This is a genomic window from Streptomyces sp. NPDC037290, assembly GCF_055603245.1.
Genome location: NZ_JBVJVZ010000001.1, coordinates 299,161 through 356,591 on the forward strand (window position 1 = coordinate 299,161; position 57,431 = coordinate 356,591).

Sequence of the window (57,431 nt, forward strand, 5' to 3'; positions counted from 1 at the left end):
GAACGCAAACAGAACAAACCGGAAAGAAGCACAGCCAAACACACCCCCCCCCCCCCCCCCCCCCCCCCCCCCCCCCCCCCCCCCCCCCCCCCCCCCCCCCCCCCCCCCCCCCCCCCCCCACCCCCGGGGCCCGGTTTGACCCCCTCGGCCGTGCCCCGTAACCTTGACCGTCGGCGTGTCACTGAGCACGCCACATCCCCGTAAACCTCATCCTCCCGGACGCCAGGCGGGGCCGGGAGAGGTCGTCCATGCGTTGTGGGGCGGCTGGCCTTCGGGGGTGCCGTTTCTTCGAGCGAAAGAGAGATCCGCGTGTACGCCATCGTGCGCAGCGGTGGTCGCCAGCACAAGGTTGCTGTCGGCGACATCGTTGAGGTTGACAAGATTTCCACTGCCAAGGTTGGCGACACGGTCGAGCTCTCGACCCTGCTCGTTGTCGACGGCGACGCTGTGACCAGCGACCCGTGGGTGCTGGCCGGCATCAAGGTCCAGGCCGAGGTCGTGGACCACCACAAGGGCCAGAAGATCGACATTCTGCGCTACAAGAACAAGACCGGCTACCGCCGTCGGCAGGGCCACCGCCAGCAGTACACGGCGATCAAGGTCACGTCGATCCCCACGGCTGCGAAGTAAGGGACTGAGGAGACATGGCACACAAGAAGGGCGCATCGTCCACCCGGAACGGTCGCGACTCCAATGCCCAGCGGCTCGGCGTGAAGCGCTTCGGCGGTCAGGTCGTGAACGCGGGTGAGATCCTGGTCCGCCAGCGCGGCACCCACTTCCACCCCGGCGCCGGTGTCGGCCGTGGCGGCGACGACACGCTGTTCGCGCTGCAGGCCGGTGCGGTGGAGTTCGGTACCCACCGTGGCCGCAAGGTCGTGAACATCGTTCCGGTCGCCTGAATCGCCTGATTCAGCGCCGAACGCTTTCGCGAGGCGGACCTCACTTCCCGGTCGGGAAGGCGGGTCCGCCTTTCGCGTGTTGACCAGTGTGTTCGCGTGAACCCATGGGTTGACAACTGACATACCCGTAATTTTCTGGAGGCACTGAACCATGACCACCTTCGTGGACCGCGTCGAACTGCACGTCGCCGCGGGTAACGGAGGTCACGGCTGTGCCTCCGTACACCGCGAGAAGTTCAAGCCGCTCGGCGGCCCGGACGGCGGCAACGGCGGCCGTGGCGGTGACGTCATCCTCACCGTCGACCAGTCGGTGACGACGCTGCTCGACTACCACCACTCGCCGCATCGCAAGGCGACCAACGGCAAGCCCGGCGAGGGCGGCAACCGCTCCGGCAAGGACGGTCAGGACCTGGTCCTGCCGGTGCCGGACGGCACGGTCGTGCTGGACAAGGCGGGCAACGTGCTCGCCGACCTCATCGGCCACGGCACGTCGTACATCGCCGCACAGGGCGGCCGCGGTGGCCTCGGCAACGCGGCGCTGGCCTCCGCCCGCCGCAAGGCCCCCGGTTTCGCGCTGCTCGGCGAGCCCGGTGACCTGCACGACATCGTGCTGGAGCTGAAGACGGTCGCCGACGTGGCCCTCGTCGGCTACCCGAGCGCCGGCAAGTCCTCGCTGATCTCCGTGCTCAGCGCGGCCAAGCCGAAGATCGCCGACTACCCCTTCACGACGCTCGTGCCCAACCTCGGTGTCGTCACCGCCGGTTCGACCGTCTACACCATCGCCGACGTCCCCGGTCTGATCCCGGGCGCCAGCCAGGGCAAGGGCCTCGGCCTGGAGTTCCTGCGGCATGTGGAGCGGTGCAGCGTGCTGGTGCACGTCCTCGACACCGCGACCCTGGAGTCCGACCGCGACCCGCTCTCCGACCTCGACGTCATCGAGGCGGAACTGCGGGAGTACGGCGGCCTGGACAACCGGCCCCGGATCGTCGTCCTGAACAAGGTCGACGTGCCGGACGGCAAGGACCTCGCCGAGATGGTCCGCCCCGATCTGGAGGCCCGCGGCTACCGCGTCTTCGAGGTGTCGGCCGTCGCCCACATCGGGCTGCGCGAGCTGACGTTCGCGCTCGGTGAGCTGGTCGCCAAGGCGCGCGCCGCGAAGCCGAAGGAGGAGGCGACCCGGATCGTCATCCGGCCCAAGGCCGTGGACGACGCGGGCTTCACCGTCACCCGCGAGGAGGTCGGCGGCGAGCCGCTGTTCCGGGTGCGCGGTGAGAAGCCGGAGCGCTGGGTGCGCCAGACCGACTTCAACAACGACGAGGCCGTCGGCTACCTCGCCGACCGGCTCAACCGCCTCGGCGTGGAAGAGCAGCTGATGAAGGCGGGCGCCCGGGGCGGCGACGGTGTCGCGATCGGTCCCGAGGAGAACGCGGTCGTCTTCGACTGGGAGCCGACGGTCATGGCCGGCGCGGAGATGCTGGGCCGCCGCGGCGAGGACCACCGCTTCGACGCGGAGCGGCCCGCGGCACAGCGTCGCAGGGACAAGCAGGCCGAGCGGGACGAGGTGCTGCGTGAGTACGACGACTTCGACCCGTTCGAGTAGGACTGCTCGGTCGGCGGGCTTCGGCTCGTAACCGACCTGTCGTCAGACCCGTTACGCCACGAGGGTTTTCAGTGGGTTCTCTCGTGTCGTGACGGGTCTTCTGTTTGTCTGCTCTTTTGTCATGCTCGCGATTGACTTCGTTCAGCAGGCGGACCGGCCGGCCGTGGGAGTTTCCCCCTGTCCGAAGAGGCCACCGGCAAGGGAGTCAGCGCATGACCGCACCATCGCCCGACCGCCGCCGCTTTCTGACCGCCGGGGCCGCCGTCCTCGGCGCCGCGGCCTCCGCCCAGTTGTGGCTGCCTGGCACGGCCCGCGCCGCCGGCCCCCCGCTCCCCGACGGGGTGTTCACCCTCGGCGTCGCCTCCGGCGACCCGCTGCCCGACGGCATCGTGCTGTGGACCAGACTCGCGCCCGATCCGCTGAACGGCGGTGGCATGCCCGAGGCCGTCTTCCCCGTGGAGTGGGAACTCGCCGAGGACGAACGGTTCCACCGGACCGTCTGCCGGGGCACCGCCCAGGCCCGGCCCGAACTCGGCCACAGCGTCCACGTGGACGTCCGCGGGCTGCGCCCGGACCGCCCGTACTGGTACCGCTTCCGGGCCGGCGGACAGCTCTCGCCCACCGGCCGCACCCGCACCGCGCCCCATCCGTACCAGCGGGGCGGCTCGCTGCGCGTCGCCCTCGCCTCCTGCCAGAACTGGCAGCACGGCTACTTCACGCCCTACGCCGACATGCTCGCCCAGGACCCCGACGTCGTACTCTTCGTGGGCGACTACATCTACGAGTCCAGACCCTCCGCGACCGCCGTACGCCGGCATGAGGGCAGCGACGAGCCGTACACCCTCGTCCAGTACCGCAACCGGTACGCGCAGTACAAGACCGACCCCGATCTGACCGCGATGCACGCGAACGCGCCCTGGGTGGTCACCTTCGACGACCACGAGGTCGACAACGACTGGGCCGGCGAGATCCCGCAGGACCCGGACAAACAGTCGCACGACGCCTTCGTGGCCCGGCTGACCGCGGCCTTCCAGGCGTACTACGAGCACATGCCGGTGCGGGCCTCGGCGATCCCCGACGGCCCGCACATCCAGATGTACCGGCGCCTGGAGTTCGGCCGGCTGGCGCGGCTCAACGTGCTGGACACCCGGCAGTTCCGCAGCGACCAGGCGACCACGCAGGAGGGCGCCGAGTCGCCGTCGATGACCATGCTGGGCGCCGGGCAGAAGCAGTGGCTGCTGGACGGGCTGCGCGACTCCCCGGCCCGCTGGAACCTGATCGCCTCCCAGATCATGATGGCCGAGACCGATCTGCTGCTCGGCGACGGCAAGCTCTGGTACTACGACGCCTGGGACGGCTACCAGGTCGAGCGCAACGCCCTGCTGCAGGAGTTCGCCGGCGTCCGCAACCCGGTCGTGCTCAGCGGCGACCGGCACCTGACGATGATCAGCGATCTCAAGGAGGACTTCGCCGACCCGGACTCCGACGTCGTCGGCGCCGAGTTCGTCGGTACGTCCGTCTCCAGCAACGGCGACCAGGACCAGGACGCCTTCCACGCCCAGTGGGACCCGCTGAAGGCGGACAACCCGCACTGGAAGGTGATCGACGCCCACCGCGGTTACCACCTCTTCGACATCCGCCGCGACGGCATCGACGCCCAGGTCCGCGTCGTCGACACCGTCGTCAGGCCGCAGGCCACGGCGAGCACGCTGGCCCGGCTGCGGGTGGAGGCGGACGAACCGGGCGTACAGGTGGTCTGACGGCCGGACGGCACGAAACAGCACCGTGGGACTCGCCGGAGTCCCACGGTGCTCGCACGTGTGTCCCGGGTAAGCGGACCACATGAGCCGTCGTACGGGAATCGGTTCCTTGGTCGCGCCGAGACCGAAATGCTGCGGAATCTTGATGTGGAATTCCGTGGCAATGGACCGCCGGATATGAAGAACGCGTGTTCTGCCGTGCCCGGGGACGTGAAGATCGTGACACCGCCCCGCACCGGCCGCGCGGGCTTCCGTCCGGCGCGGGGCTCCCGTGCCGGACCTGTGGACTTACTCACAGCAAATTCACGGGCGTTCGCGGGGCCCCGGCCCAATCACCGGGCGTGCCAGGTGAATGACAGGTGGCGCTCACATATGCATGGGATGTCACTCACCTTGCACTGCGCTTACCGGAAGTGGGACCATTTCACGGTTCCCTGTCGCCCCAAGGTAGGTCACCTGTGTCCCAGCACATAGCCAAGCCCCGTACCACCGCAGTGATCCTGGCCGGTGGCACCGGTCAGCGGGTGGGTCTGTCGATCCCCAAGCAGCTGCTGAAGATCGCCGGCAAGGCAGTCATCGAGCACACCCTGACCACCTTCGAGAAGGCGGACTCGATCGACGACGTCATCGTGCTGATGGCGCCGGGCTACGTGCCGGACATCGAGAAGATCGTCGCCAAGGCCGGCTTCACCAAGGTGAAGAAGATCATCGAGGGCGGCTCGACGCGGAACGAGACCACCGAGCGCGCCATCACCGCCCTCGGGGAGGGCCTGGCCGAGGGTGAGGACCGCAACGTCCTCTTCCACGACGCCGTACGCCCCCTGCTGTCGCAGCGCGTCATCGACGACTGCGTGGCCGCGCTGGAGCGTTACCAGGCCGTGGACGTCGCCATCCCGTCCGCGGACACGATCATCGTGACGCGCACGCACGGCGAGGACGGCGAGTTCATCACCGAGATCCCGGACCGCTCCCGGCTGCGCCGCGGTCAGACCCCGCAGGCCTTCAAGCTGTCCACGATCCGCCGCGCCTACGAGGTCGCCGCGGGCGACCCCAACTTCCAGGCCACGGACGACTGTTCCGTCGTGCTCAAGTACCTGCCGGACGTGCCGATCCACGTCGTCGCGGGCGACGAGTACAACATGAAGGTGACGCAGCCGGTCGACGTCTTCATCGCCGACAAGCTGTTCCAGCTCGCCTCCACCGCCGCGCCCGAGCAGAACGGCGAGGAGGCCTACCGCGAGCTGCTCACCGGCAAGACGATCGTGATCTTCGGCGGCTCCTACGGCATCGGCAAGGACATCGCCGAACTCGCCGGGTCCTACGGCGCGAACGTCTACGCGCTGGGCCGCTCCACCACCGGCACCCACGTGGAGAACCCGGAGGAGGTCGACGACGCGCTGTCCAAGGCGTACGCGGAGACCGGCCGGATCGACTACGTCGTCAACACCGCGGGCGTGCTGCGCATCGGCAAGCTCGCCGAGACCGACAACGCCACCATCGAGGAGGCGCTGAAGGTCAACTACCTGGCCCCGGTGCAGATCGCCCGGTCCAGCTACAAGTACCTCGCCGAGACCAACGGCCAGCTGCTCCTCTACACCTCCAGCAGCTACACCCGCGGCCGCGCCGAGTACTCCCTGTACTCCTCCACCAAGGCCGCCATGGTGAACCTCACCCAGGCGCTGTCCGACGAGTGGGCCGGCGACGGCATCCGCGTCAACTGCATCAACCCCGAGCGCACCGCGACGCCGATGCGCACCAAGGCGTTCGGCCAGGAGCCCGCGGGCTCACTGCTCTCCTCCGAGGCCGTGGCCCGTACGTCCCTGGATGTGCTGCTGTCCGAGCTGACCGGCCACGTCATCGACGTCCGCCAGCAGGACCCGACGGCGGGAGCGGCCACGGCCTCCGGTTTCGAGCAGGCGTTGGCCACTGTTCTGGACCGCCAGGGCGGCATGTAATAATTCGTCAATAGCTTTAAGGGAATTCAGGCCTCTGCCGTCGCTCATTTACCGGGCGTTAGCAGAGGCCTGAATCCGTACATCCCCGGCATTTATGAACAAAACCGGCACTCCCCTCCCAGAGCAGGTTTCTCCGTGATATCCACCGCTATTCGCGTCGCCCGGGTGGGCAGCGCGGCCGAGCTGACCGCGGCGGCCCTCATGATCCTGGGCTTCCCGGCGCTCATGCTGGCCGCGCTCGTCCCGAGCGTTCCCGCCTTCGCGGCCCTGGCCGCCGTGACGTACCTGGCGGACCACTATCTGCACCGCAAGGGCAGCTACCTGATCAACCGCCTCAGCAAGATCCGGGCGGGTCTGTCGATCCGCTTCCTGATCCGGCAGCTGCTGCTGATCCTGCTGCTGGCCCGCCTCTCGCACGCGGACGACCTGATCTACTACGGCGCCGTCGCCTGCTTCATCGCCTTCTACGGCCTGCAGGCCCCGCACGGCGCGCTGGTCACCCTCATCCGCAACCGCCGCCGGATGCCGGTCGCCACCCGCAACATCGACCTGAAGTCCCGGATCCGCATCCCGGACGCCCCGTCGCGCCGCCTGCTGAACCGCAGCGCGGAGAAGATGCTGCACCTGGACCTGTTCGCGATGACCGGCATCGTGATCTCCGCGGGACAGGACTCCCCGGCCGCCCCGGGCTTCGTCGGCATAGGCCTCACCGTCCTCCTCGGCTCCCTGTACGTCGCCGTGCTGCTTCCGTACGTGCGCGGCCGCAAGATCCCGCCGAAGGCCGACACGGTGCTCGCCGCGGTCGACGACTGGCTGGCCTCCTACAAGCCCGAGACGGTCCTGTACTTCTCCGGCTCCAAGGACTCCGCGTACCAGGTCAACATGTGGCTGGAAACGATGGAGCAGCTGGACAGCCGGCCGCTGATCATCCTGCGTGAGCGGGTCATCCTGAACAACCTCGCGCCGACCACGGTCCCGGTCATCTGCGTGCCCGGAGGGGTGCACCTGATGAACCTGGACCTGTCCCAGGTGCGCGTCGCGCTGTACGCGGCCAACGTCGGCAAGAACATCCACCTGCTGCGCGTGCCCACCATGAAGCACGTGTTCATCGGCCACGGCGACAGCGACAAGCTCGCCAGTGTCAACCCGTTCAGCAAGGTCTACGACGAGGTCTGGACCGCGGGCCGGGCCGGCCGCGACCGTTACGCCATCGCCGACGTCGGCGTCCGCGACGAGGACATCGTCGAGGTCGGCCGCCCGCAGCTCGCCCCGATCCAGACCTGGCAGGGCGTGCCCGAGGGACGCATCCCGACGGTTCTCTACGCGCCGACCTGGGAGGGCTGGGACGGCAACCCCGGCAACACCTCGATCGTGCTCGCCGGCGAGAACATCGTGAAGAAGCTGGTCAAGGCCGATCCGCCGGTGCGTGTCCTGTACAAGCCGCACCCGTTCACCGGCACGGTCAGCAAGCAGGCCGGCGCCGCGCACCGGCGCATCACCGCGCTGGTCGAGAAGGCCGCCGCCGAGCGCGCCGCCGGCTCCGGCTTCACCGCCGACGCCGACGCCACGGCCCAGGCCAAGGGCGAGCTGGCCCGCATCGAGGCGCGGCTCGCCGAGCTGGCCGCGGCCGGCGGCGACAAGGGCGACGAGGCCGAGGCCACCCGCGAGGGCGTCGTCGACGTGGCGAAGCACGAGGAGATCGCCCGGCTGCGCGCCGAGTGGAACACCGCCTACTGGCGCTCCTTCCCGTCGTACGAGCACCGTGTCATCACGGGCGCCGAGCCGCGCCTGTACGACTGCTTCAACGTCTCCGACGCGATGGTCTCCGACATCTCCTCGGTGGTCTCCGACTTCATCGCGAGCGGCAAGCCGTACGCGGTCACCGACTCCGGCGAGCTGGGTCACGAGGAGTTCAAGCGGCAGAACACGGCCGTGCGCGCCGCGGTGATCCTGTCCAACGACGCGTCCGAGCTGGGCGGCCTGCTGGACGCCCTGCGCGACCCGTCCGCCGACCCGCTGAAGGACGCCCGCAAGGAGCTCAAGCAGTATCTGCTCGGTCCGGACGAGCCGACGTCCATCGACCGGTTCAACGCCGCGGTGGCCGACCTGGCCCTCAAGGCCGAGGCCCGCAACGTCGGCCAGCAGTCCCGGCCGGGCGCCGCGAACGCCGACCCCGCCGAGACCGCCGAGCTGACCAACGCGGTGCCCGGACAGCGGACCGCGTCCGCCGGTGACCCGGACGAGGTGAACGCGGGCTGACCGCGCCGTCACGAGGGCCGGTCCCGGGGGCGATCCCGGGGCCGGCCCTTGGTGTGTCTCTTACCGGCGAGGAGCACCTCTTACCGGCCCTACGTACTGTAGGGCGGCAGCCAGGTGGTCCATACTGAGCGAATCCTATGTGACCTACGTCACTGTTTGTCCGACGCAGGGCAACCGCTTCCATGGGAAGTCCGTCTAACACGTTGCCAATAAGGTGAAACGCGGGGAATGTTCCGGGAATGTTCCGTTGACAAGGGGGAAAAGTGACCGTCGTGACGCAGCCTGATGTGAGTGTGATCATCGGGGCGTACGAAGCGATGCCGTACCTGGTGGAGTGCCTGGCGTCCGTCGAGGCCCAGACCATCGACCCGGCACGCCTGGAGGTCATCGCGGTCGACGACGGCTCCACGGACGGCACCGCCGAGTGCCTGGACGAGTTCGCGGCGCGCGCCCCCATGTCCGTCACCGTCATCCACCAGGAGAACTCCGGCGGCCCCAGCGGCCCCCGCAACGTCGGCCTCGGCAAGGCGGCCGGGCGCTACGTCTTCTTCCTGGACGCCGACGACCGGCTCGGCCCCGAGGCCCTGCAGCGCATGGTCGCCATGGCCGACGAGAACGGCACCGACGTGGTGCTCGGCAAGGTCGAGGGCATCAACCGCACGCCGCCGAAGTCCATGTGGGGCAAGACCCTCGGCCGGACCGACGTCTTCTCCTCCAACATCAAGTTCACGCTGAGCGCGCAGAAGCTGTTCCGCCGTGAGCTGCTGGACCGGCACGGCATGCGCTTCGACGAGTCGCTGTTCACCGGTGAGGACGCCCTGTTCACCCTGGAGGCGTACCTGCGCGCGGACGGCGTCTCCGTCCTCGCCGACTACCCCTGCTACTACCTGGTCGGCCGCGACGACGGCAAGCACGTCACCAAGAGCGGCAGCTACACCCTGCGCTTCGACTCCGCGCGCGCCCTGATGAAGCTGATCGCCGACATGGTCCCGGCCGGCGACAAGCGCGACCTCCTGATGATCCGGCCCTTCCTCATCACCCTGCTGCCGCAGTTCGGGCCGAAGTTCCTCAAGGACAGCGAGGAGGTCCGCCGGCACAAGCTGGAGCTGGCCAAGCCGCTGATGGACGCCTACTGGACACCCGGAGTGGCCCGGCGCCTGAAGGTGCACGAGCGGCTGCGACTGCACCTGGTCGCCCTGCAGCGCGCCGATCTGCTGCTGGACGTCGTCGAGTTCGTCCGGGCGAAGAAGCAGGCCCCCGCGATCCTGGAGAAGCGCGGCACCCGCGTCTACCTCGTCTACCCGCACTTCCGGTCCAAGAAGGCCGGCATCGCGGACGACATCTACCTCGCCGAGCCCCGCGAGGCCCGCGTCTTCCCCGGCTACCGTGAGGCCGCGGCCAACTCCTTCCTGCGCCGCGCGCTGCGCAAGGTACGGCGCATGATGTCGGCGAAGGACTTCAAGGCGGCAGCGGCGTGACGGCGGGCGCCTGAGCGGCGTGACGCCGGGCGCCGTGACGGCGTCCCGCCGTGACGCCGGGACCTGAGCGCCGGGAGCGCCCCAGGGGCGCAGACCACCCGTGCAGCCTTCTTCCGTACGCAGACAGTGAGCGAACGGCTACGCGACGCCTGTCCGGACGCTGGACCGGTGGGCGGGCAGCGATCCACTTCGCGTAGATTGCCGTACGGGGACCCGTATCCCGTCCGGGAGCAAGAGGGGAGCAGAGGGCAAGGTGGCAAGGGCAAGGCAGGCCGTGGGCGAGGCCCGCAGGATCGTCGTCAAGGTGGGCTCCTCGTCGCTGACCACCGCAGCCGGCGGCCTGGACGCCGACCGGGTGGACGCGCTGGTCGACGTGCTGGCCAAGATCCGCAGCGGCGGCGAGCGGGAGATCGTGCTCGTCTCCTCCGGCGCCATCGCCGCCGGCCTCGCCCCGCTGGGACTGCGCCGGCGCCCCAAGGACCTCGCCCGCCAGCAGGCCGCCGCCAGCGTCGGCCAGGGCCTGCTCGTCGCCCGCTACACCGCGTCCTTCGCCCGCTACGGCGTCCGTGTCGGCCAAGTCCTGCTCACCAGCGACGACATGAGCCGCCGCGCCCACCACCGCAACGCCTCCCGCACCCTCGACAAGCTCCTCGCGATGGGTGCCTTCCCGATCGTCAACGAGAACGACACGGTCGCCACGGACGAGATCCGCTTCGGCGACAACGACCGCCTCGCCGCCCTGGTCGCCCACCTCGTCCACGCCGACCTCCTCGTCCTGCTCTCCGACATCGACGGCGTCTACGACGGTGACCCCAGCAAGCCCGGTACGTCCCGGATAGCGGAGGTGCGCGGACCCGAGGACCTGGCCGAGGTCGAGATCGGCAGCGCGGGCAAGGCCGGCGTCGGCACCGGCGGGATGGTCACCAAGGTCGAGGCCGCCCGGATCGCGGCCGCCGCCGGCATCCCCGTGGTGCTGACCAGTGCCGTGCACGCGGCGGACGCGCTGGGCGGCGGCGACACCGGCACCTACTTCCACCCCACCGGCAAGCGCTCCGCCGACCGGCTCCTGTGGCTCCAGCACGCCTCCACCCCGCAGGGCGCGCTGACCCTGGACGACGGCGCGGTGGACGCCGTCGTGAAGCGCCGCACGTCGCTGCTGCCCGCCGGAATCGCCGCCGTGGAGGGGGAGTTCAGCGCCGGTGACCCCGTCGAACTGCGCGACACGGCGGGCCGGGCGGTGGCCCGGGGGCTCGTCAACTTCGACGCCAAGGAGATTCCCCGGCTGATCGGGCGTTCGACCCGCGAGCTGGCCCGCGAGCTCGGTCCCGCGTACGAACGCGAGGTCGTGCACCGGGACGACCTGGTGCTCCTGCACGCGTGACACCCGCGAAGCCACGGGTAGAACGGGGCGTAAGGACCGACCCCGGTGGGGGACGTTCCGTAAAACCACCACGCGGAGCCCGGCGGCCTGCTCAACTTTGTCTCTGGGACATGTTGCAGGAACACGTTCCATCAAGGGGCCGAGCGAGCCATGCGTGAAGGAGGCCGTCGTGAGACGAGCGCGCCCTGGGGCGACGTCGCGCGGGGCTCTGACGAGCGTCGCGGCCGGGGACGCCTACGAGGAGCCCACGGACCTGCCCCGGCTGTGGCACGTCACCCTCAGTGTCTCCGGGGCGCAGGTCCCCCTGCCCGACCTGCGCCGGGCCCTGGAACAGCTGGCCCATGACCACCCCTTCCTGCTGACCAGCAGATACGCCCCCGACCACGCCGAGATCCGGTACTGGGAAGAGGCCCGCGACCTGCACGACGCCGCCGCCGTGGCGCTGCGCCTGTGGGGCGAGCACCGGCAGAGCGCCGGGCTGCCCGCCTGGGAGATCGTCGGCCTGGAGGTCATCGACCGCGAGACCTACCACCACCGCATCGCCGAGGGCTACGGCCCGGCACCGGCCACGCCCGTCGGCGTGCATCCCTTCTGACCGGACCGGGATGACCGGACCGGAATGACCGGGCCGGGAAGCGCGGCCGGGAGCCGGTCGGGCAGTCCAGGGTGACCCCGGACCTCCGCGCGACGGTTCATCCCTTTTGGGGTGTCTCGCGGTGTGGGACGACGGCTGAACGGTGCCCCGCCGCGCACTACCCTTCCCCCATGACCACGCTCTCGCCGTACGACTCGATGTCCCCGGTCACCCAGGCCGCCTACCGGGCCAAGGCCGCCGCCGCCGACCTCGCGCCGCTCCCGCGCGCCGAGAAGGACGACGCGCTGCTCGCCATCGCCGACGCCCTGGAGGTCCGCACCAGCGAGATCGTCGAGGCCAACGCCAAGGACGTCGCCAAGGCCCGCGAGAACGGCACCAGCGAGGCCATCGTCGACCGGCTCACCCTCACCCCCGAGCGGATCCGCGCCATCGCCTCCGACGTCCGCGACGTGGCGAAGCTGCCCGACCCGGTCGGCGAGGTCGTCCGCGGCTCCACCCTCCCCAACGGCATCGACCTGCGCCAGGTCCGCGTCCCGCTCGGTGTCGTCGGCATCATCTACGAGGCCCGCCCCAACGTCACCGTGGACGCCGCCGCCCTCTGCCTGAAGTCCGGCAACGCCGTCCTGCTGCGTGGCTCGGCCTCCGCCTACGAGTCCAACACCGCCCTCGTCCGCGTCATCCGGGACGCCGTCGGCGGCGCCGGGCTGCCCGCCGACGCCGTCCAACTCGTGCCCGGCGAGAGCCGCGAGTCCGTCCGCGAGCTGATGCGCGCCCGCGGCCTGGTCGACGTCCTCATCCCGCGCGGCGGCGCCTCCCTCATCCAGACCGTGGTCAGCGAGTCCACCGTCCCCGTCATCGAGACCGGCACCGGCAACTGCCACGTCTACGTCGACGCCCAGGCCGACATCGACATGGCGATCGACATCCTGATCAACTCCAAGGCCCAGCGGGTCAGCGTCTGCAATGCCGCCGAGACCCTCCTCGTCCACCAGGACATCGCCCCCGAGTTCCTGCCGCGCGCCCTCGACGCCCTCGCCGAGGCCGGCGTCACCGTGCACGCCGACGAGCGCGTGCTGGCCTACGCCAAGGACTCCAAGGCGACGGTCGTGGAGGCCGTGGCCGAGGACTGGGAGACCGAGTACCTCTCGTACGACATCGCCGCCGCCGTGGTGGACTCGCTGGACAAGGCCGTCGAGCACATCCGGCTGTGGACCTCCGGCCACACCGAGGCGATCGTCACCACCTCCCAGCAGGCCGCCCGGCGCTTCACCCAGCGGGTCGACTCCACCACCGTCGCCGTCAACGCCTCCACCCGCTTCACCGACGGCGGCCAGTTCGGCTTCGGCGCGGAGATCGGCATCTCCACCCAGAAGCTGCACGCGCGTGGCCCGATGGGCCTGCCGGAGCTGACCAGCACCAAGTACATCGTCACCGGCGACGGCCACGTGCGCCCCTGAGGCTCACCCGTTCGGCCGTACGTCCCGCGGAGTGGTCGCCGCCGGGCCGCGGGGGCGCCCGCGCGTCCGAAAGGTGTCTCATCAGGCGGATGAATTTCCCTACCGTCTGCCCAAATTGACCCCCCAGGTCTACTCTGGATCCGTGCCGGAGGACGTGGGGGGCACGCCGTTCCCTGACGGCTGGGAGCCCGACGACGACCACGACCACGGGGTGTCGGACGAAGAGTTCGCCTCCGTGGTCTTCGACGAGGCCTTCATACAGGCGGCCACGGTCCACGAGCCGACCGCCGTGGAACGCCTCCTGGCCGCCGCGCAGGCCAGAGCCGAGGCCTCCGAGGCGGAGGCCCGCCGCGCCCACGCCCGGAGCGAGCGCTACGACGACGCCTACGGCCCCGACGGGACCGATTTCGGTCAAGATCCGGACGACGACGAGCTGGAGGACACCAACGTCCTCGGCGACCGCCACTTCGCCGGATACGGCAAACAGGTCCGCTGGCACCGCCCGGTGGCCTGGGTGCTCGCCGTCGTGATGGGCATCGGCATGGTCGCCCTGGCCTTCGCCGCCGTCTACCGGGGCGGCTCCGGCGACACCCGCGACGGGATACCCACGCCCGCCTCGACCGGTCTGGAGCAGGGCAGCGCCGCCGCCCCCTCCGCCTCCGCCGAGACCTCCCAGCCGGCGGCCTCGGCCATCCCGCGCTCCCCGTGAACGCCCGCCCCCACTCTTGGTGAGCACCTGTCAGAAGTTGTCGTGTAGCAGGGCGTTTACCTGAGGCCCACGAGACCTACTCTGAAAGTATGGGCGGGCCTGGAGACCCACCGGAGGGCACACCCGAGGGCGGCCCCGTAGGTGGAGAGGACGAGTACCGATCCGTCGTGTTCGACGAGTCGTTCGTCCGCGCTGCCCGCCTCCAGGAGTACTCCGCCGAGGAGCGGATGACCGACCACGCCCCCGCCGTACGCCGGCGCCCGCCCCTGCACCGCGGCCTCACCCGGCAGGTCCTGATCCTCGTGGTGCTGATCGCCATCGCCTTCGGCACCGCGGTCTACATGGGCGTCCGCCACCCCTACAGCACCCCCCAGGCCCGGCGCACCGCGGATCCCCTGCGGATCACGGTGATCCCGCTCGCCCCGATCGGCAAGGTGCCCGGCGCCACCGACGCCGAGAGCCTGTACGCGCGCAGCCCCGCCGCCCCGTACGACGCCGGCGCGGAGGGCATACCCCTGCCGGCCGCCCGCAGTACCGCCCACTTCTCCGACAGCCAGGTGGTGACCGCGCTCACCACCGCCAAGGACTACATCGTCCGCTCCTCGCTCTACCCCGAGGTGCTCACCGGCCGCCAGGTGCGCCCCGCCGAGGCCCTCCTCGACGCCGATCAGCTCGACCAGTTCGACCAGAGCCTCCACCACCCGGCAGCGGACGGCCGGCACGCCCTCACCGGCTGGCTGGTCCGCCTCGATCCCTCCCGCGTCCAGCTCGCCGACGACCGGATCCGCGTCCAGGGCGACCTGCAGGCCACCGAGGCCGACTCGGGCACGCTGGAGGTCACCGCCGACCACACCTTCGTCTACGCCCTGCGGCCCACCGGCGCCGCGGCGAACGCCCTCGTGTCCCTGTTCACCGTCCGCCGCGAGCTGACCTTCCGCTTCACCCGCGACGACCTGCGCACCCACCAGGTCCAGCTGGTCACGGCCTACGTCGAGGCGGGCCCTCTCGCCTGTGCCGAGGACTCCGCCTCCTACCTCCGCCCCCTCCTGGCCGGCCAGAGGGCCCGCACCGGCGGCCCCGCGGGCACCAACCCCTACGAGAAGGACAGCCCCACGGCCCTGTGCGGGACGCTGGCCGCTGGAGCCCAGCCGAAGGTCTAGCGGGGCGCTCTGCGGAACCGGGGTGGGACGGCGGGGGAACGGCGGGGCAGAGGAGAGGCCCTACTCCTCGTCCCGCGGGGTGTCCGTCGGGCCCTCCTTCGGCGGGGGCGGGGTCCTGAAGCCCTCGAAGCCTCGGCGGACCCGGCCGCCCAGGTCGCCCGCGCCGCCCGCGAGGTCCGTGACCAGCTTCATCAGCGGGTCCTTGGAGCCCTTCACATCGCTCGCGTAGCTGGCCGCCGACTCGCGGAAGGAGTCGCTGACCGACGTGTCCTTGTCGCCGTCACGCCGCGCGTAGTGGCCGTCCATGATCCGCTGGAAGTCGCGGGACTCGGCCCACTTCTTCAGCTCGGCGGCCCGCACGGTGGTGAACGGATGCGAGCGGGGCAGTACGTTCAGGATCTTCAGCACCGAGTCGCGCAGGTCGCCACCCGAGTCGTACTCCTCGGCCTGCTCCAGGAACGCGTCCACGTTCATCTCGTGCAGGTGGTTGCCGCCCGCTATCTTCATCAGGCCCCGCATCGACGCCCGGACGTCCTGCCCCACCAGCAGCCCCGCCCGGTCCGCGGACAGCTCCGACTTGCGGAACCACTCCCGGAGCGCCGTGATGATCGCCATGATCGCGAGGTTGCCCAGCGGGATCCAGGCCACCTTCAGCGCGAGACTGGTCAGGAACAGCAGGATCGTGCGGTACACCGAGTGCCCGGACAGCGCGTGGCCCACCTCGTGCCCGACGACCGCCCGCATCTCCTCCTCGTCGAGGAGTTCCACGAGCCCCGTGCTGACGACGATGATCGGCTCGTCCAGACCGATGCACATCGCGTTCGGCTGCGGGTCCTGCGTGACGTACATCGGCGGGACCTTCTCCAGGTCCAGGATGTAACAGGCGTCCAGCAGCATGTCGTGCAGGTGCTGGAACTGCCGCTCGGAGACGCGCACCGAGTCGGACAGGAACAGCAGTCTCAGGCTCCGTTCGGGCAGCAGCCCGCTGAGCGCCTTGAAGACGGTGTCGAAGCCGCTCAGCTTGCGCAGCGCGACCAGCGCCGAGCGGTCGGCCGGATGCTCGTAGGCACGCGAGGAGATCCCCGGGAAGCGCCTGCGCTGCCTGCTCGGCACGCGCTCGTGCCCCGTCTGCTGCGGGCCGTCGTCGGACATGTCTTCCCCCATGTGCGTGTGAGTGCCACTGTGCCCCCGAGGCGGGGCCCAGCCTAGGCGGAGATACCGTGGACGGGCAGTACAGCCGAAGGAGTCCGCTCATGGAACACCACCCCGCAGCCGCCTGGCTGACCGAGGCCGCCTCGAGCGCCGTCCAGCAGCACGGCTCGGGGAACCTCCTCCGCATCGTGCTGGTCGTCATGGCCCTGGGCTGTGTATTGACCGCCTGGTTCCTGCTGCGCGGCTACAAGAGGAAAGACGACTGACAACGGCCGGAAGTTCCGGTGGCCGTCCCCAACGGAGGAGTCGGCGTGATCGCCACGGGGCCACCCGCATACGATGAGCCGACGTCTTTATCCCGCCCACACGCGATAGGTCCTGCCGAAGATGAGCTTCCACAGCGCCGCAGCCCAGTTGGTCACCCTCGCCGCCGAGGGCGAGCAGCACGGCGGAAACCACAACAGCCTCAACCCCGCCATCACCGGCGGCAGCGCCCTGGTCATCCTGCTCCTGCTGCTGTGGATCACCACCCGCTTCAACCGCGACCGCTGAGCGGGGACCCCGTCCCCCGCGGGACGCCCGAGACCGGGCCGGTAGGGTCTGCACGCATGGGAGAGCAGGACATGCCTACCGGTCCGGCGTACGAGACCGCCGACGACACGGCGAAGCACCCGCAGGACGGACCGGGCGACGGCCCCGCGCACACGGGCAAGCGGCGCCTCGGTGTCATGGGCGGAACGTTCGATCCGATCCACCACGGGCACCTCGTGGCGGCGAGCGAGGTCGCCGCGCAGTTCCAGCTGGACGAGGTGGTGTTCGTGCCCACCGGCCAGCCGTGGCAGAAGTCCCACCGGAAGGTCTCCCCGGCGGAGGACCGCTACCTGATGACCGTCATCGCGACGGCCGAGAACCCCCAGTTCTCCGTCAGCCGCATCGACATCGACCGCGGCGGCCCCACCTACACCGTGGACACCCTGCGCGACCTGCGTGCCCTCAACCCCGACACCGACCTGTTCTTCATCACCGGCGCCGACGCCCTCGCCCAGCTGCTGACCTGGCGGGACAGCGAGGAACTGTTCTCCCTCGCCCACTTCATCGGCGTCACACGGCCCGGCCACCACCTGACCGATCCCGGTCTGCCGGAGGGCGGCGTCTCGCTCGTCGAGGTGCCGGCCATGGCCATCTCCTCCACGGACTGCCGTGCGAGAGTCGCCAACGGAGACCCCATCTGGTACATGGTGCCGGACGGAGTCGTGCGCTACATCGCCAAGCGCCAGCTGTACCGCGGCGAGTGAGCCGAGAGGGGCACCGGTGAACGACCGATACGACGCGGGTGACGGCGGCTACGGCGCCGGCCCGTACGAACTCGTCGGCTACGACGAGTACGGCCAGCCGATGTACCGGCAGGTACCGGCACAGCAGGCTCAGCAGGCGACCTACGACCCGTACGCCCAGCAGCAGGGCTACGGCTACGACCCCTACGCCACCGGACAGCAGCCGCCGGTGCCTACCTACGACTCCGGCCGGCCCGCACCGTCGTACGACCCGTACGGTTCCCAGAGCCCCTACGACCCTTACGGCACCGGTGCCCAGCACGGCACCGGCTACGACCCCTACGGGCAGGCCGCGAGCAGCGGACAGCAGCCCCGGGTCACCGAGCAGACCGCCCACATCCCCCAGCAGGCCGGTCCGGCGGAGCACCCGCACGCCCCGCCACAGCCCGAGGAGCCGCGGGGCGGGGGCGAACGCGACCACGGCACCGAGCAGTTCGCGTTCGCCGAGGAGCCGGACGGCGACTCCGAGGACGTCATCGACTGGTTGAAGTTCACCGAGAACCGCACCGAGCGCCGCGAGGAGGCCCGCCGCCGCGCCCGCAGCCGGATCATCGCCTTCCTCGTCGTCCTCGCCCTCGTCGCCGTCGGCGGCGTCGGCTACCTCTGGTACGCCGGCAAACTGCCCGGCCTGTCCTCCTCCGCTGCGAAACCCGGCGCGAGCACCCCCGTCAGCGCCCAGAAGCGCGACGTGATCGTCCTCCACCTGCACAACACCGGCAAGGGCGGCACCTCCACGGCGCTGCTGGTCGACAACACCACGACCAAGCAGGGCAGCACCGTGCTGCTGCCCAACTCCCTCGCCCTGAGCGACGACGACGGCTCCACCACCACCCTCGCCAAGTCGGTGGACGACGACGGAGCCTCCGGCACCCGCGACCAGCTCGACACCGTCCTGGGCACCAGCATCCAGGGCACCTGGCGCCTCGACACCCCCTACCTGCAGAACCTCGTCGACCTGGTCGGCAACATCGACATCGACACCAACACCGACGTGCCCGACCCGGACGCGAAGAAGAAGGGCGCCGAGCCGCTCGTCCACAAGGGCAGCGCCCAGACCCTCAGCGGCAAGATGGCCGTCGCCTACGCCACCTACCGGGCCACCGGCGAGACCCAGAACGCCCAGCTGGAGCGGTTCGGCCAGGTCATGCAGGGCGTCCTGCGCAAGCTGTCCTCCGACCCGTCGTCGGTCACGACCACCGTGCAGACCCTCGCGCAGATCCTCGACCCGCCGCTCACCGACAGGGACCTCGGCACCTTCCTCGCCAAGCTCGCCGACCTCGCCAAGAGCGGTGCCTACAAGACCGCCCTGCTGCCCGTGCAGGCCGACGGCACCCTCACCGCGAACACCAGCGACAGCGTGGTCAAGGACATCCTCGGCGGCACCGCCAAGAGCCCCGACGCCGGCTCCGCGGTCCGGGTCTCCGTGCAGAACGCCACCGGTGTGAAGGACGACACAGAAAAGGCCCGGGTGGTGCTGCTCAACGGCGGCTTCACCTTCCTGGAGGGCGGCAACGCCTCCGGCACCCAGGCCGCCTCGAAGGTGGTCTACTCGGACGCCTCCCACAAGGCGGACGCCACCGAGGTCGCCAAGACCCTCGGCCTGCCCGCCGGCTCCGTGACCAAGGGGGCCGTCTCCTCGGGCGCCGACGTCTCGGTCGTCCTCGGCCAGGACTACAGGCCCGCCGCATCCTGACGGGTCCCGCGCACCCCACGTGCCACCGTAATCACGTGGGGTGCGCCGGGCGGTCCGTGAGACCCTTGAGGTCCAGTGACCGCCGACCGAAAGCTTCGTAGTGACCGCCACCGATCGTTCTCTTGACCTCATCAACACCGCCGCCCAGGCGGCGGCCGACAAGCTCGCCCACGACGTCATCGCCTACGACGTCAGTGACGTGCTGTCGATCACGGACGCCTTCCTGCTCGCGTCCGCGCCGAACGACCGCCAGGTCAGGGCCATCGTCGACGAGATCGAGGAGCGCCTGCTGAAGGAGCTCGGCGCCAAGCCGGTGCGCCGCGAGGGCGACCGCGAGTCCCGCTGGATCCTGCTCGACTACGTCGACATCGTCGTGCACGTCCAGCACAGCGAGGAGCGCGTCTTCTACGCCCTGGAGCGGCTGTGGAAGGACTGCCCCGAGCTGGAGCTGCCCGCCGACGCCAAGGCCACCCGCGGCAAGGCCGAGGAGCACGCCAAGCTGCAGGCCGCCGAGGCCGACCAGGAGCCGGGCGGCGAGTGGTGATGAGCGCCACCGGAGAGGTGACCGACCGCAAGAGCCGCGGCCGCCGCATCATCCTGTGGCGGCACGGCCAGACCGCCTGGAACGTCGAGCGTCGCTTCCAGGGCAGCACGGACGTCGCGCTGACCGAGACCGGCATCGGTCAGGCCCGCCGTGCCGCCCGGCTGCTGGCCTCGCTGGGTCCCGACGCGATCATTTCCTCGGACCTGCAGCGGGCGGCGAACACGGCCGCCGAGCTGGCCGCCCTCACCGGCCTCGACGTCACCCGCGAGGAAGGCCTGCGCGAGACCTACGCGGGCGTCTGGCAGGGGCTGACGCACGAGGAGATCATCGCCCGCCACGGCGAGGAGTACGCCGCCTGGAAGCGTGGCGAGGCGGTCCGCCGCGGCGGCGGCGAACTGGAGACCGAGGTCGCCGACCGCGCCGCACCCGTCGTCCTGCGGCACACCGAGAAGCTGCCCGAGGACGGCACCCTCGTCGTCGTCAGTCACGGCGGCACCATCCGCACCACCATCGGCCGGCTCCTCGGCCTGGACGCCCGGCACTGGGAGAGTCTCGGCGGCCTCTCCAACTGCTGTTGGTCCGTGCTCGGCGAGGGCGCCCGCGGCTGGCGCCTGCTGGAGCACAACGCGGGCACCCTCCCGGAGCCCGTCCTCGGCGACGACGACTGAGCCGGCACAGGCTCCCGGCCCCCGGATTTCACTTTCTGGCAGGTCACAGGCTAAAGTTCTTCTTGTTCGCCCCGCCGAGCGGGAGCGAGACACCATACGGCTCCGCCGTGTGGCAAGGGGCTATAGCTCAGTTGGTAGAGCGCCTGCATGGCATGCAGGAGGTCAGGAGTTCAATTCTCCTTAGCTCCACTGATCGACACTCTGTTGAGTCGTCAAGATCGGTGATGAAGGTCCCGTCCCCGTCAGGGGGCGGGACCTTCTGCATGCACCGGCAGGCACACCGTCCCTGAACCGGCTTGAGTCACTCGGGACGCTGCGCCCGTATACCTCTGCGGAGGCGTTCTCGGCGGCCGTGTCCGGACTGGTACTGAGGCGTCGCTGACCGTATTGCTCCGGCCGTGGCAGAATCAAACGGCCGGAAGGGGGCGCGGCCCGACGGGAGGGAGTAGCGATGCCTGCGAGCATCCTCGAGGAGGTCGGCCACCTCCTCGGTGCGGCGTTGATACGGGACACGACCACCCGGTTGAGCTGCCCTTCCTGCGGTTCCGCGCACGTCGCCCAGGTCCTCGGCGACAACGGCGGGATCTCCTACGTGTGCACGGCCTGCGGCCACAGCTGGAGCTGATCGATGGGTGCACACAGGCGGAAGTGCGACTGGTGTGGGAGCGGTACACCGATCGTCCGCGACATGGAGCCGATCAATCCCGACTACCAGTACTGGTGCGAGGAATGCGCGCGGGCGCTGATCATAAAAGGCGACCCGATCGAGACGTACCGGGAGCTGGAGGGCGAGCCGATCTACGGCCGCCTCCTCGAGGAGCACTGCACACTCAAACGGTTCTACTCCTTCGTGACGGCTTGACGCAGGCCGCGTCGCCGCCGCGTTCCGGCAACGATGTCCGGGCCAGTACGAGGAAGAGCGCGCCGACTCCACCGTAGAGGGACGAAAGCGTCAATTCCAGGACATCCTGGTGCAGTTCAGGGTGTCCGGTTCCGTGCGGCACCCACCACGGGGCGTACGAGCAGAAGGCCAGCAGTGCACCCAGGGCCACGGTCCTGGGCCCGTGCGACCAGAGCAGCAGCACGAGTGGCACGCACCACACCCAGTGGTGCGTCCACGACACCGGGCTGATCAGCAGCGCGGTGACGGCGCAGGCGCACACCGCCCAGTCCCGCCGCCCGCGCAACTCCGCCGCCACGGCGGCCCCGAGGCCCAGCGCGGCCGCCACGGCCGCGCAGGCGATCCAGAGGACTCCCGGGGCGGGCGTGTGCAGAACGCGCGCCAGAACGCCGCGCAGGGCCTGATTGGCGGTGTCCTCGGCGTGTCCTACCCGCCCCGCGCGGAACACCATGTCCGTCCAGAACCGCCACGAGTCGTACGGCAGGACGGCCGCCGCCAGCAGCGTCGCCCCGGCGAACGCGACGCCCGCCCCGCGCGCGTGCCGCAGCCACGGCCCCGCGTCCCCGCCGCGCAGGTGCGCCACGACTCCTGTCACGAGCAGGAACACCGCGAACAGCGCGGGCGTCAGCTTGACCGCCGCGGCCAGCCCCAGCCCCGCTCCGGCCAAGGAGGCGTACCGGCCTGCGTGGCGGCGGGTCAGGTCCCACAGCACCAGGACGGCGAGCAGCAGGTTGACCTGGCCGTAGCGCAGGGTCGTCCACACCGGCTCGCACCATACGGCCGTCGCCGCGGCCCACCAGACGGCGTCCACGCGCGTGCGGCCGACGAGTTTCAGCGACAGCCGTACGAAGACCACCAGGAGCGCCAGGTTCCCGGCCGTCGCCAGGACGCGCAGGGGTGCGGTGTCCAGCAGGGTCAGCGGGGTGAAGAGCAGGGCCGCGAACGGCGGGTAGGTGGTGGGCAGGTGCGCGGCCGTCGTCCGCAGCGCGTACAGGTCGCCGCCGGCGCGCACGGTGGCGCCCTCTGCCCGGTACACCATCAGATCGATCATCGACACGTGCGCGGCCCGCTGTGCGGCCCAGAACGCCGCGAAGGACACCAGGCACACCACCGGCGCGACCGGCACCCGGCGGTGGGCTGCTGACGACACGATCAAGGGCACGAAAGCTGACATTAGCGGTCGTATCGGTGCGGACCCGAAACCGATTTGGTGCTGCGCGTGGGGCCCTGTAATGTTTACGTCGTCGCCAGGGGAACCGGGCGAGACAACAGAACAAGGGGCTATAGCTCAGTTGGTAGAGCGCCTGCATGGCATGCAGGAGGTCAGGAGTTCAATTCTCCTTAGCTCCACAGAAATCGAAGGCGGATCATCCGAAGGATGGTCCGCCTTCGGCGTGTTCCGCAAGGACACGGCCGAGCGAAAGGGGGCGGGTCACCCGGCTCGGTGACCCGCCCCCTTTCGTGTGCTCAGCGGCCGAGGGCGCGCCGGCCGCGGCCCTGGGAGACGACCGGCAGGTTCCGGGACGGTGCCTGCCCGCGCGTGTCCTCCTCGATGCGCAGGGCGAGTGCCGGGCAGCGGCGCACCGCGCGCAGTGCCTTCGCCTCCGCGTACCGGGGCACCTGCGCCTGGGCGACGGTCGGGAAACCGTCGGCGCCGAGTTCGAACACCTCGGGGAGGATGTCGGCGCACAGTCCGTGGCCCCGGCACAGCGTCCAGTCGACGTAGATCTTCTGGCGGCTGCCGCCGGTCTCCTCGGGCTCTGCGCCGCCCGGGATGCCCGTCGGGGCCTTGCCTCCCTCGAAGAGCGGCAGCACGCCCTCCACGGGCCGTCCGCAGCCGTTTCCGAGGACATGTGCGGCCAGGTCGTCGGTGAACGCCTTGATGGTCGACTCGAGGAACATCGCCGAGCCGTCCGGGTGCGAACACGCGCCACGGCGCTTGACGTTCTTCGCGACCTGCTTCAGGGCCTCCAGGGCGGCCGGCCCGCCGCCGTTGAGAATGTCCTCCATGCCGCGCGCGGCGGCGGGCAGCCCGAGGTAGCAGGGACCGCACTGACCGGCGCTCTCCTCGGCCAGCCACTGCGCCACCCGCAGCGACTCGCCCAGCGGGCAGGTGTCCTGGCTGATCGGCAGGATCGCGCCCGCGCCCAGCGAACCGCCCACCGCGTCCAGCGAGTTGCGGGAGACGATCGCCTCGTTGACGGTCGCCGCGTCGATCCACTTGCCGTGGTAACCGCCGGTCAGCACGCCCTGCGGCACCGGCGGGGCGCCCGCCAGCTGCAGCACGTAGCGCAGCGGTACGCCCGTGGGGACCTCGATCACCATCGGGCGGGCGACCGCACCGGACACCGTGAGCATGACGGTGCCCGGCTCGTCGTACAGGCCGGTGTTGCCGTAGCGCTCGGGGCCGATGCGGGCGGCGATGGCCAGCTGTGCGAACGTCTCGGCGTTGGACAGCAGCGTGGGCGCGCCGCCGACGCCGCTCTGCGAGGCGCTGATCTTGCGGCCGGGCGGGATCGCCGGGCCGCCGTCGACCGAGCGGATCAGCGAGGCGGCGGCCCCGGTGACCATCCTCACGGGGTTGCGCTGCACCCACGCGCGGAGCGCCGATCTACGGCTGTTGCTCAGCCCGCGTTCGGCGAGCGCCGCCTCCATCGAGCGCTGTGTGGACTCGCGCGTGACGCCGATCACGAGCGTCCGCGCCCCGAGCGCCTCGGCGCACAGCAGCGCGCCGTCGAGGATCAGGTGCGGGGCGCGGTTGATCAGCACCGTGTCCTTGCGGCAGGCCGGTTCGTCCTCGCTGCCGTTGACCACGACGACCGGCCGCACCCCGCGCTTGATCGCCGACTCGGCCACCGAGCGCAGCTTCTTGTGGAAGGGGAAGCCCGCGCCGCCGCGGCCCTTGAGGTTGATGCGTTCGGCGAGCTGCGCGAGCTGCTCGCCGCCGAGCGGGTCGAGCGGCCCGTGCACCTTCAGGTGCATGGGCAGGTCGAGTCGTTCCACAAGGTCGAAGCCCGACGTGAGCTGGGGAAGGCCGACCACGCGGACTTCGGGTACGTCGGGCAGGGCCTCGTTCACTTAAAGCCTCCGGACGGCATGTTCCAAGGTTCGCCCGAACCCGGTGTGTCGAACGACGCGCCGGGCAGCGTTTCGGTAGCGGGACCGCTGTTGTACGTGTCAGTCGGGTTGTACGCGCCATACAGGCCGCTTGTCTCACGGGTGTCGTACATGTCACTTCCGCTGTATGCGGAGGTGTCCGCGTTGCCGTAGACCGGGATGGTCTGCCCGGTGTCCTGGAACGGGTCGTACGCGGACGGCGGGGCCTCGCCGACCGGCGGCGGGGACGGGACCGGCCAGCTGCCCGACGTGCTGGAGGGGCCGTCCACGCGCGGGATGGCCTCCGTGGCCTGCAGGTCCAGCGGCAGATCCATACGGGTCTGGCCGGCCGCGTACGGCTGCTGGGAACGGCCCGGTGTGGAGACGGCGCGGTAGGCGGCGGCGAAGCCGGACGCGGGTTCCGCCGCCGGTGTGACGGGGGACTGGTACAGCGGCGCGGAAGGGGCGGCCGCCGCCCTCGGCTCGCGCCGGCCCTCGAAGCCCGTCGCTGCCGAGTCGGCCACCCGGGAACGGCTGGCGTCCAGCTCGTCGAGGACCGACCGCTCCGAGCTGCCGAACAGCGCCACCAGCCGGTCGGCGACCTTGCGCTTGACCGGGCGCGGGGCGGCACGCAGCGCGAGGGCGCCCATCACGCCCAGCAGGGACAGGCTGTAGAGGATCACGAAGACCGGCTTGGCCGAGCGACCCGCGTAGAGACCGTGGATCAGCGCCGCGCACCAGGCCGGGTAGGCCAGCATGTGCATGGCGCGCCAGCGGGCGGCGACGGGGGCGGGTGTGGCGAAGTTGCTGCGCAGGGCGCCGGTGACGCCGACGAAGATCATCAGCAGGCCCGCCAGCGAGCCCAGCCCGATCAGACCGCCGATCCCGGTGACGCCGAGCGAGAACGGGATGATCGCGGCGATCAGCTGGGTGTGGCCGAGCGCGACCTTCGTGGTGATGTGCAGCAGCAGGAACGCGATCGAGGCCACCGCCGTCGTCCGGTGCACCGCCTGGCCGACGATCCGCTGCCGCGTGTTGAGGAAGATCCGGTCCTGGGCGAACAGACCCCAGATCACCGAGCAGCTGAGCGAGACGAGGGAGAGGACGCCCGCGCCGAAGTTCAGGAAGTCGCGGAACTGGTTGCCTCCGACCAGCACGACCACGGGTATGAGCAGCAGGACGACAGCCGACGCCACCCCATAGGCCGAGCGGCCCGGTTTGGGAAGGGAGCTGGTACTACGACGAGGGTTCATGGGGGCAACTCCGAGCAGTTTCGGGAAAGCGGTCCCGCTGCCGAACTCTAAGTGGCGCCATACCGATCAGTACGGGGTTTGAGTTATTGCGTTGTTATCAACGGACAATGTGACTGGGGTGATGTCCCTTAGGGGACGGTACGCGAAGTAATCCTTGACCTTGGTTCAGTTCCGGCAGGGCTTCCTGGCATGTCCACAAGGGATACGGAAGCGCGTTGCGCCTTGCTCAAGCCCGTCGCGCCTCGCTCGGGCCGCTCCGCCGCGCCTCGCCGAAGCCCGTCGCGGCTTGCTGGAGGCCTGCGGTACCCTAACGCCATGCGTGCCGTACGCCTTCTGCTTAGCGGGCCGCGCTGATCAGTCCCGACCCCCGGTCGAACCGCGAGGTCGGCATCGGCGCGGCGTCCCCTCCTGTGCGAGGGGATTTTTCGTTTCTTTGAATGTCGCAGCCGCAGGCAGAGACGATCGATGGAGCTTTGAGGATCATGAGCGAGACGAACCCCGCTGCCGCCGAGGTGGCCGCGCCGCACCGCTACACGGCCGCCATGGCAGCCGAGATCGAGGCACGCTGGCAGGACTTCTGGGACGCCGACGGCACCTACGCGGCGCCGAACCCCAAGGGCGACCTGGCCGGCGACTCCGAGCTGGCCGCCAGGCCCAAGAAGTTCATCATGGACATGTTCCCGTACCCCTCCGGTGCGGGCCTGCACGTCGGCCACCCGCTGGGCTACATCGCCACCGACGTCTTCGCCCGGTTCCAGCGCATGACCGGCCACAACGTCCTGCACACCCTGGGCTTCGACGCCTTCGGCCTGCCCGCCGAGCAGTACGCCGTGCAGACCGGCACGCACCCGCGCGTGTCCACCGAGGCCAACATCGAGAACATGAAGGCCCAGCTGCGCCGGCTGGGCCTGGGCCACGACAAGCGCCGGTCCTTCGCCACGATCGACCCGGACTACTACAAGTGGACCCAGTGGATCTTCCTGCAGATCTTCAACTCCTGGTACGACGACGAGGCCAGGAAGGCCCGCCCGATCTCCGAGCTGATCGCGCAGTTCGAGACCGGTGAGCGCGCGGTTCCGGGCTCCACGCGCGCGTGGAGCGAGCTGAGCGTCCACGAGCGTGCCGACGTCCTGGGCGAGTACCGCCTGGCCTACGCCTCCGAAGCGCCGGTCAACTGGTGCCCGGGCCTGGGCACCGTGCTGGCCAACGAGGAGGTCACCGCCGACGGCCGCTCCGAGCGCGGCAACTACCCGGTCTTCAAGGCCAAGCTGCGCCAGTGGAACATGCGCATCACCGCCTACGCCGACCGGCTGCTGGAGGACCTGGACGAACTGGACTGGCCCGAGGCCATCAAGCTGCAGCAGCGCAACTGGATCGGCCGCAGCGAGGGCGCCCGCGTCGACTTCCCGATCGACGGCGAGCGCATCACCGTCTTCACCACCCGCCCGGACACCCTGTTCGGCGCGACCTACATGGTGCTGGCGCCCGAACACCCGCTGGTCGAGAAGTTCACCCCCGAGGCCTGGCCCGAGGGCACGCACGCGGTGTGGACCGGCGGCCACGCCACCCCGGCCGAGGCCGTCGCCGCCTACCGCGCGCAGGCCGCCTCGAAGTCCGACGTCGAGCGCCAGGCCGAGGCCAAGGACAAGACCGGTGTCTTCATCGGCGCGTACGCCACCAACCCGGTCAACGGCGAGCAGGTCCCCGTCTTCATCGCCGACTACGTCCTGATGGGCTACGGCACCGGCGCGATCATGGCCGTCCCGGCGGGCGACCAGCGCGACTTCGAGTTCGCGCGCGCCTTCGAGCTGCCGATCCACTGCATCGTCGAGCCGACCGACGGCCGTGGCACGGACACCTCGACGTGGGAGAACGCCTTCGCGTCGTACGACGCGAAGATCATCAACTCCTCCAACGACGAGATCAGCCTGGACGGCCTGGGCGTCGCCGAGGCCAAGGCCCGCATCACCGCCTGGCTGCAGGACAAGGGCATCGGCGAGGGCACCGTCAACTTCCGCCTGCGCGACTGGCTGTTCAGCCGCCAGCGCTACTGGGGCGAGCCCTTCCCGATCGTCTACGACGAGGACGGCGTCGCCCACGCGCTGCCCGAGTCGATGCTGCCGCTGGAGCTGCCCGAGGTCGAGGACTACAGCCCGCGCACCTTCGACCCGGACGACGCGGACACCCAGCCCGAGACGCCGCTGTCGCGCAACGAGGAGTGGGTCAACGTCACCCTGGACCTGGGCGACGGGCCGAAGAAGTACCGCCGCGAGACCAACACCATGCCCAACTGGGCCGGTTCCTGCTGGTACGAGTTCCGCTACCTGGACCCGCACAACGAGCACCAGCTGGTCGACCCCGAGATCGAGCAGTACTGGATGGGCCCGCGCGAGGGCCTGCCGCACGGCGGTGTCGACCTGTACGTCGGCGGCGCCGAGCACGCCGTGCTGCACCTGCTGTACGCGCGCTTCTGGTCCAAGGTCCTGTACGACCTGGGCCACGTCTCGTCGGCCGAGCCGTTCCACAAGCTGTTCAACCAGGGCATGATCCAGGCCTACGTCTACCGCGACAGCCGCGGCATCGCGGTGCCGGCCGCCGAGGTGGAGGAGCGCGACGGCGCGTACTACTACCAGGGCGAGAAGGTCAGCCGCCTGCTGGGCAAGATGGGCAAGTCCCTGAAGAACGCGGTGACCCCGGACGAGATCTGCGCCGAGTACGGCGCCGACACCCTGCGCCTGTACGAGATGGCCATGGGCCCGCTGGACGTCTCCCGCCCGTGGGACACGCGTGCGGTGGTCGGCCAGTTCCGGCTGCTGCAGCGGCTGTGGCGCAACATCGTCGACGAGACGACCGGCGAGGTCACCGTCACCGACGCCGAGCCGGACGAGGAGACGCTGCGCGCCCTGCACAAGGCGATCGACGGCGTCCGCCAGGACCTGCAGGGCCTGCGCTTCAACACCGCCATCGCCAAGGTCACCGAGCTGAACAACCACCTGACCAAGGCCGGTACCGCGGTGCCGCGGTCCGTGGCCGAGCCGCTGGTGCTGCTGGTCGCCCCGCTGGCCCCGCACATCGCCGAGGAGCTGTGGCGCAAGCTGGGCCACACCGACTCCGTCGTCCACCGGGACTTCCCGGTCGCCGACCCGGCCTACGTCGTGGACGAGACCGTGACCTGCGTCGTGCAGATCAAGGGCAAGGTCAAGGCTCGCCTGGAGGTGCCGCCGGCCATCTCGGACGAGGAGCTGGAGAAGGTGGCCCTGTCCGACGAGAAGGTCGTCGCGGCGCTGGGCGGCGCGGGCATCCGCAAGGTGATCGTCCGGGCGCCCAAGCTGGTGAACATCGTTCCGGCGTGACGGGTATCGCCCCGGCGTAGCACGGGGCCGCTGACCGGACACCGGGTACGACCGGTATAGGGGTAGTCCCCTACGCGTAGTCCCCTACGGGCAGGTTCGGGGTTCTTCTGGAACTCCGGGCCTGCCCGCTGCGTTTACCGTGGAAAGCGCAGCGGCGTGTGCCGCGCCGGCCCGAGGAGGAGCGTCGTGGAAGCAGTGATCGCCGTGTTCGCCCTGCTCTTCCTGCTCTTCATCGGCCTGGGCGCCTACGCCACGGTCAAGGCGGTCGGCGCCGCCAAACGCGGGGTGGACCGGACGATCGAGCAGGCCCGCCGCACGGTCGAGGACCACACCCTGCGAGCCAGATCCATCGTCCAGATCGGGCCGGCCGCCCAGATCGCGCAACTGCGGCTCGCGCTGCGCACCTCCCTGCGCGCCACCCAGGACGCGCTGCGCGCGGGCGCGGCAGACGACGAGTCACTGAAAGAGTCCCTCGGCCTCTTCGAGCGACTCAGCGCGCACGGGCACGAGCTGGACGCCGACCTCAGACGCCTGGAGTCGGAGCCGGACCGGGCCGAGCTCACCGCACGGCTGCCCGAACTGCGCAGCCGCACCGAGCGCATCACCAAGTCCGCGGACTCACTGCGCTGGGCCGTCCGCGACCGGGCGCGCCGCTTCGTCGACGACGATCTGGGCGCGCTCGGCGACCAGATAGACATCGAGGCCGACGCCCTGCGCCACTGGACCCCGGCCGGCCCCGCACCGGCGCCGGGGCACCCCGATGCGTCCCCCGCCTCCTCTGCTTCGGCCACCGCCGAGGACCCGGCGGCCCCGGCGGCACGGCATACCCGCTCGCGTACGTCCCGTCCCGCCGAGGAGCAGCCGCCTCAGGCGATCACCCCGCCGTCGCCGGGCGCCGCCTACCCCTGGCAGAAGCGGCCCCGCCCCGAGAGCACCACCTGAGCGGCCGTCCGCCCCGCACGCAGGGGCCGGGCTGCCGCGCGAGCACCACGGCAGGTAACCTCCAGCTCATGTCCCGCCATGTCGCGATCGTCACCGATTCAACGGCCTACCTGCCGCCGCGGACGATGGAGCGTCACGGCATCACGGCGGTGCCCCTGACCGTGGTCCTCGGCGACCGGGCGCTCGAAGAGGGCACCGAGATCTCGACGCGCTCGCTCGCCCAGGCGCTGCAGAAACGCCGTTCCGTCACGACCTCCCGCCCGAGCCCCCAGGTGTTCGCGGAAACCTACCGCAGGGTCGCCGAGTCCGGCGCGAGCGGAATCGTCTCCCTGCACCTGTCCGCCGAGCTGTCCGGCACCTATGACGCGGCGGTCCTCGCGGCGCGCGAAGCGCCGGTGCCGGTACGGGTGGTGGACACCGGGATGGTCGCGATGGCCCTCGGTTTCTGCGCGCTCGCCGCGGCCGAGACCGCGGAGGCCGGCGGCACCGTGGACGAGGCCGTGACGGCCGCGGAGAAGCGTGCCGCGGGCACGTCCGCCTATTTCTACGTCGACACCCTCGACTATCTGCGTCGCGGCGGACGCATCGGCGCCGCACAGGCCCTGCTCGGATCCGCGCTCGCCGTCAAACCCCTGCTGCAACTGGACGGCGGCCGTATCGAACTGCTCGAGAAGGTCCGTACGGCGTCCAAGGCCATCGCGCGGCTGGAGGAGATCGCCGCCGAGCGAGCGGGCGGCGCCGAGGTCGACATCGCCGTCCATCACCTCGCCGCCCCCGACCGTGCCTCCGCGCTGGCCGACCGGCTGCGGGAACGGGTGCCGGGCCTGGCGGAGCTCCACGTCAGCGAGGTCGGGGCGGTCATCGGCGCTCACACCGGCCCCGGACTGCTGGGAGCGGTGGTCTCACCCCGCTGATCCTTCGCCCGGCGGCCGGCCCTTCACTCGTGCGGGTGGCGGAGTTGTCCACAACCGGGTGACCTTCCCCGGGAATTGACCAAGATCATTGCGAGTCGACGGGATGTCCCATCCTCGTCGCATGGCACTTCGATCACGTCCACGCACAGCAACTCCGACCAGCGGCCCAGGCCGTGGTCCCACCTCCGACGGCCGCATCCGCCACCGCCGGCGCATCGAGCACGGCCGGGGCATCGAGCACGGCCGGGGCGTCGACGACGGCCGCCGCGCTCGCCGCCGCCCGCCGACACCCGCGGAAGAACTGCGCCGCCGGGCGGAACTCCTCTTCGGTGAACGAGCCGTGCGCCGCCGGGAGTCGGGAAACGGACCGCCGGACGGGGACGATCCCGCAGCGCTGGTGACCGAGACGGTGACGACCACGGGCCCGGCGCCCGGCCTGAGTCCGGCGAGGACGGTGACCACTGCGGCACCTCGCCCGATCACCCCGCCGATCGCCGTACCGGCTGACGAATCGGGACCGCCGCCGGTGCCTGACACGTCCCTGGAACCCGACCCCCGACATGCCGACGCCGCTGACCCGTTGGCGCCCTCGCCGCCCCTCCGCCCCGGCTGGCGGGAGCGGGCCGGGCCGGCGCTGCGGGAGCGGATCCCCGTGCGGTTGCAGGCACAGTTCGCGGTGGAGCGGCGCGGAGTCGTCGCCCTGGCGGTGGTCCTCGTGGCCGCCGCGGTCTTCGCCGTACAGCACTTCTGCGCCGGCCGGACCGAGGCCGTGAGCACTCCTCAAGTGGTGCGTGCCCAGGCCCCCTTCGCCAAGAAGGAAGACGAGACGAAGGCCGGTGCGGGAGCGGGTGCGTCGCCGACACCGACGCCGGGCGGTCAGATCGTCGTGGACGTCAGCGGCAAGGTCCGCAGGCCGGGGATCCGGCGGTTGCCGGCCGGTTCCCGGGTGGCCGACGCGTTGCGGGCGGCCGGCGGCGTGCGTCCGGGGGTGAGCACCGAGGGACTCAACCGGGCCCGTTTCCTGGTCGACGGCGAACAGGTCGTCGTCGGCGCGCCTGTCGGGGCGGCGGTGCCACCCGGCCCGGCCCCTGGTCCGGCCGCCGGGTCGGGGGCCGGCCCGGCCTCCGGATCGGCCGGTGCGCTCCCTGCGGCGCCCGTCTCCCTCAACACGGCCACCGCGGACCAGCTGGACACCTTGCCCGGAGTCGGCCCGGTGCTTGCCCAGCACATCATCGACTACCGCACCCAGCACGGCGGTTTCCGCTCGGTGGACGAACTGCGCGAGGTCAACGGCATCGGCGACCGGCGCTTCGGCGATCTACGGAATCTGGTACGGCCATGAGCCGGGTGATCGAGGGCGGTCCGCCGGCACGGGACAGGCCCGGCGCGTCCGGGGATGCCGCGCGAGGAGGCCGACGGCCGGGAGAGCGGAGATCCGCGGACGCCACGGTCCGTGATCCCGAGGAGGACGGGGCCACGCCCGGCCACCGGGCGGAACCCGTGGACCTGCGTCTGGTGCCGCCCGCGCTCGCCGTCTGGGTCACGGCGGCCCTGACGCTGGACGCACCGGCGGCACAGGCGGCCGGCCTCGCGGTCGTCTGCCTGATGGGTGGGATCGTGCTGTTGTCGGCGCGCGGGCCGGGCCGGTGGGGACGGCGGGCCGGACGGGCCGTGCGGGGCGGATGGACGCTCCAGCGGTTCGCATGGGCCCGTGCCCCGATCGCCGCCGTGCTGCTCTGCGTCGCCGCGGCGGCCGCCTCCGCCGGGCTGCACGGGGCGGACGTGCGCCGCGGACCGGTGCCCGAGCTGGCCCGGCGGTACGCGACCGTGACCGCCGAGATTGAGGTCAGCGGCGACCCCTGGCTGAGCCGGCCGCGGGTGCGCGGTGATCACGCGGCGCCGGTTGCGGTGCTGGCCAAGGCCGAGGTGCGACGCGTCGAGCGGACCGACGGAACGAGCGTGCGGACGCGGACTCCGGTCCTGCTGGTCGTCGACGCGGATGTGCCGGTACCGGAAGGGAGCGCCGCTCGGAACGGCGGTGCGGCGCAGGGGAGCACGGCGGGGGCCGTCGGCCGGGGCACGCCGGATGCGCGGAGTGCGCGCAGTGCCTGGCTCGGGCTGTTGCCGTCCACGCGGTTGCGGGTGGGTGGGCGGCTGGCGCCCGCGCTGACCGGTGGGGAGCGGACCGCGGCCGTGCTGCGGGTGCGTGGCCGGCCCGTTCCACGGATCGTCGCGGGCCCCAGCGGGCCGCAACGCCTCGCGGGACGGCTCAGGGCCGGACTGCGGGAGGCGACCGACGGTCTTCCGGCGGATGCGCGGGCTCTCCTTCCCGGGTTGGTCGTCGGGGACACCTCACGGATCACGCCCGAGCTGGACGACGCGTTCAAGGAGACGGATCTGGCGCACACGCTCGCCGTGTCCGGCAGCAACCTCACCATCCTGCTCGCGCTGCTGATCGGGCCGCCCGGACTGGCCCAGCGGGTCGAGCGCCGTGGCCTGGCCCCACGTCTCGGGCTCTCGCTGCGGGCGACCGCGCTGCTCGCCGGAGCGCTCACGCTGGGGTTCGTGGTCGTCAGCCGGCCCGACCCGAGTGTGCTGCGGGCCGCTGCCTGTGGCGCGGTGGCGCTGCTCGCCCTGGCCACCGGGCGCCGTAGGTCCCTGGTCCCGGCTCTGGCCACGGCCGTCCTGCTGCTGGTGCTCCACGATCCTTGGCTGGCCCGCAGTTACGGCTTCCTCCTCTCCGTGCTGGCCACCGGTGCGCTGCTGGTGCTGGCACCGGGCTGGAGCGAGGCGTTGCGGCGGCGCCGGGTGCCGCCGAGGCTCGCGGAGGCGCTGGCGGCGGCCGCCGCGGCACAGGCGGTGTGCGCCCCGGTCACGGCGGTGCTGTCGGCGCGGGTGAGCCTGGTGGCGGTGCCGTGCAACCTGCTGGCCGAGGTGGCGGTCGCGCCGGCCACGGTGCTGGGGTTCGCGACGCTCGTGACGGCGCCGCTGGCGATGGCACCGGCCAAGGCGCTGGCCTGGTGCGCGAGTTGGCCGACCGGGTGGATCGCCGAAGTGGCCCGGACAGGTGCGGCGCTGCCCGGCGCGGGAGTGGGCTGGCCGGGGAGCTGGCCGGGGGCGCTGGCGCTCGCGGCGGTCACCGCGGCCGTCGTCCTGGCCGGTCGGCGGCTCGCGCGGCACCCATGGTGGGCCGGGTCGCTCGCGGCGCTGCTTCTGCTGGCGGTGGTGCGGCCCGCGCCGCTGACCCGGGTGATCACGGGCTGGCCGCCGACGGGCTGGCGGTTCGCGATGTGCGACGTCTTCCCTGTTGAATCGACGTGTTGAAGCTGAAGCAGGAGGGGACATTGTGACTGGCTGGCGCGTCTTCTGGGTGCCGAGGGTCCGCGCGGTTGACCCGCAGAGGGTGCCCGTTTTGGCGGGTTTGGAGGATCTGGTCGAGAGGGAGGAGCACACGGGTATCCACGCAGGGGATCCGATCCTCTTGTCGCCGGACTACCGAATTGATGAGTTGTTGAGTCTGTTTCTGTGTCGGTCTTCCTTTGCCCGTCTTGCGGCTGAGACCAAGCGGAATTACACCGATGACTACGCGATCTTCTTCGATTTCCTGTGGGCCAGGGGCAAGGTGTGGGATGAGGCTACGGCCGACGACTTGTGGGACTTCGAGGACTGGCGCACGCGCTCGCCGCGGAACCCGCAGAAGGTCGGCGCCGCACGTTGGAACCGTGGCCTTGCTGCACTGACTCGCTTGTACAAGTGGGCGGTTGCCACGGAGAACATGGCGAGCAACCCGATCCTGATGCACGCCGTGGCTGGCTACCAGGGCGACGTGGTGCAGACGCCGGAGGCCCGTGCGAAGGAGGCCAAGTCCAGTGATGTGCACTGGCTGACGCCGAGGATGTTCCGGCTCTGGGTGGACGTCGGCCTGCGCGGGTACACAGCGGAGGGCCTGCCGTCGCCGGGCTGGCGTGGACGCTTGGAAGCCCGCAACGTCGCCTTCGCCAACCTGCTGTTTTCCTCGGGGATGCGGCTGACCGAAGGAGCGTCGCTGCTGACGATCGAGGTGCCCCGGCTGCGGCTGGGAGGCGCGCGCTACTACACCGGGCGGCTGGCGAAGCGGGTGACGAAGTCCAGGCGAGCCCGTACCTACTACGTGGCATCGCCCGTGGTCGGTGAGGTGGAGAACTACCTGGAGTCGCTGCGGGCCCGGGTGATCCGGCGCGCGCAGGCGAGGGGCCGCTATGACGCGCTGGAGGAGATGCGCCTGGTCACGAAGGTCACCGGGCACCGCAAGAAGGTCCTGCACTGGGTCGACCGAAACGGGGTGGTGGGGCAGACGCCGCTGACGGACGCGCCGGTGGAGGAGCGGATGACGTACTTCACCGAGGGCCCGGCAGGCCCGGAACCGTTGTGGCTGTGGCTGAACGAGCAGGGCCTGCCGTTCCAGCCGGAATCGTGGGAGAACGTCTTCCGTACAGCCTCGGACCGGTGCGACGACGTGCTGGGGCCGGTGATGGCGGAGCCCCCGTTTTGCACGCCGCACATGTGCCGGCACTCCTTCGCCCTCTACATGCTCGTGGTGCTGCACCACGTCATGGACGTGCGGATGGGCCTCACGCCCGAGGAACGGCGGGACTTCCGGCTTCTCTACGGCGATCCGTGGCGCATGGTGCAGGACCTGTTGGGGCACCGGGACATCGAGCTGACCCGCAAGATTTACCTGGCACCCGTCTCGGACCTGCAGATCCGGGCTCTGATGGCCGACCCGGCACCACGGGACACGGAGGCAGGAGGCCTGAGCGTGTCGGATGCGCGGGTCACCTCGCTGCTGGCCCGTATCGCCGAGGAGAGCGACGGCATTCAGGACATCGACACGCTGCTGGAGACGGCGTGAGCCGGCGGGGCCGCAAGGCGGCTCTTCCCGAGGCCGGGCATCAACGGCCGGCGGTCCTGGACACATCCGGGCTGGTGGTGCGACACCGCAGCAAGCTGGGCACCGTCAAGGAGTTCGACTTCGCCGAGTTGCCGTTCGCCCCGGCGATGCGGCGGTCCTTGGCCGCGCTGTTCGCGGCCAAGTGTGCTCCCGGCGGCGGCTGGGACAGCCATGACTCGTCCGTCCACATCTGGCGGCTGCTGAGAGGCTTCGGCGAGTTCCTGACCAAGACCGATCAACAGCCGGACGACATAGTGGACTTGACGGCCGGGACGTGGATGGCCTGGCGGCTGAGCCGCCCGCAGACCCAGATGGGGTACGTCCAGATCACCGCGGTCGCGGGCTTCCTGCAGCTGGAGCCGCGCCTCGCACAGCCGGTCCGGGTAGCCATGGCCAAGCGGGTGCCCCGGGTGAAGGTCGAGGAACACGCCTTCGCCCCCGACGAGTTCGAGGATGTTCGCCGCTCGGCCCGGCAGATGTTCCGCTCCGCGCTGCTGCGGATCCGAGAGAATGTCCAGCTGCTGGAGTCCTGGCGCTCAGGCGCAATCGAACACCAGGACCTGCAGAACTGGCTGATCGGCGAGGGGCTGGACTGCCTCGCCCGTACGGGCCACATACCCCGCTATCCGAGAGGTGACGGCCGGATGCGGCCGGTCTTCCGCTACTCGAAGGCCATGGGCGGTGACGGCGCCATTCACACCTGGCGGCGCCTCTACCTCTCCCGCCGGGAGGCCACCGCTCTGGGGGTCTTGCTCGCCGCGGAACACGGGCTGAACGCCACCACGGTCGGCGAGATGCGCACGCCCAGGGCGACGCCGGACTCCGGCGAGGGCCGCTTCCCGGTCTACCGGATGGAGCTGGAGAAACGGCGCAAGGGCGAGGCCGACCACTTCGAGACCCGCAATCTCGCCGACTTCGGCGCCGATTCACCTGGACGTCTGATCACCGAGGCCCTGGAGGCCACCGCCCCGGCCCGCGCCTACCTGGCGTCCGTGGGCTGCACCGCCGACCGGTTCCTGATCTGGCACGAAACGCGCCCACGCCACTGGCAGGACACCAACGAGGCACTGATCCGCGAGGGCCCCTTCGGCCTGGGCCTGACCAAACCGGACTTCGACGACTACGGAACCCACTTCGGCCCGGACGGGGGCGGCGTCATGCGCCGGACCCGTAAGACGGTGAACGTGGTGCACCGGCGTGAGCCGGGACAGAACAGCCAGGACACCCACGACAGCGTCTACGCCATCCCCGAACCGCAGGCCCAGCAGGCCGCCATCCCGGTCATCGCCGCAGGCGCCGAGGATGCCCTGGAGGCCGCCCGCCGCACGGTGTTCACGGCCAAGCTCACCGACGCCCCCGAGGACGGCGAGGTGGAGGCCGCCACCAACGGCTGTGCGGATTACGAGAACAGCCCCATCACCGGGCCCGGAGCCAGCTGCGGGGCATCGTTTCTGCTCTGCACCGCATGCCCCAACGCCCGCGTCCACCCCGCCCATCACCCCCGGCTGGCCCACCTGCACCGGGCCATTGGGGAACTGGAGGACGTGCTGCCCAAGGCGGTCTGGGACGCGGACTGGTCCGAGCCGCACGCCCGGCTGTCCGACCTCAAAAAACGCCTGGGGCCCGCCCTGTGGCGCCAGGGCCTTGCCAACGTCACCGCCGAGGACCGCCAGGTCGTCGGCGATCTGCTGAACGGACTCTACGACCTGTGACCGTCGCTCTCCTGGAAAGCCTTCCCGACCGCCCGGGCCCCGATACGCCCGTCATCGCCCCCGACCTGATCGTCAACCCGGACGCTCCCAACGCCCGATACAGCGACATGATCTGGCCGCTGTCTCCCCTCAACGCGAACCCGAGCGCTTCTCGGAACGCACTGCACCTGGACGCCTTTCCCGCGCCGCTTCGGGAGGAGTTCACCTATCTGGCCTGGTCGATGATCAACCGGGCCCTGCCGGACGACTTCCTGGTCGGCCGTGTCCAGACCTGGCGTACCCGACAGAGCCCCGGCAAGCTCTACTCCACCGTGCAGCGCTGGAAGGCCCTGGCCGAGTGGCTGGCCAAACGGGACATCACCACCCTCGCGCAGTGCACCTCGGAGGACTTGAGGGCGTTCGCGCTGGACAACCTGCGCACCCCGAAGTCACGCGAGTACGCGGGATCGTTCCTGACGTCGATCTCGCGGCTGTGGGCTTTCGACTTCTACGATGCCCAGCCGCTGAGGATCGGGGAGCCGCCGTGGCACTGGGAGGGGATCGACGACTTCCTGCCGGCGGCGACCGCGCGCGGGGAGAACGCGACCGATCCGATCACGGCGGCCACGATGGGACCGCTGCTGATCTGGGCGCTACGGGTCGTCGACGACTTCGCCGAGGACATCCTGCGGGCTTGGGAGAAGGTCATCGAGATGACCGGCCGGGCCGAGGCCACCGTCACCAACAAGCTGGGGCTGGCCCGGATCAAGGACTATGTCGACGTCCGCCGGGACCGAGGCGAGCCCATCCCCAGCTGGGTCCAGTCGCGCGGGCGGACGGCCTGCATCCCCTACATCTCCGCTCTGACCGGCGCCTCCGTCGGCCAGGTCGACAGGGTGCTCAGGAGGGACTATCGGAGCGAGTACGTCCGCGCGAATCTCGGCCCCAGCCCTCTGAAACTCAAGATCAAGGGCCGTATCGACGGCACCCCGTGGACCAAGTCGATCGACTTCGGCGACGCCGAGCCGTTGATGCGGCACCTGGGCACGGCCTGCTTCATCGTGCTGGCCTACCTGACCGGCATGCGGCCGGGCGAGGTGCTGAGCCTGCGGAGCGGATGCTGCCCCGAGCCGGACTCGGGACCGCACCTGATCTACGGAAACGTCTACAAGACCGCCCGCGATGAGGACGGCAACTACCTGTCCGAGGGAATGTTGCGCGAAATGCCGTGGGTCGCCATCGCCCCCGTGGTCAGCGCCATCCGCGTCCTGGAGCAGATCGTCCCCGAGGGCGACTTGCTGTTCGACGCGCACGCCCACGACTTCCTCCTGCGGCGCAAATTCACCGGGTCCATCACCTACGGGACGATGAGCGAGCGCATCGAGCGCTTCGCCACCTGGGCGTCTGAACAAGCAGAACGCCTGGAGCGTCCGCATGAGACCGTCCCCGCCGATCCGCACGGCGCGATCGGCACCGAACGGTTTAGACGGACCCTGGCCTGGCACATCGCCCGCCGCCCCGGCGGTCTGGTTGCCCTGGCGATCCAGTATGGCCACATGCGCACGGTGGTCAGCGCCGGCTATGCCTCGCGCAGCCGCGACGGCATTCACGACCTCCTAGACATCGAAACCGCCCGGGCGACCGTCGACACCCTGGCCACACTCAACGCCGACCTGAGCGAGGGAGTGGGCATCTCCGGACCAGCAGCCCGCCGCGCGATCAACGCAGCCGCTCACGCACCGGAGTTCATCGGCACCGTGATGAGCGCGGGGACCGCCCAGGACATCCTGGGCAACCCGCAGCTGTCCGTCTACGACAACCCCGGCAGCTACCTGATGTGCGTCTACAACCGCGACAAAGCCCTGTGCCACCGCCTGGAGGGCCAGCAGGAGGCTCCCAGCCTGGACCGCTGCCAGCCGTCCTGCGCGAACATCTCGCGCACCGACCACCACGCCGACCAACTCATAGCCCTGGCCGAGCGGCTGGAGAAGCAGGCCGGATCCGAACTTGTCCCCGTCCCGCTGGCCGACCGGTTCCGCCGCCGCGCCAGCCGCCTCCGCACCTTTGCCGACGAGCACTACCGCAACCGCATCACCGTCCAGGAGGACCTGTCATGAGCCCCGCTCCCGATGAACGCGACCGCATCCGGGCCGCCATGGACCGGATCCTGGCCGACGCCCCTGAGCACTCCGACGGCGCCCTGACCATCGTGGCCCTCGCCCAGGAGGCCCAGGTTCCGCGCAACGCACTCACTCAGCGCCACCTGGACCTGAAGAACGAGTTCTACGAGAAGGTCCGCGCCCGCGGTGCTACGCCGGACAGCGAGAAGCGGCTGCGGCGGCAAGTGACCAAGCTCAAGGAACTGCGGGCGGCGGACGCCGAGGAACTTGCGGGCCTGCGGGCCGACGTCGAGGCCCTGGTCGGTGCCCTGCACCAGGCACAGATGGAGAACCGGCAACTGCGTCAGCGGCTCGCTGCCCCCGACCCCGCAGTGCGTTCGCTGCCCACGCAGCCCAGGCCGCGAGCCGTCCGCAGGCGCTCCTGAACGACAATGCAATCCGACTACAGCGAGGGGCTGTCGTCACGGCGACGGCCTCTTCTGTGTTTGGGCTAGGGCAACCGGGAGACAGGCCGAAGCCGGATATTCGGTGGACAGCGTCACTACGGTGGACTCATGACTTGGTCGCTAGGCTACTTGCCTCTCCGCGAGCCTGATCTACTTGACGCTCTATTTCTTGCGGCTGGGCGTTCACTTCACATCGCCAACGCGTTCGAAGGGAAATGCCGCTGGATGCTCCGATGTATCAACCTGGTTGAAGTGCACCAAAATGCCGACCCGGTTGCCACGTTCGAGGATCTCATCGCTGCACTTCCGGCCGACATGATGCTTGGGCCGGCCTTGCACCAGCTGACCGGCCACATGTCGTGCCCCACCGAGACCGTGGACGTGCTGCGGCGAGCCAGGAGGGCACGGAATTTCATTGCACACGAAGGTGCCGACGTCGGTGACATCAGTGCCGCCCGGGCGAAGCACCTCCTCGAGCACGCAGGCCGCCTGCGCTCCGCAGTGTCAGACCTGGCAGCTGGCGACAACATCATCTCGCAGTGGGGGTTCCACTTCGAAGAGCCGAATTGCTCCCTCCCGCGAGACCTGATTGATGCATACCCGGCGATGATCGACAAGTGGGTCTTCGGGCACTTCGGGAATCTCCTCGACGAAGTCGCGGCCTCGGCGCCCACAGAAGCCTCCAAGCCAGCACAAAAGCCGTCATAGTCGTTGTCGGCCAGCAATCTCGATGAGTCGTATCGGCGCTGGTGGCGCTTCCCTGCGGCCGTGCGACGGCATACGGAGCAGTGCCTGAAGCCGCTGTAGGGTGATCTAACTCCAGTACAAGTGTGGGGTGTTGCGCTCATCAGGAGTAAGTGTGCGGGGGCCGGCTTCCCTGGTCGCTGAGCTTCCGAAGAACGGGAGATGTGCTTTCCACAGGTCAGGATAGAAGTGCCGGAAGATGAAGTCGGTGAACCGCCCGATGTGCATTGGCGCAGCGCAGGCGATTCGGCAGTCCGCAGAGTTGATGGTCAAATGTGCCGCCGGATGACCCGGAGCCGCCGACCCTGGGTCGAAGTCGAAGCGGATCGCAGAGTGCAGAATCATGTTCGTCGGCTCGGTCTCGATGTGAAGATCAATCACATCGATGATCGGGTCCTGGCGCACGAGTTCGCTGTCCACACGGTAGGGGCAGGGGACATAGGCGAGTCGGTGCCCAGCGATTTCTCCCTCTTCGATCTCATAGGTGATCTGCAGCAACGCGCCATCGAAGAGGAGAGCTGAATAGGCGCCGGCCTGGGCCCATCGCCGGTAGTCCTGGAGGGTCGGGTCTCCTCGATTGACCAGGAAGGGGATACCGGGGTCCGTCGCGTGCCAGGAGACGCGCGTCCCGCTGACAGAGACCGTGTTGATGTAAGCGGCTATCTCCGCGTTGAGAAGGTAGTCGAGGAGGTTTCGGACCTCCTCGGCGACCGTTCTAGTCGTCGTCACGCGGCATGTCTTCCTTGAGCTTCATCACCAGCCGTGTCCGCATTGCGGGCGGAAGGTCATAGAGATCGATCTGATCGGTCTCGTAGGCTTCAAGGAAGGCCTGAAGTCCGTCCGTTGCCTTCTGTACCGCAGCGCGGTCATCGTCAGAGCGGTCGCGGTGAAGGTGTCGAAGTTGGTCCAGCTCCTCGCGCGAGGGAATCGTGAAGCCGAGACGGAAGTTCTTCTCCCGCACTGTGTCGATCTCGCGGGAAATCGCGTCCATCCGGTCGCCCCAGCCCACGACGCGGACCCACGCTCTGCTGCGGGTGATGGCGGTGAAGAGGGTGTTGCGACGGGTGACGGCTTGGTGATCGCTGTTCGCATGCTGAGCATCGACGACGTAGACCATAGGAGCCTCGTTGCCCTTGGCCCGGTAGATGTGGGCCAGGGCGACGGATTCCCGTTTGAACACCTCGTCGACACTCGTGCCGACTCCCACCAGATGTGAGGGGATCCCGTGTTGCAGGAGTGTCTGCATTAGCCGCGGTGCCCGGGATTTGGCACGGTAGACGTCAGGCAGGACGATCAGAATATCGTCGTGCTCAAGTTCGTCCTCGGCCAAGTTCTTCTTGATCTGCTGAGCTACCCAGATGTCCTGGGCGGCCTGATCGTCGAAACGCTTCATGATGACTGCGTCGTCCGGGGTGAGCAGTTCACGGAAGTAGGCCGGGGAGCTCGACTCCGCCCGCTCCAACGTCACCGCTGAGCCGAGCGCGAGACTGCCGTGGACCGTGTTGTAGCCGATGTCCCCCCACAGTTCCGGGGCGTCGAAGTGCTGCAGCAGACCGCCGTCGCGGTACACGCCGATTCCCAAGGCGTGAGCTGTGGCCAGTGCCCAGGGAGTGTTGCGATAGCAGACCGGCAGCACAATGTCGCGCCGCGGCTGCTTGTCCTGCTCGGCGAGACTGACGAGGCTCTCCCCCGAAGGACCTGTCCCGAACAGCTCATCTGTCCCGGGCATAGCCGACTCCGACAGCTTCTGAAGCTCGTCGTAGCCCCAGACGATGCGCTTGGGATCCCTCGTCAGTAGATAGACGAGCTGGAAGAACTCCGGTGGAAGATCCTGGGCCTCGTCGATGAGGACCGCATCGAAGACCGGCTCGGGCGAGCCGGCGCGTACCACCGCGAGGAGTTCCTGGCACACCCCCTGGAAGGCGTTGTCCATGCCGTAGGTGGCGCGCGCGTAGTTCCAGTCCCGCGGTGTGACCCCTACAGCACGGGCCATCTCGCTATACATGCCGGCCTTGGAGCTCGACCCCCAGGAGTGCATGATCTGCAGAAACTGCTCGTCGTAGCGGTCGTTGCTGTACTCGAACGTGAAGCGTTCCACCAAGTCCTGGATCTGCTGATACAAGGCTCGGGAGTGGAAGGTCACCGCTATGCGCCACTCGGGGTGCTGGGTATGCAGGTAGGCAGCCTTAAGAGCAAGAACCACCGTCTTGCCCGATCCGGCCAGGCCGCGGATTCGTTGCGGCCCCTCGGGTGTCTCGATTGCGGCAGCCTTCTGCCACTGGTCTAGGTTCGCGATACCTCGTTCGATCACCTTCAAGATAGCGCCGCGGGAGGATGCGTCCTGGACCGATGAGCGCTTCTTGACCGGCTTGATCGTCGTTACCCGCTGCAGTGCCGCTTGCAGTGCCCGCTCGGTGTTCTCATCGATACCATCGAGACCCGCCACCTCTGTGGCGACGTCCAGTAGGTCGCAATAGATGCCCTCGACCTCGGAGGGCTGATCGCCAACCGGCCCCGGGAAGACGGTGACCGTGGAGATCTCCAGGGCCAGCTGTCGGCGCCGACGCAGCCCGCTGTGCTTGCCGAGTGTGCTCTCCAGGACGTTGTACAGACGGTCCTGAGCCGAGGAGACAACGTCCCATCCGTCCGAATCGCGTGGAATGGTGTCCTCGAGGAGGAACGCCACGAGTCCGTGGCTCCTGCTTACCAGTAGAGCATCCACCTCAACCCGGTCGTCAGCCGTGGCCAGTACGGGGTACCCGAGATACACCGTGCCATCGGAGACCACCTCACGCAGCTTTTCCGCCAACTGCGATGCGGTGCTCCGGTCTCGGCTCTCGCCGTATACAACCTCCAGCGGCACTACGGCGCTCTCTTCCCTCTTGGTGCGGTCAGGCGTAGCCGTGACACGCGTGCATACCGGCCGTCACTCATCCTAATGATCCAGGTCTGCTTCCATTGCAGAGTCGATGTGACGGCCACCAGAAGCTCGTCATCGTTCACGGGCTTCCCATCGCGGTGCAACCGTGCAGTAGCTGGGATGTCGTGCAGTGAGCGACCCGGGCCCACAGCCGATTCGCCGCCGCGGCCCGACACGAGCTTCGCTCCGCATCCGGCCACGCATCGTGACACCACGTCAGCGACCGCGTCGAAAGATCCGCCGCAGCAGCGAAGGCGCCGCCGCCTCACGCGGGCCGGGCACGACCGACGGACGGGGCGACGAAGGTTCCTCCGACCGTACGTCAGCAGGTTCGGCGGGCAGCGCGATGCCGCGCTCGATGGCAATCCGCGCCACGATCTCGCCCGCATCGGCGGGAGAGGGCCGCGGGGTGCTGCGTTCCGCGGCGAGCGTCGCTGCGGCGACCCCTCGTCGCTCGCCTGCGCGAGGCGGTCGCTGGAGGGTGACTCCGGCGTCGGTGAGCATGCTCAGATCCAGCGTCCAAGACCTGGCCGATCGGGCCTCCCACACGTTGAACGCGTAGCGGATGTGGCTGCGGGCCTCGGTGTGGCTCATCCCCGTGACCTTGACCAGATGCGCGAACGCTTTCGACTCCAGGCCGCGGACCTGGGCGTATCCGTAGTGGGTGACGGTGTGGCAGTCCGTGCACAGGCAGATCAGCCTCTTGAGGCGTTGGACGCGGGTGGCGTCGTCGTACACCCAGCGCTCGTGGGCCTCCAGCCACCGCTTGGCGTCGCGGTTCTCCGCGGCGCCGCAGGCCTCGCACCGCATCCCGGCTCGCCGGGTGATCATCCGGCGGAGCCGTTCCCAGTCCCTTGGGGTGACGCAGGAGCGGACGTTGGTGAACCAGCAGCTGGAGGGCACCAGGTCGACGAACAGGCCCTCGCCCAGCGTACGGTCCTCGCCGGGCAGCAGGTCGGGCACGTCGGGGGCCGCGGTCCATGGCTGAAGGGCGGTCATGCCCTTGCGGGGCGCGTACCAGCGCTTGGCGGCCGGATCCCACCGGGCCCCTGCTGCCTTGGCCTTGTCCTTCTCCGCGTACGGAACATCCAGCCAGATCCGGTTGACCATCGCGCTTCCCTCCCGTGTCCGTCGAGGCGGTACAAGGGCTACCCCCTCGGCGCCTAGCGACGCTACCGGCCGCTCGGAGGTGCCGCCGGACGAACTGCGATCTTCCGTCGCGTGATGTCCGGATCCGGTGGCACGCTGACGGGGAGAGGGTGGTGAGGGCGATGCTGGAGCTGGGCGAGCCGAGGGTGCTTGTGTGCGGGAGTCGCCGCTGGCCGTGGCCGCATACGGTCGAAGCTGTCTTGGACCGGCTCGCCGCCCGCTACGGCCAGGACCTGGTCGTCATCGAAGGGGCCGCGACCGGGGCGGACCGGGCCGCCCACGACTGGTGCCGCCGCCACGGCCTGGGCGAGGACCGGCACCGCTGCTATCCGGTGGACTGGGCCGCCGAGAAACGCTCCCGCCCGGACCGGTGGCGGATGGCCGGCCCCGAACGCAACACCCGTATGCTGATGAACGAACGCCCCCGGCTGGTCATCGCCTTCCACGACCACTTCACCCCGGCGAGTGGAGGCACCTCGGACATGGTCCTGCGGGCCGTGCTCACCCAGGTGCCGGTGTGGCTGGTCCCGGGCCAGGACCTCGCCGTGGGGGCCTGGGTGAGGCCAGGGATCTTCCCAGCCGACCGCAGCCGCAGGGCGACCGCCGAACTGCGGACGGCACAAGGGCGGCAGAGCCGGAACCCGGACCGATCCGGGGTGCTCGGTGATGAGCGCGATCCATCGTGAGAACGCTCAGCCATATCCCCGCCCCAGGAGCCTCCTTGCACAGGGAAGTTGCGGCGATCCGGACCTGGGATGTGATGGGGCCCGCCATCATGAGTACGAGCGGAGTGACATCGAGAAGGAGGGGATCGTGCCGGACATCTGGGTTCTCACCCAGCCCACCGACGGCAGCAAGAAGCGGGGATTCATCCGGGCCGACGTCATCACCAGCGTCAGCGGCGACACCGAGAGCGTGCTCGCCGTCCGGTCGGACACCCAGGACCTGGTGTCCCTCGCCGCGGGTGTGACACCCGGCGGCAAGCGCAAGCCGCTGCCGGCCGGATTCCACGTCTGCTTCCTGCAGACCCTGGACGAGGTACGGCGGGACAAAAGCGTCCTCGCCAAGGCAGTCATGGCCAGATGGGTCATCAACCAGGAGGAATGGCAGTGGGCGGTCGAGGACATCGAAGACCTCGCCCCCCGCGACTTCTGACACCCGCCCGCACGGCCACACCGGGGTCCCCGGCTATGCGAAGGCGAGTTCGCGGAATCGGTTGCGGATGTCCGTCAGCGGCTGGCGGTCCCGGGTGTAGTAGAGCTTGTTGGTCAGCAGCACGGCCCACTGGTCCTTCGCAGGCGAGAGCCACATTCCGGTGCCGGTGAACCCGTAGTGGACCCAGATGTCCTCATCGCCGCTGGTGGCGGGGGCCGGGTGCCAGAACAGTCCCCGGGCGGGCTGGAGCCGGCCGGTACGGATGGCCAAGGAGTGGGCGGTCCAGTCGGCTCCGAAACCGGCCTCGACGGGGGAGGTGGACGCATCGAGCATGTAGCGCAGGAACCGGACGAGGTCGTCGAGGACGGTGAAGACGCCCGCGATGCCACACACGCCGCCCAACAGGCGGGCGGAGAAGTCGTGGGCGACTCCCTTGAGGTGCGTGTCGGTGTCCTGGTCGAGTTCGGTCGGCGCACACCTCTCGGCGATCTCGGCGGGCAACGGCCCGAAGCGGGTCGTGCCCATGCCCAGGGGGTTCCAGATACGGGCGGCGGCGAGCTGGTCCAGGGGCTGGCCGGAGATGTATTCGGCGAGGTAGCCGAGGATGAGGGCGGCCCGGTCGGTGTACTCCACGGCCTCACCCGGCGGCCGGTGCAGGGCCTCGTGCAGAACACCCTCCCGGATGGCCTTCGGGTCGGTGCCGTACAGGTTCTTCAGTTGGGCTCGCAGCGGGACGCCGGCGGTGTGGGTCAGCAGCTGCCGGGCGGTCACGGAGCCGAGCGGGTGACCGGTGACCTCGCGCCAGAAGGTGCCGAGCGGGGCGTCGAGGTCGAGGACGCCGTCCTGCCACAGGGTGCCGATGGACGACCACACCGCAAGGATCTTGGTGAGGCTGGCGGCGTCGAAGACGGTGTCCGGTCGCATCCGTACGTCCGGCCGGTCGGGATCGAGAACGCCCGTGGCGCCGGACGCGCGGGTGCCGGTGGCGGTGCCGACCGCCCATACGGCGCCCGGGTAGACCTTGTCGCGGACGCCTTCGTCCAGGAGGGCTTCGATGCGGTCGATTGCGTTCGTCATGGTCTCCCTGTTCGCCGTGGGCATCCCGCCGGTCAGCGTAGTGAGGTGGGCGGGCCGGACCGTGCATGGCGCGGTCCGGAGATCGTGATCACGCCATCTGCTGCGACTCTGCCCGTTACGCAGGGCCGTGGCCCTATCGTGCCGGTACACGGAAGAAGACGATCTGCCGCAGGCTCGCCGAGCTGAGAGGAAGCCCGAGACGAGACCGGGACGAGCAGATTAGAAGGGGGAATGGGTGTCCGTCCCGCCGGCGCTCGGGCCTGTTGCACGCCTGCGTGAACACAACGAACGGGTCCTGCAGCTGCGTCAACACATCCGGCAGGTGAACCTCCGGCAGCGCCTGATGTACGGCTTCGGTGCTTGTGTCGTGCTCTGCGTGCTCGGCGTCGCCGTCCCTACAGCGCTGACGTGGCGGCGCTTCGACATGGCCCCCTTCAACACGGTGCTCGTTCTCCTGGGCGTCGTATCTGCTGTTGGGTTGGTGGGGTCCTCATGGATAGAAACAGTCAGACATGAAGGCCCACGGCCTGGGACCTCTGGGGATCGGCTGACTCGCGATGAGCTGGAGCTGGAGCTCGAAATCGCAATCGAGAACCGGCTCATCGACGCGACCCCGCTAGACATCCCCATCCGCAACAGGCAGTTCGCCTACCGCGAGTCCATACCCGAGGAACTGGATCAGCTGCGCAAAGAGAGCCACCGCTACCGTCGGCGGCACAACTTCTTCCAGCTCCTGATCATCATCGGTTCGATCGTTAACGCTGGGGCGCAGTCCTTCAGTGACACTACCCAGCCACTCAAATCGATCATCATCGGCCTGACCATGCTGGTCGCCATCTGCGCAGGTATCACGGGGTACTACAAGTTCCGCGAACGCAGCTTCAACCTTCAGCAAACGGCGGACTCGATCGAAGAGCACGCTAACGCTTTCCACCTCGCGCTGCCGCCTTACGACAGCGCCGACCCTGCGGCCAACCTCGCTCTCCTCACTGCCAGGGTCGAAACCCTCCGGGTGGAGCAACGACGCCGAGAACAACAACTTGATCAACCGCCGGAAACCCGTGACCCGTCCGTCTGATCGCCAGCCTCACCACAGCCCAGGGCGGGCTGGGGGTGAGAGGCATTCTCAGGCGAGTCGGCGGCCGAGGTCGTCCAGGGCCTGGGCGGTCGCGGAGAGGGGGTATCGGGAGGCGTTCGCGTACCCGGACTGGCGGAGAGCGGGCAGCAGACCGGGGGCGGTCCGCAGCCGTTCGATCTCCCGGGCGAGGGCGGCGGTGTGGGTGAAGTCGGTGGCGAGACCGGAGGCGGCCAGGGCCTCGCTGAGGCCGGGAACGGGCTGGTAGAGGACGGGCAGTCCGCAGGCCTGGGCTTCCAGAGCGACCAGGCCCATGGCCTCCAGAGTGGTGGAGGGCATGACGAGCAGGTCGTGCTCGGTGAACGTCTTCCACAGCTGTGGGCGCCGCAGCCAGCCGAGGTAGCGGGCCCTCACGCCGGATCGTTGCAGCAGCGGGGCCAGGGCATGGAACTGGGCTCTGGGGGCGGCGATGGACAATTCGACGCCCGGGATGGCAGTCAGGCTCTTGACCAGGGCTTCGGCGCCTTTCTCGGTGGTCAGCCGGCCCGCGTACAGCAGTCGCAGATGGCTCTTCGAGGTGCGGGGCAGCCGACTCGGCGGGCTGGCCAGGAGGTGGTCGGGGATGCCCCACGGGATATGAGTGATCTTGCGGCGGTCGAGCTGCGGGGCGAGACGCAGGAGGTGGTCGGCCATCGCGACGGTGGGCACCACGATGGCGTCGGCCGCGCGGGCACTCTCGCGCAGGATCTGTAGCTGGTCGCGGTGGGTCTCGGCGAAGAGCAGGTCGGTGCCGTGGACCAGGGCGATCCGCGGGTGGGCGGGCAGGGCCCGCATCAGGGCCGGGGTAGCGCCGAAGGCGAGGTGCTGCAGGTGCAGGACGCCGATCTCGGAGGCGTCGAGCTGGACGGTCAGGGCGTGGCGCAAGGCGGCGACGTAGCGGCCGAAGGCCGGTCCTTCCAGGCATTTTCCGGGCACGGACAGCAGCTCCAGCCCGGCCGGCAGGCGGGGGCGGGCACCGGCGGGGGCGAGCATGAACGCCCGGGCCGGGATCAGGGGCCTCTCGCCGGTGTAGAGGTCGAGGAAGAGTTCGACGCTGCCGCCCGGGCTGCCTGCGGGCAGGTCCAGGAAGGTCGCGGCCAGCGGCCCGGAGGAGGGGCTCACGAGGGGGCTCACAGTCCGCCTCCGATCTCTTCGTAGAGGCGGGAGGTGTCGATGCCGGTACTGGCCGCGTACTTCGCGGCCGACCGCTGGTAGCTGTCGGCGGTGCCGAAGGCGGTGAGGAAGACGAGCTTGCCGAAGGTCATGCCGGGATAGATCCGCACAGGCTTGGCGGCGCGGATCTCCAGCGTCCAGCGGATCGCATGGCCCTGATGGCCCAGCGGGGCGGAGACGTGCACCCAGATGCCCAGGGAGCCGGTGGTGCGGTCGCCGTTGAGCATCTGCGCGAACTTCTCGGAGCCGGTCTTCTCCAGGGTGACGCCGAGGTAGAGCACGCCGGGCACGAGGAGCATGCCGTAGGCGGGGATCGTCTGTTCGGTGAAGGCGGTGGGCACGGCGGCGTCCAGGTCGCCGTCGCAGACGCGGATGGTGTCGCCGAGCCGCCAGTCGTAGGCGTTCGGTGAGAGCCGGGCCGGGTCGAAGGGGTCGATGGTGATCTCGCCGGCTTCGAGGGCGGCAGCGATCGCGGGACCGGTGAGGATCACGAGGCCACCGCCCGGATCCGGGCGGCGTCACGCCAGTAGCGGGAGGGCTGCGGGCCTGTCGCGGCCTGGTACTTGCCGCGGTAGAGGTCGATGTCGCCGCTGGAGACGAAGAACATGATCTGCCCGATCTTCATCCCCGCGTACACCCGCAGTGGACGGATCGGGGAGAGCATCAGCGTCCACTGCCCCAGGAAGCCGATATCGCCGATCGGGGCGGTGATCTCGACGAACAGGCCGAGCCGGCCTACCGAGGACCGTCCGAACAGCAGCGGGACGAAGGTGTCGGAGCCGACGTGTTCGAGGGTGTGGCCGAGATAGAGCTCACCGGGCTGCAGAACGTAGCCGGCGTTCCCGATCTCGATGGTCTTGGTGGGGTTGGGCTGGTGGGCGTCGATGACGTCCGCGGTGTAGGTCAGCAGGGTGGGGCCGAGGCGGACGTTGTAGCTGTTGGGGTTGACCTGGTCGGGCTCGAACGGGGTGATCGTTAACCGGCCGTCGTGGGCGGCGGTGGTGATCTCGGGACCGGTGAGGATCATCGGGTTCCCCCTTCCGAGGACGTGGCGAGGGTGCGGCGGACGGCCTGCCCGAGGTGGAGTCCGGCCTGGTGGGTGCGTCCGCCGAGGTAGGTGTCGGCGAGGTAGTCGGTCGTGAGGACGCTGAGGAGAGGGTCGGGCAGCGGGACGGGGGTGGTGACCAGGGGACCGGCCTGTTCGGTCAGATGGGCGATCAGTCGGGCGGGGTCGTTCTCGTACGGAGCAGGTACGAAGGCGTGCACGAGCTGGTTGCTGAACGGTTCGATGGCCAGCAGGTCGGCGAGGGTGAGTACGTCGCCGAGGCGGGTGGTCCGCAGCGCCGTCTCGTTCAGGACGACGGCGGGAGCCCCGAGGCCGGTGTGGAGCCGGGAGGCGATGTCCGCCAGCAGCCGGTGCCGGTCCAGGTCGCTGTCCCGGTAGGGCTCGTTGACGTGGCCGAGCGGGGCGGCGAGCTGGGAGCGCAGGCCTGTGATCTTCTCGGCGAGTGAGGTGAGGGGGCCGGGGACGGCGCCGGTGGTCGGGAAGGCGGCGGTGCGGGCGGCCCACCCGGGACCGACCGGTTCGGCGGCGGCGTATCCGGCGCCGAGCTCGGCGCCCTTGACCACCAGGGTGTCGCCGACCGGGACGGGGCCGTAGGTGTCGCTGTGGCAGTGGCCGGCGAAGACGACGTCGAGGAACGGGCAGGCCACAGCGAGTTTGAGGTCCTCGTCGAACCCGGAGTGCGACAGCACCATCCAGGAGTCCGCCTGGTAGTGGTGTTCCAGCATCAGCTCGCGCAGGGCGGCGGCCGGGTCGGTGACCCGGTGCTCGGCCCGCTGGCCGATGGGAATGCTGTTGAACGCCTGCGGCCCCATCACTGCGGTGATGGCGACGCGCCGGCCGTGCACGCGCACGAGACGGAGGCGGTCGAACAGCGGCTTGCCGCTGTTCGCGTCCACGGTGTTGGCGCACACCGTCATCTCGCGCAGGCCGGGCTCGAGGTAGTGCGGCCAGCCGTGGTTGCCCGGGGCGAGGACGTCGTACAGCGTGGTGAGGATCTCCCGCTCGACGTGGCCGCCGCCGAGCCGGTAGTAGCCGGTGCCCTCGAAGAAGTCCCCGCAATCGGCGATCAAGGACGTGTCCCGCAGCTGCTGGAGGTGGGCCAGCATCCCGGCGGCGTCCTCCAAGGCGGAGTGCACGTCGGTGGTGGCCACGATCTGGTGGACAGCCCGCGCGGTCATCGCGACCCCTCGGTGACGTCGGCGCCCAGCGTGCGGAGCTTGGCGGGCAGGTCGGCGTGTCCGCGACGCAGCTGGTCCAGGCCGGTCACCGTGGTGGTGCCGCGGGCATTCAGTGCGGCGATCAGCAGCGCGGAACCGGTGCGGATGTCCGTCGCGGTGACCCGGGCACCCGTGAGCCGCTGCGGACCGGATAGACGGCACTGGGTGGGGGTGATCTCCTCGATCTCGGCGCCGAGGCACGCGAGTTGGGGCAGGAGGTTGCCGTGGCGGCCGGGGTTGATGGCGTCGGCGAACAGGTGGATGCCGGGCAAGGTCAGGGCCAGGGCCATCAGCGGCGGTTCGAAGTCGGCGTCCAAGCCTTCGGGGTCCAGGGAGGCCAGGGCCCGCAGCGGGCGTCCCGTGGGCTTAAGGGCCCGGTGCACGGTCAGGGCGGTGGAGGCGAGCGTGACCGGGATGCCGACCCAGTCCAGCAGTTCGGCCAGCGCCTTCACGTCCGGGCCGCGAATGCCCTCGATGCGGCCCTCGCCGCCGCTGGCCGCGATCGCGCAGGCCAGGGTGCCCGCCTCGATCTTGTCGCCGGGCACGGCGAGGGACACGGTGCCGGCCGGGACGCCGGGCGGCGGTGCTAAGGTGATCTTCTCCTGGCTCGCATGGGCCTGCCAGCCCGCCGTCTTCAAGGCGGCCAGCACCCCGGTGGTCTCCGGGGACAGGTTCGGGTTGCCCAGCTGGAGGCGGCTGCCCGCGGCGACCGCCCGGAGGATCGCGGCGATGCTGGCGCCGCGTGAGCGGAACGGCAGCGTGAGCACGACCGCCTCTCGGCGGTCCCCGGCCCGGATACGGTAACCGTCGTCGTCCACGGTGACGGTGTCGCCGAACGTCTCGTACACCGTGAAGTGCTGTTCCATCCCGCGCTCGCCGATCCGGCAGCCGCCCGGCCAGGGGAGTTCGGCCCGGCCGCAGGCGGCCAGCAGCGGCGCCACCAGGTAGTAGGAGGCCCGGATGCGGGCGGCGTCCGCCAGTTCGCCCGCTTCCACCGCGCCGTCCCGGGGGTGCACGACCACTCCGTGCGGCTCGGTGACCGGGTGGGCGACGCGGTAGCCGGCCTGCTGCAGCAGGCCGAGCATGAGCTGGACGTCCGAGCTTTCGGGGACGCCGGACAGGTGCACGCTGCGGCGCATCGTCGCGGCGGCGGCCAGCAGCGGCAGGGCCGCGTTCTTCGAACCGTCCACGCGGACCGCGCCGGCAAGCGGGCGGCCCGGGCGGACGGTGACGGCATCCATGCCGGTCACGCGGGTGGGGGCGAGCGTCATCAACGACCTCCAGGACGTGCACGAGATGAGTCAGGGTGAGTGCGGGTGCCTCCTGGGGCGGTCCGGCCGCCGCCGACAGCGGCCGGACCGCGAACGGCACCGCCCCAAGGAGGAGGGGGAAGGGCGGTGCCCGCCGCACCCGTCTCCCGGGGCGCCGGAAGCGGTGCGGCTCCGGCCGTCCCGCCCCCGGGGAGGAGGGCGGGACGGCCGGAAGTGTGTGCGTCAACTGCCGTGCCCGGCAGGGAGGATGCAGGTGATCTGCTTGCCCAGCGGGGTGGACTCGACGGTCCAGCCCGGGGCGATGGCGTCGAGGATCCACAGGCCCCGTCCCGTGACTTCCTCCACGTTGTCCGGAGCCTGCTCGCCCCGTACCGGACGGGAGTCCGACTCCGGGTCGTGGACCTGCACCAGGACATCGCGCTCGCCGGGATGGATCTGCACCACGACCGGCGCCCACGGGCCGCAGGCCCGCACCGCGTTGCCGACCAGCTCGCTGGCCACCAGCCGGGCCGACTCGGCGACCTCCTCGCCTATCCCCGCCCCGGCGACCGCCTTGAACACCACCTGCCGCATCTCCCGCAGATGGTCCTCGCTCGCGCTCATGTGCAGCGCGAACCCGGCTCCCCGGGGCGCCAGGTAGAAGCCGCAGGACGCTTGCGGCGGATGGGACGGCGGGCCCGTCAGGACCTCGGATTCGTGCATCGCGTGCTCCCCAGTCGGCAGCGCGGGCACCCCGGAATCTCACCGGTGCAGACGGCTCGCACTGTTGGTCGGCACGTCGGCCCCCGGGGCCATCCGGCCCGGGGAGTCGGCGCAAAGGCATGGCATATGACACGAAGCGCAATGACTTCATCACACTTCGCAACCGAGAGTCAGGATGCCTCTAGGCAATCGAGTTGGGCAACATGCCCAACTCGGATTCCTCAGATTGGTTGTCCATGCCGTGGGCAAGCGCCACACTGTCGGCATGGCCTGGAAGAGGAATCCTGCCCCCAAGTCCGTCTACCGCCGCCAACTGTCCGCCCAGCTCAAGACGTTGCACGAGGAGTCGGGCAAGACGCTGGCCGAGGTCGGAGCGGTCATCGAGGTCAACCAGGGATCGCTCAGCCGCATCATGAACGGCGACCGCGGCACCTCACCGGTCCTGGTGAAGGCGATGCTCGACTGCTACGGCGTCACCGACCCGGGCGTCCGGGAGGACATCCTGGACCTGGTCCGCGCCGATCAGGCCCAGCGCAAGAAGTGGTGGCGCAAGTACTCCGCCGTCATCAACACCACCCAGTACGGCGGCTATCTCGAACTGGAGCAGAGCGCGGCGACCCTGCGCTCCTACGAGCCGCAGCTGATCCCCGGACTGCTGCAGACGCCCGAATACGCGCGGCAGGTCATCACCGCCATGCGCGTCGACCTGGACGCCAAGCAGGTCCGGGCCCTGGTCGACGTGCGCATCAACCGCCAGGCCATCCTCGCCCGCGAAGACTCCCCGCCGCCGAAGCTGTGGGCGGTCATCGACGAAGCCGCCTTCCGTCGCATCGAGTCGCGGCCGGCCGTGCTCAGGGAACAGCTCCAGCATCTGCTGGACGTCGAGCCGAACCCGAACATCACGCTGCAGCTTCTACCGTTCGACACCGGGTTCCACCCCGGCTTGTACGGCTCGTTCATGCTCATGGGTTTCCCCGAGCCCAACCCGGACGTGGTGTGGGTGGAGAATCTGACCAACTCGGTGTACTTCGAGGGATCCAGCGATGTGGGGCGCTACACCGAGGTCTTTGACCACCTGCGGGCCACGGCCCTCGGCCCACCCGAGACCCGCAGCCGTATCCAGAACATGCTCAAGGAGCTGTAAGTGAGCAACACCAAGCCCAACCCCGCCGACCTCGACTTCTCCGCCGTCACCTGGGAGAAGAGCGAGTTCAGCGGGGGCAACGACAACTGCGTGGAGTTCGGCGCCATCGGCGGCCTGATCGCGATGCGCGACTCCAAGCGGCCGGGCCAGACCCCGCTGGTCTTCACCCGCGACGAGATCGCCGCGATGATCGCCGGGGCGAAGAAGGGCAACTTCGACCACCTGGCATAACCCGCACCCCGCGGCCCGGAAAGGCCGCAACCGACAAGAAGGCGGCGGCCGGCCCCAGGCATAGTGGGGTCGGCCGCCGCCGTAATCTTCCCCCACCAACCCCGCCGAACCGACAGCGCCCGCCCGGCGTCACGCGGAGGGCTGCGGGGCAGTTGCCCCCGTCCGCGAGGCTCCGCCTCGTGAGGTGGAACTGTCTCCATTGAGGTGAGAGCGGGCAGCATCGATGAAGGCATCGATCGCCTGGAGCAGGCGATACTGGGCGGGAACCTCGGGCGTGCGCCCTGCCATCAGGTCCTCGAGTACGCCTCCAGGGCCATCGGAGTGACGCGCCTCGCTCCGCACTTGATCAGCGCGATTAGCAATCGTTCCCGCGAGTTCGGCGACGTGCTCGGGCCCTTCGAGAAGGACGACGGAAGCGGCAGCCCGTACCGGATCGGTCGACACAGCGGCACGGACTTGCGCCGACCGGCGACGGACTTCCGCCTCCTGGCTCTCGTCGTAGAAGGCTCCGATCCCCATTTGAGTACGCGCTTCCTGCAGGCACGCACCCCACTCGATCTGCGCCATGTACGTGTTCGCCGCACCTACTAACGCGGCGTACGCCTCTCGTTGATGTTGCCGCCGCACCGCGGCCACCGGTCCTTCGAGAGCGCCGCGGCCCTGTGCCCGGCCGGCCGCGTAGGCAGCCGCAGAGGCAAGCAGGGCTACCGGGGCGGATATCAGAGCTGCTACCACCGCAGAGTCCATGCTGATGATCCTGCCGCAGAGTAAGCACCCACGGCCCGTACATCCGGAGATCGACAGGCCAGGCCCTGCGACGAATGCGACGGCCGGGAAGTCTCGCTGTACGCCGCTGACTTGACCGGCATGACAGTCGTCAGGGTGAAGGGCCTACGGGCTCGGGGCCCTCGATATGAGTATCGACGTGGATCCCGTCGGCGCCGCGGCTCCGTACGCTCGTGAACACCCGGATCGGCCCTCCATCGGCCCCATCGCGCGCCTGCTCGTCGGATCGCGTGTCAATTTCGAAGTCCGCTTGGACCCGATACCCGGGATCGAGATCGATCGGCTCGAAGGCATCGGCGACCAGCACCTCCGCCTGCACGGTCTTCCCCGAGCCCAGACGAATGGCGACACGCGGTCGACTCCGCTTGTCCGATTGCCAGTCCAACAGGATGTGTGGCATTCGCAGGGTGGAGCCGGCTTGTAGGACCTTGGGGAACTGGATGCTGCCGCCCGCGTCGCGCAACCACGCTTCACCGCCGAAGCTCACTGACGGCGGCCACGTCACCAGCGTCTTGCGTGCATGTGTGAACCCGAACCGGAGCAGCATCCGGGTCTTCCACCTCAGCCGCCTCCACCACATCCCGTCACGATCGAGCCAGAGGGTGTAGCCGACCACGATCACGTCCTGGCGCCCCACGTTGATGACCGAGGTGGACATCGCCCACCGCCCGTCTTCCTGGCGCTCTCGTATCGCAAGGACCTGCACCCTCCCGCCCGTCAGCCAATGACTCCAGACCTGCCAGACAACTCCGAAAGCACCGGTAACCGCACCGAACACAGCAAGCGCAGACGTCCAACTCATGGTCAGGGAACGTATAGACGGGCCCGCGAACGCACCAGAGGGCCTCCCGCAGCCCCTGGATCAGGGGATCTCCGGGCCAGGGCGTGCGGTGACGGCGGCCGACGTTCGCGCCTTGGGCAGCACGATGCCTTGGGCCTGAGCCATCGCCCCCGGCCGCAGCGTCCACGGCACGGGGCTCGTGTCCATCAGCCACTCGTTCGACAGCAGCCGCCGCACGATGAAATTGCGCACCGAGCGGCACACGTCCCAACCCAGGCCCGAGCACAGCTGGTTGTAGGAGGGGCCGTGACCATGCTCGACCCGGAAGGCCACGGTGAACTCGGCCGCCTGCGGACCACGGTCAGGGTGGGTCTCTTTCCACTCGCCGTAGGCGTTCTTGATCCATTTGGGGATGAATTGCGGGCGGACTTGCTCCATGAATGCCGCAGCGACCTGTCCTGGTTCGAGCGAGCACACGGCGCAGTACTCGACAGCTTCGGCGTGCCGTCGCAGCGCGGGGCTTGCCGCGTTCTTCCACTGGGTCCAGGCTCCGGCGTCGAATCGGACCGCCGGCCTTGCGCGGCGCTCGACCTGACCTTCGGCCTTCGCTG

General features: G+C 69.8%; 51 protein-coding genes, 2 tRNA genes and 1 pseudogene (1 of these 54 running past the window's edge). 37 read left to right on the forward strand and 17 right to left on the reverse strand.

The window, feature by feature from the left end; translation table 11 throughout:
* The first annotated feature begins 309 nt into the window (after positions 1–309).
* The 12 genes from rplU (at position 310) to ACZ7HQ_RS01415 (ending at position 15,253) form a co-directional block, all read left to right on the forward strand.
* Entirely contained in the window at positions 310–630 is a 321-nt protein-coding gene (gene rplU / locus ACZ7HQ_RS01360) for a 50S ribosomal protein L21 (protein WP_009188585.1), read from the forward strand.
* 14 nt (positions 631–644) lie between these two features.
* A complete protein-coding gene (gene rpmA, locus ACZ7HQ_RS01365; protein ID WP_023550764.1) occupies positions 645–899 on the forward strand; it encodes a 50S ribosomal protein L27 in 255 nt (84 codons plus the stop codon).
* A 151-nt stretch (positions 900–1,050) separates the two neighbouring features.
* On the forward strand, positions 1,051–2,499 hold the full coding sequence (gene obgE, locus ACZ7HQ_RS01370; RefSeq protein WP_470983158.1) for a GTPase ObgE: 1,449 nt from the start codon (positions 1,051–1,053) through the stop codon (positions 2,497–2,499).
* A gap of 212 nt (positions 2,500–2,711) precedes the next feature.
* On the forward strand, positions 2,712–4,259 hold the full coding sequence (locus ACZ7HQ_RS01375) for an alkaline phosphatase D family protein (RefSeq protein ID WP_470983161.1): 1,548 nt from the start codon (positions 2,712–2,714) through the stop codon (positions 4,257–4,259).
* A gap of 458 nt (positions 4,260–4,717) precedes the next feature.
* Positions 4,718–6,214 (forward strand): D-ribitol-5-phosphate cytidylyltransferase, encoded by a 1,497-nt coding sequence (locus ACZ7HQ_RS01380; RefSeq protein ID WP_470983163.1) that lies wholly within the window; start codon positions 4,718–4,720, stop codon positions 6,212–6,214.
* 135 nt (positions 6,215–6,349) lie between these two features.
* A complete protein-coding gene (locus tag ACZ7HQ_RS01385) occupies positions 6,350–8,473 on the forward strand; it encodes a hypothetical protein (RefSeq protein WP_470983165.1) in 2,124 nt (707 codons plus the stop codon).
* A 263-nt stretch (positions 8,474–8,736) separates the two neighbouring features.
* Positions 8,737–9,951, forward strand: coding sequence for a glycosyltransferase family 2 protein (locus tag ACZ7HQ_RS01390; protein WP_470983168.1), 1,215 nt, complete (start codon positions 8,737–8,739; stop codon positions 9,949–9,951).
* A 274-nt stretch (positions 9,952–10,225) separates the two neighbouring features.
* Positions 10,226–11,332, forward strand: coding sequence for a glutamate 5-kinase (proB, locus tag ACZ7HQ_RS01395; RefSeq protein ID WP_470985144.1), 1,107 nt, complete (start codon positions 10,226–10,228; stop codon positions 11,330–11,332).
* Positions 11,333–11,501: 169 nt separating this feature from the next.
* Positions 11,502–11,927: a hypothetical protein gene (locus ACZ7HQ_RS01400; RefSeq protein ID WP_470983170.1), complete on the forward strand. Its 426-nt coding sequence runs from the start codon at positions 11,502–11,504 to the stop codon at positions 11,925–11,927.
* 170 nt (positions 11,928–12,097) lie between these two features.
* Positions 12,098–13,384, forward strand: coding sequence for a glutamate-5-semialdehyde dehydrogenase (locus ACZ7HQ_RS01405; RefSeq protein ID WP_470983172.1), 1,287 nt, complete (start codon positions 12,098–12,100; stop codon positions 13,382–13,384).
* A gap of 142 nt (positions 13,385–13,526) precedes the next feature.
* Positions 13,527–14,093, forward strand: a complete 567-nt coding sequence (locus tag ACZ7HQ_RS01410) for an SCO2584 family spore wall biosynthesis protein (RefSeq protein ID WP_470983174.1) — start codon at positions 13,527–13,529, stop codon at positions 14,091–14,093.
* Positions 14,094–14,182: 89 nt separating this feature from the next.
* Positions 14,183–15,253, forward strand: coding sequence for an SCO2583 family membrane protein (locus ACZ7HQ_RS01415; protein WP_470983176.1), 1,071 nt, complete (start codon positions 14,183–14,185; stop codon positions 15,251–15,253).
* Positions 15,254–15,313: 60 nt separating this feature from the next.
* Here ACZ7HQ_RS01415 and ACZ7HQ_RS01420 read toward each other — a convergent pair whose 3' ends face one another.
* The gene (locus ACZ7HQ_RS01420; protein ID WP_470983179.1) at positions 15,314–16,405 is read right to left on the reverse strand and encodes a M48 family metallopeptidase; all 1,092 of its coding nucleotides are present in this window, start codon (positions 16,403–16,405) and stop codon (positions 15,314–15,316) included.
* A 101-nt stretch (positions 16,406–16,506) separates the two neighbouring features.
* Here ACZ7HQ_RS01420 and ACZ7HQ_RS01425 point away from each other — a divergent pair, with 101 nt between their 5' ends.
* The 9 genes from ACZ7HQ_RS01425 (at position 16,507) to ACZ7HQ_RS01465 (ending at position 21,506) form a co-directional block, all read left to right on the forward strand.
* The gene (locus ACZ7HQ_RS01425) at positions 16,507–16,671 is read left to right on the forward strand and encodes a hypothetical protein (protein WP_470983181.1); all 165 of its coding nucleotides are present in this window, start codon (positions 16,507–16,509) and stop codon (positions 16,669–16,671) included.
* A gap of 121 nt (positions 16,672–16,792) precedes the next feature.
* Positions 16,793–16,957: a hypothetical protein gene (locus tag ACZ7HQ_RS01430; RefSeq protein ID WP_470983183.1), complete on the forward strand. Its 165-nt coding sequence runs from the start codon at positions 16,793–16,795 to the stop codon at positions 16,955–16,957.
* A 56-nt stretch (positions 16,958–17,013) separates the two neighbouring features.
* Complete coding sequence (gene nadD, locus ACZ7HQ_RS01435; protein WP_470983185.1) at positions 17,014–17,700, forward strand: nicotinate-nucleotide adenylyltransferase; 687 nt, start codon at positions 17,014–17,016, stop codon at positions 17,698–17,700.
* A gap of 16 nt (positions 17,701–17,716) precedes the next feature.
* Positions 17,717–19,432 carry an LCP family protein gene (locus ACZ7HQ_RS01440; RefSeq protein ID WP_470983188.1) on the forward strand — a complete coding sequence of 572 codons (1,716 nt, stop codon included), beginning with the start codon at positions 17,717–17,719 and terminating at the stop codon, positions 19,430–19,432.
* A 100-nt stretch (positions 19,433–19,532) separates the two neighbouring features.
* A complete protein-coding gene (gene rsfS, locus ACZ7HQ_RS01445) occupies positions 19,533–19,976 on the forward strand; it encodes a ribosome silencing factor (protein ID WP_470983189.1) in 444 nt (147 codons plus the stop codon).
* A complete protein-coding gene (locus tag ACZ7HQ_RS01450) occupies positions 19,976–20,644 on the forward strand; it encodes a histidine phosphatase family protein (RefSeq protein ID WP_470983192.1) in 669 nt (222 codons plus the stop codon). Before rsfS ends, ACZ7HQ_RS01450 begins: the two co-directional genes overlap by 1 nt.
* Before the next feature lie 116 nt (positions 20,645–20,760).
* Positions 20,761–20,833, forward strand: a tRNA-Ala gene (locus tag ACZ7HQ_RS01455).
* Between the two features lie 262 nt (positions 20,834–21,095).
* A complete protein-coding gene (locus tag ACZ7HQ_RS01460) occupies positions 21,096–21,269 on the forward strand; it encodes a hypothetical protein (RefSeq protein WP_014672673.1) in 174 nt (57 codons plus the stop codon).
* Between the two features lie 3 nt (positions 21,270–21,272).
* Positions 21,273–21,506, forward strand: coding sequence for a hypothetical protein (locus tag ACZ7HQ_RS01465; protein ID WP_006136074.1), 234 nt, complete (start codon positions 21,273–21,275; stop codon positions 21,504–21,506).
* On the opposite strand, the gene ACZ7HQ_RS01470 is transcribed toward ACZ7HQ_RS01465, so the two are convergent.
* Positions 21,475–22,719 (reverse strand): glycosyltransferase 87 family protein, encoded by a 1,245-nt coding sequence (locus tag ACZ7HQ_RS01470; protein ID WP_470983195.1) that lies wholly within the window; start codon positions 22,717–22,719, stop codon positions 21,475–21,477. The genes ACZ7HQ_RS01465 and ACZ7HQ_RS01470 overlap by 32 nt on opposite strands.
* A gap of 103 nt (positions 22,720–22,822) precedes the next feature.
* On the opposite strand from ACZ7HQ_RS01470, the gene ACZ7HQ_RS01475 reads away from it, so the two are divergent.
* A tRNA-Ala gene (locus ACZ7HQ_RS01475) sits at positions 22,823–22,895 on the forward strand.
* 117 nt (positions 22,896–23,012) lie between these two features.
* Here ACZ7HQ_RS01475 and ACZ7HQ_RS01480 read toward each other — a convergent pair.
* Positions 23,013–24,623, reverse strand: a complete 1,611-nt coding sequence (locus ACZ7HQ_RS01480) for an NADH-ubiquinone oxidoreductase-F iron-sulfur binding region domain-containing protein (RefSeq protein WP_470983197.1) — start codon at positions 24,621–24,623, stop codon at positions 23,013–23,015.
* A complete protein-coding gene (locus ACZ7HQ_RS01485; RefSeq protein WP_470983200.1) occupies positions 24,620–25,894 on the reverse strand; it encodes a cytochrome b/b6 domain-containing protein in 1,275 nt (424 codons plus the stop codon). The genes ACZ7HQ_RS01480 and ACZ7HQ_RS01485 overlap by 4 nt, the downstream gene beginning before the upstream one ends.
* A 482-nt stretch (positions 25,895–26,376) precedes the next feature.
* Here ACZ7HQ_RS01485 and leuS point away from each other — a divergent pair, with 482 nt between their 5' ends.
* The 10 genes and pseudogenes from leuS to ACZ7HQ_RS01535 all read left to right on the forward strand — a co-directional run bounded on the left by leuS (position 26,377) and on the right by ACZ7HQ_RS01535 (position 40,998).
* The gene (leuS, locus tag ACZ7HQ_RS01490) at positions 26,377–29,247 is read left to right on the forward strand and encodes a leucine--tRNA ligase (protein WP_470983202.1); all 2,871 of its coding nucleotides are present in this window, start codon (positions 26,377–26,379) and stop codon (positions 29,245–29,247) included.
* A 186-nt stretch (positions 29,248–29,433) separates the two neighbouring features.
* Entirely contained in the window at positions 29,434–30,189 is a 756-nt protein-coding gene (locus ACZ7HQ_RS01495) for a hypothetical protein (protein ID WP_470983203.1), read from the forward strand.
* 68 nt (positions 30,190–30,257) lie between these two features.
* Positions 30,258–31,103, forward strand: coding sequence for a DegV family protein (locus ACZ7HQ_RS01500; RefSeq protein ID WP_470983205.1), 846 nt, complete (start codon positions 30,258–30,260; stop codon positions 31,101–31,103).
* 121 nt (positions 31,104–31,224) lie between these two features.
* Complete coding sequence (locus tag ACZ7HQ_RS01505; RefSeq protein ID WP_470983208.1) at positions 31,225–32,445, forward strand: ComEA family DNA-binding protein; 1,221 nt, start codon at positions 31,225–31,227, stop codon at positions 32,443–32,445.
* Positions 32,442–34,403 (forward strand): annotated as a pseudogene (locus ACZ7HQ_RS01510) (ComEC/Rec2 family competence protein); the annotation flags it as partial. The gene ACZ7HQ_RS01505 and the pseudogene ACZ7HQ_RS01510, both read left to right, overlap by 4 nt.
* 46 nt (positions 34,404–34,449) lie before the next feature.
* Positions 34,450–35,994 (forward strand): site-specific integrase, encoded by a 1,545-nt coding sequence (locus tag ACZ7HQ_RS01515; RefSeq protein WP_470983210.1) that lies wholly within the window; start codon positions 34,450–34,452, stop codon positions 35,992–35,994.
* Entirely contained in the window at positions 35,991–37,745 is a 1,755-nt protein-coding gene (locus tag ACZ7HQ_RS01520; protein ID WP_470983212.1) for a hypothetical protein, read from the forward strand. The genes ACZ7HQ_RS01515 and ACZ7HQ_RS01520 overlap by 4 nt, the downstream gene beginning before the upstream one ends.
* Positions 37,742–39,841, forward strand: a complete 2,100-nt coding sequence (locus ACZ7HQ_RS01525; protein WP_470983213.1) for an integrase — start codon at positions 37,742–37,744, stop codon at positions 39,839–39,841. Before ACZ7HQ_RS01520 ends, ACZ7HQ_RS01525 begins: the two co-directional genes overlap by 4 nt.
* Positions 39,838–40,269: a hypothetical protein gene (locus ACZ7HQ_RS01530; protein WP_470983216.1), complete on the forward strand. Its 432-nt coding sequence runs from the start codon at positions 39,838–39,840 to the stop codon at positions 40,267–40,269. The genes ACZ7HQ_RS01525 and ACZ7HQ_RS01530 overlap by 4 nt, the downstream gene beginning before the upstream one ends.
* Before the next feature lie 129 nt (positions 40,270–40,398).
* On the forward strand, positions 40,399–40,998 hold the full coding sequence (locus ACZ7HQ_RS01535; RefSeq protein WP_470983217.1) for a hypothetical protein: 600 nt from the start codon (positions 40,399–40,401) through the stop codon (positions 40,996–40,998).
* A 105-nt stretch (positions 40,999–41,103) separates the two neighbouring features.
* On the opposite strand, the gene ACZ7HQ_RS01540 is transcribed toward ACZ7HQ_RS01535, so the two are convergent.
* The 3 genes from ACZ7HQ_RS01540 to ACZ7HQ_RS01550 form a co-directional block, all read right to left on the reverse strand.
* Positions 41,104–41,763: a DUF2290 domain-containing protein gene (locus tag ACZ7HQ_RS01540; protein ID WP_053672920.1), complete on the reverse strand. Its 660-nt coding sequence runs from the start codon at positions 41,761–41,763 to the stop codon at positions 41,104–41,106.
* On the reverse strand, positions 41,750–43,720 hold the full coding sequence (locus tag ACZ7HQ_RS01545) for a DEAD/DEAH box helicase (protein WP_470983219.1): 1,971 nt from the start codon (positions 43,718–43,720) through the stop codon (positions 41,750–41,752). Before ACZ7HQ_RS01545 ends, ACZ7HQ_RS01540 begins: the two co-directional genes overlap by 14 nt.
* A gap of 450 nt (positions 43,721–44,170) precedes the next feature.
* Positions 44,171–45,064, reverse strand: coding sequence for a DUF5710 domain-containing protein (locus ACZ7HQ_RS01550; protein ID WP_470983222.1), 894 nt, complete (start codon positions 45,062–45,064; stop codon positions 44,171–44,173).
* 161 nt (positions 45,065–45,225) lie between these two features.
* Here ACZ7HQ_RS01550 and ACZ7HQ_RS01555 point away from each other — a divergent pair, with 161 nt between their 5' ends.
* Together ACZ7HQ_RS01555 and ACZ7HQ_RS01560 are read left to right on the forward strand one after the other, a co-directional pair.
* A complete protein-coding gene (locus tag ACZ7HQ_RS01555) occupies positions 45,226–45,789 on the forward strand; it encodes an SLOG family protein (RefSeq protein ID WP_470985147.1) in 564 nt (187 codons plus the stop codon).
* A 127-nt stretch (positions 45,790–45,916) separates the two neighbouring features.
* On the forward strand, positions 45,917–46,258 hold the full coding sequence (locus tag ACZ7HQ_RS01560; RefSeq protein WP_470983224.1) for a hypothetical protein: 342 nt from the start codon (positions 45,917–45,919) through the stop codon (positions 46,256–46,258).
* 33 nt (positions 46,259–46,291) lie between these two features.
* On the opposite strand, the gene ACZ7HQ_RS01565 is transcribed toward ACZ7HQ_RS01560, so the two are convergent.
* Positions 46,292–47,335: a serine hydrolase domain-containing protein gene (locus ACZ7HQ_RS01565; RefSeq protein ID WP_470983225.1), complete on the reverse strand. Its 1,044-nt coding sequence runs from the start codon at positions 47,333–47,335 to the stop codon at positions 46,292–46,294.
* Positions 47,336–47,570: 235 nt separating this feature from the next.
* Between ACZ7HQ_RS01565 and ACZ7HQ_RS01570 the strand changes: the two genes are divergently transcribed.
* A complete protein-coding gene (locus ACZ7HQ_RS01570) occupies positions 47,571–48,413 on the forward strand; it encodes a DUF4231 domain-containing protein (RefSeq protein WP_470983227.1) in 843 nt (280 codons plus the stop codon).
* 48 nt (positions 48,414–48,461) lie between these two features.
* Here ACZ7HQ_RS01570 and ACZ7HQ_RS01575 read toward each other — a convergent pair whose 3' ends face one another.
* From ACZ7HQ_RS01575 to ACZ7HQ_RS01600, 6 genes are all read right to left on the reverse strand, one after another.
* Positions 48,462–49,583: a glycosyltransferase family 4 protein gene (locus ACZ7HQ_RS01575; protein ID WP_470983230.1), complete on the reverse strand. Its 1,122-nt coding sequence runs from the start codon at positions 49,581–49,583 to the stop codon at positions 48,462–48,464.
* A complete protein-coding gene (locus ACZ7HQ_RS01580; RefSeq protein WP_470983232.1) occupies positions 49,580–50,113 on the reverse strand; it encodes a dCTP deaminase in 534 nt (177 codons plus the stop codon). Before ACZ7HQ_RS01580 ends, ACZ7HQ_RS01575 begins: the two co-directional genes overlap by 4 nt.
* Positions 50,110–50,649: a dCTP deaminase gene (gene dcd, locus ACZ7HQ_RS01585; RefSeq protein WP_470983234.1), complete on the reverse strand. Its 540-nt coding sequence runs from the start codon at positions 50,647–50,649 to the stop codon at positions 50,110–50,112. The genes ACZ7HQ_RS01580 and dcd overlap by 4 nt, the downstream gene beginning before the upstream one ends.
* Positions 50,646–51,866, reverse strand: coding sequence for a bifunctional UDP-sugar hydrolase/5'-nucleotidase (locus ACZ7HQ_RS01590; protein WP_470983237.1), 1,221 nt, complete (start codon positions 51,864–51,866; stop codon positions 50,646–50,648). The genes dcd and ACZ7HQ_RS01590 overlap by 4 nt, the downstream gene beginning before the upstream one ends.
* Complete coding sequence (locus ACZ7HQ_RS01595) at positions 51,863–53,176, reverse strand: UDP-N-acetylglucosamine 1-carboxyvinyltransferase (protein WP_470983240.1); 1,314 nt, start codon at positions 53,174–53,176, stop codon at positions 51,863–51,865. Before ACZ7HQ_RS01595 ends, ACZ7HQ_RS01590 begins: the two co-directional genes overlap by 4 nt.
* A gap of 222 nt (positions 53,177–53,398) precedes the next feature.
* Positions 53,399–53,878 (reverse strand): ATP-binding protein, encoded by a 480-nt coding sequence (locus tag ACZ7HQ_RS01600; protein ID WP_470983243.1) that lies wholly within the window; start codon positions 53,876–53,878, stop codon positions 53,399–53,401.
* Positions 53,879–54,143: 265 nt separating this feature from the next.
* On the opposite strand from ACZ7HQ_RS01600, the gene ACZ7HQ_RS01605 reads away from it, so the two are divergent.
* Both ACZ7HQ_RS01605 and ACZ7HQ_RS01610 read left to right on the forward strand, forming a co-directional pair.
* Positions 54,144–55,022, forward strand: coding sequence for a helix-turn-helix domain-containing protein (locus tag ACZ7HQ_RS01605; protein ID WP_470983246.1), 879 nt, complete (start codon positions 54,144–54,146; stop codon positions 55,020–55,022).
* Positions 55,023–55,253, forward strand: a complete 231-nt coding sequence (locus ACZ7HQ_RS01610; protein ID WP_402162959.1) for a DUF397 domain-containing protein — start codon at positions 55,023–55,025, stop codon at positions 55,251–55,253.
* 129 nt (positions 55,254–55,382) lie between these two features.
* Here the strand turns inward: ACZ7HQ_RS01610 and ACZ7HQ_RS01615 are convergent, their stop codons facing one another.
* The 3 genes from ACZ7HQ_RS01615 to ACZ7HQ_RS01625 all read right to left on the reverse strand — a co-directional run.
* Entirely contained in the window at positions 55,383–55,820 is a 438-nt protein-coding gene (locus tag ACZ7HQ_RS01615) for a hypothetical protein (RefSeq protein WP_470983249.1), read from the reverse strand.
* A gap of 310 nt (positions 55,821–56,130) precedes the next feature.
* Complete coding sequence (locus ACZ7HQ_RS01620; RefSeq protein ID WP_470983250.1) at positions 56,131–56,697, reverse strand: hypothetical protein; 567 nt, start codon at positions 56,695–56,697, stop codon at positions 56,131–56,133.
* A gap of 204 nt (positions 56,698–56,901) precedes the next feature.
* On the reverse strand, positions 56,902–57,431 hold the final stretch of the coding sequence (locus ACZ7HQ_RS01625; RefSeq protein WP_470983252.1) for a hypothetical protein. It continues 613 nt past the right edge of the window; the window shows 530 of its 1,143 coding nt (coding positions 614–1,143); its start codon lies beyond the right edge, outside the window — the gene reads right to left on this strand; its stop codon occupies positions 56,902–56,904.

Bases quoted from the DNA above. Each gene is read 5' to 3' on its own strand.
- ACZ7HQ_RS01595 (WP_470983240.1), bottom strand. From the start codon at position 53,176: ATGACGCTCGCCCCCACCCGCGTGACCGGCATGGATGCCGTCACCGTC.
- ACZ7HQ_RS01590 (WP_470983237.1), bottom strand. From the start codon at position 51,866: ATGACCGCGCGGGCTGTCCACCAGATCGTGGCCACCACCGACGTGCAC.
- leuS (WP_470983202.1), top strand. From the start codon at position 26,377: ATGAGCGAGACGAACCCCGCTGCCGCCGAGGTGGCCGCGCCGCACCGC.
- ACZ7HQ_RS01450 (WP_470983192.1), top strand. From the start codon at position 19,976: ATGAGCGCCACCGGAGAGGTGACCGACCGCAAGAGCCGCGGCCGCCGC.
- ACZ7HQ_RS01375 (WP_470983161.1), top strand. From the start codon at position 2,712: ATGACCGCACCATCGCCCGACCGCCGCCGCTTTCTGACCGCCGGGGCC.
- ACZ7HQ_RS01405 (WP_470983172.1), top strand. From the start codon at position 12,098: ATGACCACGCTCTCGCCGTACGACTCGATGTCCCCGGTCACCCAGGCC.
- ACZ7HQ_RS01530 (WP_470983216.1), top strand. From the start codon at position 39,838: ATGAGCCCCGCTCCCGATGAACGCGACCGCATCCGGGCCGCCATGGAC.
- ACZ7HQ_RS01425 (WP_470983181.1), top strand. From the start codon at position 16,507: ATGGAACACCACCCCGCAGCCGCCTGGCTGACCGAGGCCGCCTCGAGC.
- ACZ7HQ_RS01620 (WP_470983250.1), bottom strand. From the start codon at position 56,697: ATGTCCACCTCGGTCATCAACGTGGGGCGCCAGGACGTGATCGTGGTC.
- ACZ7HQ_RS01505 (WP_470983208.1), top strand. From the start codon at position 31,225: ATGGCACTTCGATCACGTCCACGCACAGCAACTCCGACCAGCGGCCCA.
- ACZ7HQ_RS01465 (WP_006136074.1), top strand. From the start codon at position 21,273: ATGGGTGCACACAGGCGGAAGTGCGACTGGTGTGGGAGCGGTACACCG.
- ACZ7HQ_RS01470 (WP_470983195.1), bottom strand. From the start codon at position 22,719: ATGTCAGCTTTCGTGCCCTTGATCGTGTCGTCAGCAGCCCACCGCCGG.
- ACZ7HQ_RS01600 (WP_470983243.1), bottom strand. From the start codon at position 53,878: ATGCACGAATCCGAGGTCCTGACGGGCCCGCCGTCCCATCCGCCGCAA.
- ACZ7HQ_RS01535 (WP_470983217.1), top strand. From the start codon at position 40,399: ATGACTTGGTCGCTAGGCTACTTGCCTCTCCGCGAGCCTGATCTACTT.
- ACZ7HQ_RS01415 (WP_470983176.1), top strand. From the start codon at position 14,183: ATGGGCGGGCCTGGAGACCCACCGGAGGGCACACCCGAGGGCGGCCCC.
- rpmA (WP_023550764.1), top strand. From the start codon at position 645: ATGGCACACAAGAAGGGCGCATCGTCCACCCGGAACGGTCGCGACTCC.
- ACZ7HQ_RS01500 (WP_470983205.1), top strand. From the start codon at position 30,258: ATGTCCCGCCATGTCGCGATCGTCACCGATTCAACGGCCTACCTGCCG.
- ACZ7HQ_RS01485 (WP_470983200.1), bottom strand. From the start codon at position 25,894: ATGAACCCTCGTCGTAGTACCAGCTCCCTTCCCAAACCGGGCCGCTCG.
- ACZ7HQ_RS01430 (WP_470983183.1), top strand. From the start codon at position 16,793: ATGAGCTTCCACAGCGCCGCAGCCCAGTTGGTCACCCTCGCCGCCGAG.
- ACZ7HQ_RS01555 (WP_470985147.1), top strand. From the start codon at position 45,226: ATGCTGGAGCTGGGCGAGCCGAGGGTGCTTGTGTGCGGGAGTCGCCGC.
- ACZ7HQ_RS01605 (WP_470983246.1), top strand. From the start codon at position 54,144: ATGGCCTGGAAGAGGAATCCTGCCCCCAAGTCCGTCTACCGCCGCCAA.
- ACZ7HQ_RS01460 (WP_014672673.1), top strand. From the start codon at position 21,096: ATGCCTGCGAGCATCCTCGAGGAGGTCGGCCACCTCCTCGGTGCGGCG.
- ACZ7HQ_RS01615 (WP_470983249.1), bottom strand. From the start codon at position 55,820: ATGGCGCAGATCGAGTGGGGTGCGTGCCTGCAGGAAGCGCGTACTCAA.
- obgE (WP_470983158.1), top strand. From the start codon at position 1,051: ATGACCACCTTCGTGGACCGCGTCGAACTGCACGTCGCCGCGGGTAAC.
- nadD (WP_470983185.1), top strand. From the start codon at position 17,014: ATGGGAGAGCAGGACATGCCTACCGGTCCGGCGTACGAGACCGCCGAC.
- ACZ7HQ_RS01565 (WP_470983225.1), bottom strand. From the start codon at position 47,335: ATGACGAACGCAATCGACCGCATCGAAGCCCTCCTGGACGAAGGCGTC.
- ACZ7HQ_RS01550 (WP_470983222.1), bottom strand. From the start codon at position 45,064: ATGGTCAACCGGATCTGGCTGGATGTTCCGTACGCGGAGAAGGACAAG.
- ACZ7HQ_RS01420 (WP_470983179.1), bottom strand. From the start codon at position 16,405: ATGTCCGACGACGGCCCGCAGCAGACGGGGCACGAGCGCGTGCCGAGC.
- dcd (WP_470983234.1), bottom strand. From the start codon at position 50,649: ATGATCCTCACCGGTCCCGAGATCACCACCGCCGCCCACGACGGCCGG.